General features: G+C 69.7%; 55 protein-coding genes and 3 pseudogenes (2 of these 58 running past the window's edge). 28 read left to right on the top strand and 30 right to left on the bottom strand.

Annotation, left to right across the window (positions count from 1 at the left end; translation table 11 throughout):
* From ACFUO4_RS00245 to ACFUO4_RS00255, 3 genes are all read left to right on the top strand, one after another.
* Positions 1 to 71, top strand: partial view of a response regulator transcription factor gene (locus ACFUO4_RS00245; RefSeq protein ID WP_383482175.1) — the final stretch only. The gene continues 658 nt to the left of window position 1, outside the view; 71 of the gene's 729 nt are visible here — the last part of the coding sequence; the start codon falls outside the window, past its left edge; the stop codon is at positions 69 to 71.
* Positions 68 to 1,585, top strand: coding sequence for a sensor histidine kinase (locus tag ACFUO4_RS00250; RefSeq protein ID WP_383478005.1), 1,518 nt, complete (start codon positions 68 to 70; stop codon positions 1,583 to 1,585). Before ACFUO4_RS00245 ends, ACFUO4_RS00250 begins: the two co-directional genes overlap by 4 nt.
* A 165-nt stretch (positions 1,586 to 1,750) precedes the next feature.
* Entirely contained in the window at positions 1,751 to 3,094 is a 1,344-nt protein-coding gene (locus ACFUO4_RS00255) for a DUF3500 domain-containing protein (protein WP_383478006.1), read from the top strand.
* A 219-nt stretch (positions 3,095 to 3,313) separates the two neighbouring features.
* Here the strand turns inward: ACFUO4_RS00255 and ACFUO4_RS00260 are convergent.
* The 7 genes and pseudogenes from ACFUO4_RS00260 to ACFUO4_RS00290 form a co-directional block, all read right to left on the bottom strand.
* A pseudogene (locus ACFUO4_RS00260) lies at positions 3,314 to 3,515 on the bottom strand (IS5/IS1182 family transposase); the annotation flags it as partial.
* A gap of 28 nt (positions 3,516 to 3,543) precedes the next feature.
* Complete coding sequence (locus ACFUO4_RS00265; RefSeq protein ID WP_383478009.1) at positions 3,544 to 4,215, bottom strand: response regulator; 672 nt, start codon at positions 4,213 to 4,215, stop codon at positions 3,544 to 3,546.
* Positions 4,212 to 5,636, bottom strand: coding sequence for a sensor histidine kinase (locus ACFUO4_RS00270; protein WP_383478012.1), 1,425 nt, complete (start codon positions 5,634 to 5,636; stop codon positions 4,212 to 4,214). The genes ACFUO4_RS00265 and ACFUO4_RS00270 overlap by 4 nt, the downstream gene beginning before the upstream one ends.
* Positions 5,637 to 5,652: 16 nt before the next feature.
* The gene (locus tag ACFUO4_RS00275) at positions 5,653 to 6,501 is read right to left on the bottom strand and encodes an ABC transporter permease (protein ID WP_383478015.1); all 849 of its coding nucleotides are present in this window, start codon (positions 6,499 to 6,501) and stop codon (positions 5,653 to 5,655) included.
* Positions 6,501 to 7,433, bottom strand: a complete 933-nt coding sequence (locus ACFUO4_RS00280; RefSeq protein WP_383478018.1) for an ABC transporter ATP-binding protein — start codon at positions 7,431 to 7,433, stop codon at positions 6,501 to 6,503. Before ACFUO4_RS00280 ends, ACFUO4_RS00275 begins: the two co-directional genes overlap by 1 nt.
* A gap of 208 nt (positions 7,434 to 7,641) precedes the next feature.
* Positions 7,642 to 8,013 carry a DoxX family protein gene (locus ACFUO4_RS00285; protein ID WP_383478021.1) on the bottom strand — a complete coding sequence of 124 codons (372 nt, stop codon included), beginning with the start codon at positions 8,011 to 8,013 and terminating at the stop codon, positions 7,642 to 7,644.
* Positions 8,014 to 8,088: 75 nt separating this feature from the next.
* Positions 8,089 to 8,997: a LysR family transcriptional regulator gene (locus ACFUO4_RS00290; protein WP_383478024.1), complete on the bottom strand. Its 909-nt coding sequence runs from the start codon at positions 8,995 to 8,997 to the stop codon at positions 8,089 to 8,091.
* A gap of 202 nt (positions 8,998 to 9,199) precedes the next feature.
* On the opposite strand from ACFUO4_RS00290, the gene ACFUO4_RS00295 reads away from it, so the two are divergent.
* From ACFUO4_RS00295 to ACFUO4_RS00305, 3 genes are all read left to right on the top strand, one after another.
* Positions 9,200 to 10,420, top strand: coding sequence for an FAD-dependent oxidoreductase (locus tag ACFUO4_RS00295; RefSeq protein WP_383478027.1), 1,221 nt, complete (start codon positions 9,200 to 9,202; stop codon positions 10,418 to 10,420).
* A 99-nt stretch (positions 10,421 to 10,519) separates the two neighbouring features.
* Positions 10,520 to 11,356 (top strand): alpha/beta hydrolase, encoded by an 837-nt coding sequence (locus ACFUO4_RS00300; RefSeq protein WP_383482178.1) that lies wholly within the window; start codon positions 10,520 to 10,522, stop codon positions 11,354 to 11,356.
* A 90-nt stretch (positions 11,357 to 11,446) separates the two neighbouring features.
* On the top strand, positions 11,447 to 12,385 hold the full coding sequence (locus ACFUO4_RS00305) for an NAD(P)H-dependent oxidoreductase (RefSeq protein WP_383478029.1): 939 nt from the start codon (positions 11,447 to 11,449) through the stop codon (positions 12,383 to 12,385).
* 498 nt (positions 12,386 to 12,883) lie between these two features.
* On the opposite strand, the gene ACFUO4_RS00310 is transcribed toward ACFUO4_RS00305, so the two are convergent.
* Positions 12,884 to 13,120, bottom strand: a complete 237-nt coding sequence (locus ACFUO4_RS00310; RefSeq protein WP_383478032.1) for a hypothetical protein — start codon at positions 13,118 to 13,120, stop codon at positions 12,884 to 12,886.
* A gap of 267 nt (positions 13,121 to 13,387) precedes the next feature.
* Between ACFUO4_RS00310 and ACFUO4_RS00315 the strand changes: the two genes are divergently transcribed.
* Positions 13,388 to 14,035: a hypothetical protein gene (locus ACFUO4_RS00315; RefSeq protein WP_383478035.1), complete on the top strand. Its 648-nt coding sequence runs from the start codon at positions 13,388 to 13,390 to the stop codon at positions 14,033 to 14,035.
* A 132-nt stretch (positions 14,036 to 14,167) separates the two neighbouring features.
* Here the strand turns inward: ACFUO4_RS00315 and ACFUO4_RS00320 are convergent, their stop codons facing one another.
* Positions 14,168 to 14,344, bottom strand: a complete 177-nt coding sequence (locus tag ACFUO4_RS00320) for a hypothetical protein (protein WP_128111923.1) — start codon at positions 14,342 to 14,344, stop codon at positions 14,168 to 14,170.
* Between the two features lie 386 nt (positions 14,345 to 14,730).
* Here ACFUO4_RS00320 and ACFUO4_RS00325 point away from each other — a divergent pair, with 386 nt between their 5' ends.
* Both ACFUO4_RS00325 and ACFUO4_RS00330 read left to right on the top strand, forming a co-directional pair.
* Positions 14,731 to 15,717 (top strand): L-threonylcarbamoyladenylate synthase, encoded by a 987-nt coding sequence (locus ACFUO4_RS00325; RefSeq protein WP_383478039.1) that lies wholly within the window; start codon positions 14,731 to 14,733, stop codon positions 15,715 to 15,717.
* A gap of 386 nt (positions 15,718 to 16,103) precedes the next feature.
* Positions 16,104 to 16,667: a cysteine hydrolase family protein gene (locus ACFUO4_RS00330; protein ID WP_383478042.1), complete on the top strand. Its 564-nt coding sequence runs from the start codon at positions 16,104 to 16,106 to the stop codon at positions 16,665 to 16,667.
* A 162-nt stretch (positions 16,668 to 16,829) separates the two neighbouring features.
* On the opposite strand, the gene ACFUO4_RS00335 is transcribed toward ACFUO4_RS00330, so the two are convergent.
* Together ACFUO4_RS00335 and ACFUO4_RS00340 are read right to left on the bottom strand one after the other, a co-directional pair.
* Positions 16,830 to 18,137, bottom strand: a complete 1,308-nt coding sequence (locus ACFUO4_RS00335; RefSeq protein ID WP_383478045.1) for a glucuronoxylanase — start codon at positions 18,135 to 18,137, stop codon at positions 16,830 to 16,832.
* Positions 18,138 to 18,462: 325 nt separating this feature from the next.
* Positions 18,463 to 18,720 carry a hypothetical protein gene (locus ACFUO4_RS00340; RefSeq protein WP_383478048.1) on the bottom strand — a complete coding sequence of 86 codons (258 nt, stop codon included), beginning with the start codon at positions 18,718 to 18,720 and terminating at the stop codon, positions 18,463 to 18,465.
* A gap of 301 nt (positions 18,721 to 19,021) precedes the next feature.
* Here ACFUO4_RS00340 and ACFUO4_RS00345 point away from each other — a divergent pair, with 301 nt between their 5' ends.
* From ACFUO4_RS00345 to ACFUO4_RS00370, 6 genes are all read left to right on the top strand, one after another.
* Entirely contained in the window at positions 19,022 to 19,888 is an 867-nt protein-coding gene (locus tag ACFUO4_RS00345; RefSeq protein ID WP_383478051.1) for a GyrI-like domain-containing protein, read from the top strand.
* A gap of 251 nt (positions 19,889 to 20,139) precedes the next feature.
* Positions 20,140 to 20,778: a hypothetical protein gene (locus ACFUO4_RS00350; protein WP_383478054.1), complete on the top strand. Its 639-nt coding sequence runs from the start codon at positions 20,140 to 20,142 to the stop codon at positions 20,776 to 20,778.
* A gap of 352 nt (positions 20,779 to 21,130) precedes the next feature.
* Positions 21,131 to 21,748: an SRPBCC family protein gene (locus ACFUO4_RS00355; protein ID WP_383478057.1), complete on the top strand. Its 618-nt coding sequence runs from the start codon at positions 21,131 to 21,133 to the stop codon at positions 21,746 to 21,748.
* Positions 21,749 to 21,786: 38 nt separating this feature from the next.
* Positions 21,787 to 24,099, top strand: a complete 2,313-nt coding sequence (locus ACFUO4_RS00360; RefSeq protein ID WP_383478060.1) for an FdhF/YdeP family oxidoreductase — start codon at positions 21,787 to 21,789, stop codon at positions 24,097 to 24,099.
* A 57-nt stretch (positions 24,100 to 24,156) separates the two neighbouring features.
* The gene (locus ACFUO4_RS00365) at positions 24,157 to 24,366 is read left to right on the top strand and encodes a hypothetical protein (RefSeq protein ID WP_383478063.1); all 210 of its coding nucleotides are present in this window, start codon (positions 24,157 to 24,159) and stop codon (positions 24,364 to 24,366) included.
* 116 nt (positions 24,367 to 24,482) lie between these two features.
* Positions 24,483 to 25,346, top strand: a complete 864-nt coding sequence (locus ACFUO4_RS00370; RefSeq protein ID WP_383478065.1) for a hypothetical protein — start codon at positions 24,483 to 24,485, stop codon at positions 25,344 to 25,346.
* A 98-nt stretch (positions 25,347 to 25,444) separates the two neighbouring features.
* On the opposite strand, the gene ACFUO4_RS00375 is transcribed toward ACFUO4_RS00370, so the two are convergent.
* From ACFUO4_RS00375 to ACFUO4_RS00390, 4 genes are all read right to left on the bottom strand, one after another.
* Positions 25,445 to 26,005, bottom strand: a complete 561-nt coding sequence (locus ACFUO4_RS00375) for a hypothetical protein (protein ID WP_179143234.1) — start codon at positions 26,003 to 26,005, stop codon at positions 25,445 to 25,447.
* Between the two features lie 244 nt (positions 26,006 to 26,249).
* Positions 26,250 to 26,498, bottom strand: coding sequence for a hypothetical protein (locus ACFUO4_RS00380; protein ID WP_383478068.1), 249 nt, complete (start codon positions 26,496 to 26,498; stop codon positions 26,250 to 26,252).
* A gap of 31 nt (positions 26,499 to 26,529) precedes the next feature.
* Positions 26,530 to 27,561, bottom strand: coding sequence for an NlpC/P60 family protein (locus ACFUO4_RS00385; RefSeq protein ID WP_383478071.1), 1,032 nt, complete (start codon positions 27,559 to 27,561; stop codon positions 26,530 to 26,532).
* Positions 27,562 to 27,839: 278 nt separating this feature from the next.
* The gene (locus ACFUO4_RS00390; protein ID WP_383478074.1) at positions 27,840 to 28,520 is read right to left on the bottom strand and encodes a DUF4232 domain-containing protein; all 681 of its coding nucleotides are present in this window, start codon (positions 28,518 to 28,520) and stop codon (positions 27,840 to 27,842) included.
* Between the two features lie 310 nt (positions 28,521 to 28,830).
* On the opposite strand from ACFUO4_RS00390, the gene ACFUO4_RS00395 reads away from it, so the two are divergent.
* On the top strand, positions 28,831 to 31,170 hold the full coding sequence (locus ACFUO4_RS00395; RefSeq protein WP_383478077.1) for an ATP-binding protein: 2,340 nt from the start codon (positions 28,831 to 28,833) through the stop codon (positions 31,168 to 31,170).
* Between the two features lie 16 nt (positions 31,171 to 31,186).
* Here ACFUO4_RS00395 and ACFUO4_RS00400 read toward each other — a convergent pair.
* From ACFUO4_RS00400 to ACFUO4_RS00410, 3 genes and pseudogenes are all read right to left on the bottom strand, one after another.
* Positions 31,187 to 31,493 (bottom strand): annotated as a pseudogene (locus ACFUO4_RS00400) (IS5/IS1182 family transposase); the annotation flags it as partial.
* 47 nt (positions 31,494 to 31,540) lie between these two features.
* The gene (locus ACFUO4_RS00405) at positions 31,541 to 32,158 is read right to left on the bottom strand and encodes a dihydrofolate reductase family protein (RefSeq protein WP_383478080.1); all 618 of its coding nucleotides are present in this window, start codon (positions 32,156 to 32,158) and stop codon (positions 31,541 to 31,543) included.
* A complete protein-coding gene (locus ACFUO4_RS00410) occupies positions 32,155 to 32,943 on the bottom strand; it encodes an alpha/beta fold hydrolase (RefSeq protein WP_079305781.1) in 789 nt (262 codons plus the stop codon). The genes ACFUO4_RS00405 and ACFUO4_RS00410 overlap by 4 nt, the downstream gene beginning before the upstream one ends.
* Positions 32,944 to 33,080: 137 nt before the next feature.
* Here ACFUO4_RS00410 and ACFUO4_RS00415 point away from each other — a divergent pair, with 137 nt between their 5' ends.
* Positions 33,081 to 33,731, top strand: coding sequence for a TetR/AcrR family transcriptional regulator (locus ACFUO4_RS00415; protein ID WP_383478083.1), 651 nt, complete (start codon positions 33,081 to 33,083; stop codon positions 33,729 to 33,731).
* A gap of 84 nt (positions 33,732 to 33,815) precedes the next feature.
* Positions 33,816 to 33,986 (top strand): DUF6207 family protein, encoded by a 171-nt coding sequence (locus ACFUO4_RS00420; protein ID WP_179143232.1) that lies wholly within the window; start codon positions 33,816 to 33,818, stop codon positions 33,984 to 33,986.
* 390 nt (positions 33,987 to 34,376) lie between these two features.
* On the opposite strand, the gene ACFUO4_RS00425 is transcribed toward ACFUO4_RS00420, so the two are convergent.
* Positions 34,377 to 35,228 (bottom strand): oxygenase MpaB family protein, encoded by an 852-nt coding sequence (locus ACFUO4_RS00425; protein ID WP_383482181.1) that lies wholly within the window; start codon positions 35,226 to 35,228, stop codon positions 34,377 to 34,379.
* Between the two features lie 243 nt (positions 35,229 to 35,471).
* On the opposite strand from ACFUO4_RS00425, the pseudogene ACFUO4_RS00430 reads away from it, so the two are divergent.
* Positions 35,472 to 35,687 (top strand): annotated as a pseudogene (locus tag ACFUO4_RS00430) (IS256 family transposase); the annotation flags it as partial.
* A 22-nt stretch (positions 35,688 to 35,709) separates the two neighbouring features.
* Here ACFUO4_RS00430 and ACFUO4_RS00435 read toward each other — a convergent pair.
* From ACFUO4_RS00435 to ACFUO4_RS00445, 3 genes are all read right to left on the bottom strand, one after another.
* Positions 35,710 to 36,687, bottom strand: coding sequence for a hypothetical protein (locus ACFUO4_RS00435; protein ID WP_383478086.1), 978 nt, complete (start codon positions 36,685 to 36,687; stop codon positions 35,710 to 35,712).
* A gap of 208 nt (positions 36,688 to 36,895) precedes the next feature.
* Positions 36,896 to 37,579 carry a DUF6766 family protein gene (locus tag ACFUO4_RS00440; protein ID WP_383478089.1) on the bottom strand — a complete coding sequence of 228 codons (684 nt, stop codon included), beginning with the start codon at positions 37,577 to 37,579 and terminating at the stop codon, positions 36,896 to 36,898.
* A gap of 87 nt (positions 37,580 to 37,666) precedes the next feature.
* Positions 37,667 to 37,840, bottom strand: a complete 174-nt coding sequence (locus tag ACFUO4_RS00445) for a hypothetical protein (protein WP_383478092.1) — start codon at positions 37,838 to 37,840, stop codon at positions 37,667 to 37,669.
* 1,036 nt (positions 37,841 to 38,876) lie between these two features.
* Here ACFUO4_RS00445 and ACFUO4_RS00450 point away from each other — a divergent pair.
* Positions 38,877 to 40,934: an alpha-L-fucosidase gene (locus ACFUO4_RS00450; RefSeq protein ID WP_383478095.1), complete on the top strand. Its 2,058-nt coding sequence runs from the start codon at positions 38,877 to 38,879 to the stop codon at positions 40,932 to 40,934.
* 196 nt (positions 40,935 to 41,130) lie between these two features.
* Here ACFUO4_RS00450 and ACFUO4_RS00455 read toward each other — a convergent pair whose 3' ends face one another.
* Positions 41,131 to 42,066, bottom strand: a complete 936-nt coding sequence (locus ACFUO4_RS00455; protein WP_383478098.1) for an NADP-dependent oxidoreductase — start codon at positions 42,064 to 42,066, stop codon at positions 41,131 to 41,133.
* A gap of 66 nt (positions 42,067 to 42,132) precedes the next feature.
* Here ACFUO4_RS00455 and ACFUO4_RS00460 point away from each other — a divergent pair, with 66 nt between their 5' ends.
* Complete coding sequence (locus ACFUO4_RS00460; protein ID WP_383478101.1) at positions 42,133 to 42,558, top strand: winged helix-turn-helix transcriptional regulator; 426 nt, start codon at positions 42,133 to 42,135, stop codon at positions 42,556 to 42,558.
* A gap of 13 nt (positions 42,559 to 42,571) precedes the next feature.
* On the opposite strand, the gene ACFUO4_RS00465 is transcribed toward ACFUO4_RS00460, so the two are convergent.
* Positions 42,572 to 43,222, bottom strand: a complete 651-nt coding sequence (locus ACFUO4_RS00465) for an LLM class flavin-dependent oxidoreductase (RefSeq protein ID WP_383478104.1) — start codon at positions 43,220 to 43,222, stop codon at positions 42,572 to 42,574.
* A 105-nt stretch (positions 43,223 to 43,327) separates the two neighbouring features.
* Between ACFUO4_RS00465 and ACFUO4_RS00470 the strand changes: the two genes are divergently transcribed.
* Together ACFUO4_RS00470 and ACFUO4_RS00475 are read left to right on the top strand one after the other, a co-directional pair.
* A complete protein-coding gene (locus tag ACFUO4_RS00470) occupies positions 43,328 to 43,837 on the top strand; it encodes a helix-turn-helix domain-containing protein (RefSeq protein ID WP_383478106.1) in 510 nt (169 codons plus the stop codon).
* Between the two features lie 141 nt (positions 43,838 to 43,978).
* Complete coding sequence (locus tag ACFUO4_RS00475) at positions 43,979 to 44,914, top strand: GNAT family N-acetyltransferase (RefSeq protein ID WP_383478109.1); 936 nt, start codon at positions 43,979 to 43,981, stop codon at positions 44,912 to 44,914.
* Between the two features lie 260 nt (positions 44,915 to 45,174).
* Here the strand turns inward: ACFUO4_RS00475 and ACFUO4_RS00480 are convergent, their stop codons facing one another.
* Positions 45,175 to 45,696 carry a hypothetical protein gene (locus tag ACFUO4_RS00480; protein ID WP_383478112.1) on the bottom strand — a complete coding sequence of 174 codons (522 nt, stop codon included), beginning with the start codon at positions 45,694 to 45,696 and terminating at the stop codon, positions 45,175 to 45,177.
* 736 nt (positions 45,697 to 46,432) lie between these two features.
* Here ACFUO4_RS00480 and ACFUO4_RS00485 point away from each other — a divergent pair.
* Positions 46,433 to 46,900 carry a hypothetical protein gene (locus ACFUO4_RS00485; protein WP_383478115.1) on the top strand — a complete coding sequence of 156 codons (468 nt, stop codon included), beginning with the start codon at positions 46,433 to 46,435 and terminating at the stop codon, positions 46,898 to 46,900.
* A gap of 337 nt (positions 46,901 to 47,237) precedes the next feature.
* On the opposite strand, the gene ACFUO4_RS00490 is transcribed toward ACFUO4_RS00485, so the two are convergent.
* Entirely contained in the window at positions 47,238 to 47,606 is a 369-nt protein-coding gene (locus ACFUO4_RS00490) for a hypothetical protein (protein WP_383478118.1), read from the bottom strand.
* Complete coding sequence (locus ACFUO4_RS00495; RefSeq protein ID WP_383478121.1) at positions 47,603 to 48,295, bottom strand: YqjF family protein; 693 nt, start codon at positions 48,293 to 48,295, stop codon at positions 47,603 to 47,605. The genes ACFUO4_RS00490 and ACFUO4_RS00495 overlap by 4 nt, the downstream gene beginning before the upstream one ends.
* A gap of 507 nt (positions 48,296 to 48,802) precedes the next feature.
* Here ACFUO4_RS00495 and ACFUO4_RS00500 point away from each other — a divergent pair.
* From ACFUO4_RS00500 to ACFUO4_RS00510, 3 genes are all read left to right on the top strand, one after another.
* Positions 48,803 to 49,348 (top strand): hypothetical protein, encoded by a 546-nt coding sequence (locus ACFUO4_RS00500; protein WP_383478124.1) that lies wholly within the window; start codon positions 48,803 to 48,805, stop codon positions 49,346 to 49,348.
* Between the two features lie 264 nt (positions 49,349 to 49,612).
* Entirely contained in the window at positions 49,613 to 50,563 is a 951-nt protein-coding gene (locus tag ACFUO4_RS00505; RefSeq protein WP_383478127.1) for a Rieske 2Fe-2S domain-containing protein, read from the top strand.
* A complete protein-coding gene (locus ACFUO4_RS00510; protein WP_383478130.1) occupies positions 50,560 to 51,102 on the top strand; it encodes a DUF1360 domain-containing protein in 543 nt (180 codons plus the stop codon). Before ACFUO4_RS00505 ends, ACFUO4_RS00510 begins: the two co-directional genes overlap by 4 nt.
* 369 nt (positions 51,103 to 51,471) lie before the next feature.
* Here ACFUO4_RS00510 and ACFUO4_RS00515 read toward each other — a convergent pair whose 3' ends face one another.
* The 3 genes from ACFUO4_RS00515 to ACFUO4_RS00525 all read right to left on the bottom strand — a co-directional run bounded on the left by ACFUO4_RS00515 (position 51,472) and on the right by ACFUO4_RS00525 (position 54,677).
* Positions 51,472 to 52,563, bottom strand: a complete 1,092-nt coding sequence (locus ACFUO4_RS00515; RefSeq protein ID WP_383478133.1) for a glutamate--cysteine ligase — start codon at positions 52,561 to 52,563, stop codon at positions 51,472 to 51,474.
* A gap of 312 nt (positions 52,564 to 52,875) precedes the next feature.
* Positions 52,876 to 53,466 (bottom strand): hemerythrin domain-containing protein, encoded by a 591-nt coding sequence (locus ACFUO4_RS00520; protein ID WP_383478136.1) that lies wholly within the window; start codon positions 53,464 to 53,466, stop codon positions 52,876 to 52,878.
* 11 nt (positions 53,467 to 53,477) lie between these two features.
* The gene (locus tag ACFUO4_RS00525) at positions 53,478 to 54,677 is read right to left on the bottom strand and encodes a hypothetical protein (RefSeq protein ID WP_383478139.1); all 1,200 of its coding nucleotides are present in this window, start codon (positions 54,675 to 54,677) and stop codon (positions 53,478 to 53,480) included.
* A 301-nt stretch (positions 54,678 to 54,978) separates the two neighbouring features.
* On the opposite strand from ACFUO4_RS00525, the gene ACFUO4_RS00530 reads away from it, so the two are divergent.
* Positions 54,979 to 55,074, top strand: the start of a protein-coding gene (locus tag ACFUO4_RS00530) for a HemK2/MTQ2 family protein methyltransferase (protein ID WP_383478142.1). The gene runs 588 nt beyond the window's last position; only the first 96 of its 684 coding nucleotides appear in the window; the start codon lies at positions 54,979 to 54,981; its stop codon lies beyond the right edge, outside the window.

Below are 55,074 nucleotides of genomic sequence, written 5' to 3' on the forward strand. Positions count from 1 at the left end.
GCCGGACGCCGATGCTCCGGACCGTGCGCGGTGTCGGCTATTCGATCAGAGCCGCGGACGACCCGGCATGAGGGGTCTCTCGCGCCGTACCGGCCGCCCGCCCCACACCGGTCTGGGAAGGCGTTCACTGCGGTTCCGCCTGGTGGTCTTCGTCGCCGTGACCATGGCGGTCGTCTGCGGTGCCATGGCTCTCACCACGGTGGTCGTCCAGCGGGTCTATCTGTACGAGGATCTGGACCAGCGCGTCACGGACGCCGCCGAGCGGAGCCAGGGCGGTTTGCAGCGTCGGCCGGGCAGCGCTACGGACCTGGGTTTCCTCAACGAGCGGGGACAGCCCACCGGCACTCTGGCGGCCCGGTTCGTCGACGGGCGGATCGTCGCCGCCGAGTCGGTGACCGAGGACGGGCACCAGCGCACGCTCACCGCGGCCCAGCGTGCGGCTCTGGACGGGATCGCGCCGGACGGAACACTCCACACACGCACCGTCCCCGGCCTGGGCACCTACCGGGTGACCGCCATCGGCGGGGACGGCGTACCCGTTCTGGCCGGGCTCCCGACAGCGGGAATACAGCGGGTGCTCGACCGTCTGGTCGTCGTCGAAACCGTCATCGCCTCCGCCGGCCTGGCGGCCGCGGCCGCCGCCACCACGACGGTCATTCGACGCCAGCTGCGGCCCCTGGGCCGGGTCGCCGCCACCGCCGCCGAGGTCTCACAAGTGCCGCTGGACCGCGGCGAGGTCGCCGGACTCACCCGCGTTCCGGAAGCGGACACCGATCCCGGTACAGAGGCCGGTCAGGTCGGCGTGGTGCTCAACCGTCTGATCGACCACGTCGAGTCCTCTCTTGCCGAGCGGCAGCGCACCGAGGAACGCATGCGGCGTCTCTTGGCCGACGCCAGCCACGAACTGCGCACGCCGCTCGCCTCGATCGCCGGGTACGCCGAGCTCATGAACCACGGCGACGAGCAGATCTCCGCCGAGCTCGCCTGGCAGCGTGTCACCGCCCAGTCGGCGCGCATGACGGGACTCGTTGAAGATCTTCTGCTGCTCGCCCGTCTCGACGAGGGGCGGCCGCTGCAGTCGGTCGAGGTGAATCTGGCGACTCTGGTCGCCGAGGCCGTGTGGGACGCGCGGGCGGCCGGCGCCGACCACGACTGGCGCCTCGCGCTGCGTGTCGCGGACGGCCACGCGACGGTCGTCGGCGATCAGTCCCGGCTCCACCAGGTGGTGGCCAACCTGCTCACCAACGCCCGCAGGCACACGCCCGCGGGCACACAGATCACCGTCGGCGTGGAGACGACCGGGGACGAGTGCGTCATCCGCGTCCGCGACAACGGTCCCGGCATCCCGCCGGACTTCCTCCCGATGGTTTTCGAACGCTTCTCGCGGGGCGACGCCTCCCGCTCCCGCGCCCCCGGCGCGGAGGGCGGTTCGGGGCTGGGTCTGGCCATCGCGGCAGCCGTGGCGGAGGCACACGGCGGCCGCATCCACGTCGAGAGCGAACCGGGACGCACGGAGTTCACCGTGGTACTCCCCCGGGCCGGCACCGCTCCCGAGCACGGTGCCCGTCCCGGTCAAGGAATCTAAGTTCTCCCATAGAAACCCAGCTCAGGGCCATTCTCCTCTCTCCCGCACAGGTGATCCGCCGGATATGTCGCCCGCCTCTTCAGGTCAGCCTCAGGTCGCTCCTCCACAGTTGCCGCCGACGGCCGTCCAGCGGGGACGCGCCCACGACGAAGGGAACGAGCGACGATGGCCGAGTTCGACACCGGGGAACAGACCACCGAGGAACCGCAGTCCAAGGCCGGCAGCGGTGCCCATGCGAGCCGCCGCAACTTCATGCGGAAGGTCTTCTTCGCCAGCGGTGCGACCGCCGTCGCGACCATGGGCGGGGCCGGAGCCTGGGCCGCGATGGCCGACGACACGGCCACCGCCGAAGCCGCCGCCGACGCCTCCGCGAGCCCGAGCGACGCCCCCAGCGGCGGACCGGGCGGCGGCGCCGGAGGCCCCGGCAACCAGACGATCACGGAGGACTTCTTCGGCCTGACGACCGACGGGAAGCGGATCGACGACCTGTTCACGATCCACTCCACCAAGGTCGCCACGGCTCCCGTCATCTCGGCGGCGAACGCCTTCCTGGCGGCTCTCACCGACGACCAGAAGACGTCCACGCAGTTCACGGTCCACTCCACCGAGTGGCGGCTGTGGAGCAACATCGACTCCTACGAGCGCCAGGGGGTCTCGCTCGCTGACCTGAGCGACGACCAGAAGGCCCTCGGCACCGCGCTGCTGAAGACGGCCCTCAGTGCCGACGGTCTGGAGACCACGGAGAAGATCCGTAAGATCAACCAGGCGGCGGGCGAAGCGATCGGCAACACGAACTCCTTCAACGAGGACGCCTATTACTGGACCGTGATGGGCACCCCGTCCGCGACCGAGCCCTGGGGCTTCCAGTTCGACGGCCACCACCTCGTCATCAACTACTTCGTCCTCGGCAGCCAGGTCGTCATGAGTCCCTGCTTCTGGGGCTCGGAGCCCACCTCGATGGAGATAGACGGCGAGACGGTCACCGTCTGCCACGAGGAGGTCGCCGCCTCGCTGGCCTTCATCAACTCCCTCACCGCCGCCCAGCAGGCGGTCGCGATCGAATCGACGACCAAGTCCAACGAGTCCATGAAGGCCGGCGCCTTCTCCGACAACACCGTCCAGGAGTACACGGGCCTCAAGGGCAGCAAGCTGACCGCTGCCCAGCGAAAGAAGCTCCTCGGCGTCGTCGAAGCGTTCGTGGGCCGCGCCAAGGCGGATGCCGCAAAGGTACGGATGGCCGAGGTCGCCCAGCATCTCTCGGACACCTACGTCACGTGGGCCGGCGGCACCGGCGACACCGACGCCTTCTACATCCGCGTCCACAGCCCCGTCGTCTGGGTCGAGGTCGACTGTCAGGCCCCCGGTCCGCTGGCGGGCGCGTACGGCGCCACCCAGGGCAGCGGCGCGACGCAGAAGCACGTCCACTCCATCATCCGCACACCCAACGGCAACGACTACGGCAAGGAACTCCTCCGACAGCACTATCTGACGTCACCTCACCACCAGTGACTCCTCTGACGTGACCGGAGCCGGCCGCCCGTCATTGAGCCCGCTTCCGGTCACAGCGCCGGGCCGCATCCACCCCGGAATGCGGCCCGGCGCGACCTTTGTGAACGAGAGACCTATCGAGGTACGTCGACGGCCGTACCGTCGAGCGCTACGAGCTCAGGCACCTGCGCAAAGAAGACCCGGAGTTGCACTGTCGGCAGTCGCGGGGGACCTTGTGGCCCGCACACGTGCCTTGCGGTGGGCGGCGTTGTCAGCCTCCTTGCCCGGACGCGGGGGTCGGGTAAGGGCGTTTGCGGTGCGGCCCAACCATTCCGCAGTTGAGGTAGGCGCCGTCGTCCAGCACAGTCACGTCCTGCCAGCGCCCGCTGAGCCCGGAAGCGCGCCAGGCGTGCGCGTCCGCGGTGGTGCCCCGCACTGGGCGGCGGCAGGGCCAGAGTGCCTGCGGCGGCTCAGGAACGGGGCCTGACCAGCCCGGCGTCGTAGGCCGTGATCACGGCCTGGATGCGGTCGCGTGCACCGATCTTCGCGAGGACCCGGCCGACGTGCTTCTTGACGGTGGATTCCGTGAGGACCAGCCGCTCGGCGATCTCCGCGTTGGTCCAGCCCTTGCCGATCGCCACCAGGACCTCGTGCTCGCGCTCGCTCAGCGTCCGCAGCCTGGGGTCGGTGTGCGGCTGTGCGGGGGCGGCGGGCGAGAGGACGCGATGGGCGTGGGCGTCCAGCAGGCGTCTGGTCAGTCTCGGGGCGACGACCGCATCGCCTGTCGCCACCGCGTGGATCCCGGCGACGACTTCCTCGGGGCGGGCGTCCTTGAGCAGGAAGCCGCTGGCTCCGGCGCGCAGCCCCTCGTACGCGTACTCGTCCAGGTCGAAGGTGGTGAGGATCAGCACGCGGGTACGGTCGCCGGCGGCGACGATCCGCCGGGTGGCCTCGATGCCGTCCATGCCGGGCATGCGGACGTCCATGAGGACGACGTCCGGGCGCAGGTCGGCGGCGATGCGGACGGCTTCGGCGCCGTGTCCGGCCTCGCCCACGCACTCCATGCCCGGAGTTCCCTGGAGCAGCATGCGGAAGCCGAGGCGTTGCAGAGGCTGGTCGTCGGCTATCAGCACGGTGGTCATCGGGTCTGCTCTCCCTGGGGCTGCGGTTCTCGTGGGGCGGGGGCTTGTGCGGGGGACGGGATGGGCGCCGGCGGATCGGTGAGTGTCACGTCCACGGTCCAGCCCGGCCGGTCGTCACGTGGTCCTGCGGTGACGGTGCCGCCGTACATGGCGGCCCGCTGCCGGATACCGACCAGTCCGTGTCCTGGACCGTCCGACTCTGCCAGGGGGTGCACAGGCGTTCGGGCGCCGGGGGGCGGCCCGGTGTCGGAGACGTTGATGCGGATATCTCCGTTTCCGGCGGTGACGGTGACATGTGCGGCCGAGCCGGTGCCCGCGTGCTTGAGGGTGTTGGTCAGGGCTTCCTGGACGACGCGGTAGACGGTCAGTTGCACGCCGCTGCCGAGGGCGTCGATGTCTCCGGACGTCCGGCAGGTGACCTGCATACCGGCCGCACGGACCCGGGCCAGCAGCGGGTCGAGGTCGCGGACGCCGGGCTGCGGGCTGAGCCGCTCGGCCTGGTCGTCGGACTCGTCACCCAGGACACCCAGGACGCGCCGCAGTTCACTCATCGCCTGCCGTCCGGTGTCCCCGATGATGCGCAGGGCCTCTTCGGACCGCTCGCCCGTGCTGGAAGCGAGGACGGCGGCTCCGTCCGCGAGTCCCACCATGACGGACAGGTTGTGCCCGACGATGTCGTGCATCTCGCGGGCCACGCGGGAGCGTTCGGCGGCGGCGGTCAGCCTCTCGCGCTGTTCACGCTCGATCTCCAGTCGGGCCGCCCGGTCCTCCAGCGCCGCGAGGTACACCCGCCGGGTGCGCAGGGCCAGGCCCACGGCGATCGCGGCGCTCTCTTGACTCGCCACCGTCAGCAGGCCCTGCCACAGGCGGTCGGCGGGGGCGAGGAACCACACCACCGCGCTCAACTCGAGGGCCGTCGCGGCAGCCGCCCAACCCAGCCTGTGCAGAGGGCCGTTCAGCGCCAGGTTGAACAGGGCTAGGAGCACGCACCCACCCGTCGGCAACAGCAGGCCGAGCGCCATGGGGGCCGGCGCGCACGCCGCGATCACCATGAAGACGGCGGTCGGCGCCCTGCGCCGCCACCACAAGGGCACGACGAGCACGGCGGACATGGCCAGTTCGACGCCCAGCGGCAGGTCGGCGAGCGTCCGGACCTCGCCGAACGGGCCGTGCTCGCCCGGGGAGTAAGTCTGGAACACCGTCACCGCGGCGACGAGCAGCACGATCGCCGAGTCGAACAGCCGTGGATGCCGACGGCCGCTCCAAGTCAGGTGCCGCTGCGCGCGCAGCAGCCGCCCCATGAGCGGATGCGACCAGGCCGCCTCCAGTCCGGGGGGCGGCGCGAGGGCCGGTCCGCCGGAGCAGGGGCGGCGGCCCGCGCCGGCGGCCTCCGCCCCTCCTGTCGTATCCGTTGCAGGCATGCCCTCACCCGGCCGGTCAGACGTCCGTACGGACAAGCCGGTACGCCGCCCCGGCCAGTGTGAGTGCCACCCATCCGGCGAACACCGCCAGGCCCGCCCAGGGGCCGAGCGAGTCGCCGGCCTGGTGCAGGTGCGTCACCGCCTGGCCGGCGTTGCTGGGCAGATACGGGGTGATGTCGTCCTTCCAGGACGCGGGCAGCAGCGAGGTCAGGCCCGGCAGGATCAGCAGGCTGCTCACCAGGACGGTGATGCCGCTGGCGGTGGAGCGCAGCAGCGAGCCCAGGGCCACACCCCACACGCCGACCAGTCCCAGGTAGAGGCCCGCTCCGATCAGGGAGCGCAGCACCCCGTCGTCCCCGAGGGACAGGGAGATGCTCCGGCCGTCCAGGGACGGAACACCCAGCCCGAACGCGGCCAGCGCCCCGATGACGGCCACGGGCACCACGAGTACGCCGGTGACCACGCTCTTCGACCACAGAACGGGCAGTCGCCTGGGCACCGCGGCCAGCGTGGAGCGAATCATGCCCGTACTGTATTCACCGGCTGACATCAGGACCCCCAGTACGCCGACGGCGAGTGAGGCGAACGTCAGGCCCGTCAGGGCCACGCTGACGGCGTCCTCGGCGCCGGAGGACGGTCCGGGCGGACCGCCGCCGTTGCTGCCCGGGCTGTACGTGGCGGCGGCGATCGCACCGATGGCGGTCAGCAGGAACACAGAGACGCCCAGGGTGATCCAACTGGAACGCAGCGACCAGAACTTGCCCCACTCCGAGCGGAACACCCCGAGCGCGGTGACGCGGTAGGCAGGCCGGTCGCGGCGGGCATGTGCGGCGCCCGTGGTGTCCGGCGCGACGGTGATGGTCATCAGGCGGCCCTCCGGGCGGCAGTCTCGGCGGGGACACTGTGGTACTCCACCGCGTCGCTGGTGATGTCCATGAACGCCTCCTCCAGGGAGATGGTCTGCGGGGTGAGCTCGTACAGCGGAATCCCGTGCCGCGCGGCGACCGCGCCGATGCCGCGCGCGTCCACGCCCACCACGACCAGTTCCTCCGCGGTCGAGGACGTGATGGTGACGCCCGGCCCCGACAGCAGCGAGCGCAGGCGTTCCGGCTCCGTGGTGGCGACCTTCACGCCCCTGCCACCGACCTCCTGGATCAGTCCCTCGACCGTGGTGTCCGCCAGGAGCCGGCCCCGGCCGACGACGACCAGGTGATCGGCGATCAGCGCCGTCTCACTCATCAGATGCGAGGACAGCATCACCGTCCGTCCCTCGGCGGCCAGCCCCGACAGCAACTCACGCACCCACAGCACTCCCTCCGGGTCCAGGCCGTTGACCGGCTCGTCGAGCATGATGATCTCCGGGTCGCCGAGCAGGGCCGCCGCGATGCCGAGCCGCTGGCCCATGCCCAGGGAGAAGGCCCCGGCCCGCTTGTGAGCCACACTGGGCAGCCCGGCCAGTTCGATGACCTCGTCGACGCGGCGGCGGGGAATCCCGTGGGTACGGGCCAGAGCCGTCAGGTGGGCGAAGGCGGTGCGGCCCGGGTGGACCGACCGTGCCTCCAGCAGCGAACCGATCTCCTGCAACGGCGCGGCGTGTCGGCCGTAGCGGCGGCCGTTCACCGTCGCGGAGCCGCTGGTGGGCGCGTCCAGGCCGATGATCACGCGCATCGTGGTGGACTTGCCGGCTCCGTTGGGGCCGAGAAAACCGGTGACCTGACCTGGCTTCACGCTGAAGCTCAATCGGTCCACCGCGGTCTTGTCCCCATACCGTTTGGTCAACTCCCGTACTTCGATCATGGGTTGCTCCCGATCCACTCCCCCGCTCCGGCCGGTCCGGAGCGCATGCCTCAAAGCTAGGAACGGAACCGGCCGCATCCCTGGGACCAGGGGGGACACTTCGGCATCCCAGTGGTACCTCGGTACCACTGGGGCGAGCCGCCGCGGCGATGGCGAACCGGAGAATGAGGTCGGTCCGTGGAACGGTGGCCAGCCCGGTCCCGGGTCGTCAGAAGGCGTACGGGCCGAAGCGGCCCCAGGCGACCAGGGCCAGCAGGGCTAGGTAGACGACGTTCACGGCGGCGAGCTGGGTCTCGGACCGGCGCAGGTGGACTACCGAACCGCCGCCCGCGAGCGCTATCCCGCCGAGCGCCGCCCAGGGGACCAGCGTCGGGGCGATGTCCGTGGCGCCTGGGAGGACCAGGCCGAAGCCCACCAGGGCGTCCAGGGCGCCGATCGCCTTGACGCTCGGGTCGGAGAACTGCTCGACCCAGCCGAAGGTGGCCGCGAGTTCAGTCCTGTTCCGGAAGATCTTCATGGCGCCCACAGCGAGGAAGGCGGCGGCGAGGAGGGACTGGACAACCCACAACAGGATGTTCACTGGGCACTCCGGATGGCATGCGAGAGAAAAGAAATCCAAATTTGGACATCCGGAGGCTAGCATGGTGTTACAGATTTAAACCACAGGGCCGCTTTCGACGGTCTGGCCGGCCTGAGCGGCGATACGACGCAGCCACATATGGGCCGGCTCCCGCTCATGGAGCGGATGCCACCACAGAGACTCCACCAAGTGGCCGATCTCGAAAGCGGGTTGGACGACCGCGATCGGCTGTCCGGAGACACTGGGGATCGCGGCCCGTTCGGGCATCAGCCCGATCCGGTCGGTCCCCGCGACCAGGTGGGGAATGGCCAGGAAATTCTCCGTGACGATCTCCGCGCGCGGTTCGATGCCCTCGGCGTGCAGGCGGTTCAGCGGCGAGAAGACCGGCGACGGGTGACGGTAGGGCAACACCCAAGGGCGTTGGGCCAGTTCGTCCCGCCCGAGGACGGCCGGCGCCCGGTCGGCGGACACCACACACACCCAACGGTCCTTGTACAGGTCGAAGGTGGGGATGTTCGACAGGATCCCCTGCGGCAGGACGAGCGCGTCCACCGTGCGCAGGTTGTCCAGCGCCTGCTGCACGACCCGCTCGGTGCTGTGCTGGAACCGCAACCGCACGTTCGGCGCGGCGGCGCGCACCAGATCGGCCAAGGCCCGCCCGAACGTGGGCAGTTGGCAGTCGGCCATGATCACGGTGAACTCGTGCCGGGCCTGCGTGGGATCGAAGTCGGGGCGCGTCTGGAGAACCCGGTCCGCCCAGCTCAGGGCCTGCTCGGTGTGTTCCACCAGCCGTTCCGCCAAGGGGGTCAGCTCGTAGCTGTTTCCCACCCTGACGAGGAGTTCGTCGCCGTAGTGCCGGCGCAGCCGGGCCAGGGCCGCGCTCAACGACGGCTGGCTCAGGCCCAGCCGTTGTGCGGCCCGCGTCACACTGCGCTCCTGGAGGAGCGCCTCCAGCGGCGGCAGCAGGTTGAGGTCCAGCGTCACGGCACCCACCTCGAATGATCATCAGCCTTGTCTATGTCGAGCATAGGTGATTTCGGCTTCCCTGATCCCTGGGCGGACGCGAGAGTGGTGACACGGCTCGGCGGGACCTCGTGTCAGACCAACCGCCGCCACCCCAGACGTTCGCATTCTCGGGCCTGCACCGATCGATGCAGGTGTTCCCGAGCCCATCAAGGAGGCGACAATGCCGTCGTTCCATGTCCTGATCGCCGGCGGAGGCATCGGAGGGCTCTGTCTGGCGCAGGGACTTCGCCGCGCGGGCATCAGCTGCACCGTCCACGAGAGCGCGCCGGGCATCGGACGGGCGGGCTACCGCCTGCACATGAACGGCGCGGGCGGCCGCGCTCTCCAGCAGTGCCTGCCGGACAACCTCTTCGAGCTGTACATGCAGACCTCGCGTGAGACGCCGCGCCGTGAGGTGATGGTCCTGCTCGACCACCAGGCCCGCGAACTCGGCGCCCGCCCCCACATCGGCCCGCCCAACGACACGCGGCGACCCCACACAGCCGTCAACAGGCGCACGCTGCGCCAGATCATGGGCCTCGGTCTGGAGGACATCGTCCGCTACGACAGCACCGTCACCGGCTTCGAGACGGACGGCGACAAGGTGCGCGTGCTGCTCGACGACGGCACGAGCGAGACCGGGGACGTACTGGTGGCCGCCGACGGCATCAACTCCGCCGTGCGCAGGCAGTTGTTGCCCGACGTCTCGGTCGTGGACACCGGAATGCGCGGCCTGTACTCCGTCGCACCGCTGACCGACGATCTGGCGGCGAGTCTGCCCGAGGCGCTGTTCGACGGCTTCGCCGTCGCCGCGGGGCCGAACGGCGTGATGTTCGCGTACGGCGTGTACCGGCCTCGCCGACCGGTCGCCGAGGCGGTGGCCGAACTGGCGCCCGGCGCTCCCATCGATCCCGTCGATCCCTACATCATGGTCAACCTCGCCCTTCCGCCCGGCAGCCCGGTCGCCGCCGGGGCTCCCGACCTGTGGAACAGCTCCGCCGAATCCCTGCACGCGCTGATGCGCACCGCGGTACAGGGCTGGGACCCTGCCCTGGCCGAACTCGTCGAGCACGTCGACGCGTCGACGATCTTCCCGGTGGCCACGCGTCACCTACAGCCGGCAGAGCCCTGGCAGGCCGGCCGTGTCACCCTGCTCGGCGACGCCATCCACGCCATGCCTCCCTCGTTCGGCTCCGGCGCCAACACCGCACTGCGCGACGCCGCGGCTCTCACCCGGGCCCTGGAGCGCGCCGCCCGCGGCGACACACCCGTGGTGGAGGCCGTGGCCGAGTACGAGACCGAAATGCGGGCCGAGGTCTTCCCCATTTTGCGCGCCTCGGCCGACCCGCGGGCCGCCGACGTCGACTTCCTGCCCGACGACCTCCCCGTCAGCCACACCTGACCCCCTTCCCCCACACGAGCCGCACCGGCGAGGAGAGACCATGCCCCTGTCACCGAGGACATCGAGTTCCGCGTCTCCGAACTGACCCTGCGGGGCAAACTGTTCCGCCCGACCGACGGCCCCGAACGCCCGCCCGTCGCCATCCTCCAGGGCGGCCTCGGCGGCCCCGCCGAATCCATGTTCGCCATGGCCCAGGGCTTCACCGACGCCGGTCTGGCCTGTCTGATCTACGACCACCGCAACACCGGCTACAGCGACGGCGAACCCCGTCAGCAGTTCGACCCCTGGCAGCAGTGCCGGGACCTGCGCGACGTCATCACCCAACTGACCCTGCGCGAGGACGTCGACCCCGACCGCATCGCCCTGTGGGGCATCAGCATCGGTGGCGCCAACTCCCTCTTCACGGCCGCCACCGACCGCCGGGTCAAGGCCGTCGTCAGCATCATCCCCCCGGTCAGCGGCTGGAGCGCGCGCACCCTCCAACCGGCCGACACGCTCGCGGAGTTGGAAGCGCTCATCCCCACCGACCGTCAGGCACAGCTGCGCGGCGAGCCGGCCGCCAGCATCCGCCTGCACGGCGTCCCGGAACCCGGGGACCCGGTCATGTTCAGCGACCAGGAGGGCCTGGAGTTCGTCGAGAACATGATCCATGACCTGCCCAGTTTCCGGAACGAGATCACCATCTCGACCCTCGACCGCATCTTCGAGATGGAGGTGCGCGCCTACGCCGAACGCATCACCGCCCCGGTCCTGATGATCCTCGCTTCCAAGGACACCGTCGCCCCGGTCGAGGAGGCCCGGGAGATGTACGAGCGGATCCCCGACCCGAAGCAGCTCATCGAGTACCCGGGCCAGCACTACGAGATCCTCTCGCACCACTTCCCCGAGATCATCAGCCGCAGCGCCGACTGGCTGGCCGCCACCCTGCGCGGCTGACCGCCCCGCCATCCGCTCCCACACCGGTCCGCCGGAGCCCACGAGGCCCGGCGGACCGGCCCCACCGCCGAACACAGAGAGGTGTCGTCGATGCGTCTGCTCGGACTTGCCTGCGGACAGAAGGACGGCAGTGCCGAGGTGCTGCTGAAGGCCGCGCTCACCGCGGCCGCGCGCGAGGGAACAGCCGTCGAGATGGTACGGCTGACCGACCTGTCCCTGGTGTCCGCCGCCACCGCGGACGCCGGGGACGACGCGGCCTGGTTCTGCGACCGGCTGCTCGACGCGGACGGCGTGATCGTCAGCTCCCCCACCTACACCCGCAGCGCGCCGGGAGCGTTGAAGCTCCTCATCGACCGGGCCTTCGGCCCGCGCACGGACGTGGTCTTCGTCCGTGAGGCCCTCGCCCGCCGCGAACACGGCCGGACCGAGCAGGAGCAGCCTCTCGACCTCCTGGGCCTCGACACAGCCCCTGACCCGCGAGTCCTCAAGCCGCGCGTGGCCGGCTTCATCGCCGTGGGCGGCTGTCCCTCACCCCACTGGCGCACGCTGACGCTGCCCACGATGCACGCCCTGGCCTTCCCCCTGCACATGGCCGTCGCCGACCAGATGGAAGTCCCCACCCCCGGCGGCCTCGGCGGCATAGCCACCGACCCGGCGACTGTGCTGCGCGCCGAGCGGCTGGGCGGCGCGGTTGCCCGGCAGCTCGGGCTGCCCCACGACGAGGTCCGGTTCCTGGGGGAGCCCGGCACCTGTCCGATGTGCCACCTCGACCTGATCGTGCTGCGCGGCGGGCGCGCCGAATGCGGCACCTGCGGGGCCGCGGGCCGTTTCGTCGTCGAGGACGGTGAGGTCCGCGTCGACTTCTCCCCCGCCGGCACCGCTTCCTCCGTCCACACCCTCACGGAACTGCAGGAGCACTACCGGGAACTGCTGGGCGTCGCCGCACGGGAGCCGGACCCCCAAGAAATCGCCAAGCACGCCACCGCGTTCCGCGACAGCATCCCCGTCCTGCGCCCACCGCGGCCGTAGACCCTGCAAGATCCCTTCTGGTGGAAGCGCCGCCTCGCTGAGTGACCCTTCCGACTGAGATCGTTCCCGCAGTATTGCGCCGCATTCGTCCCCGGCGTGAACGCCGGGGCACGCCAGTTCACATGCCCCAGCGGAGGGCAGCCGAGGGAGCGTAGGGGAGCCCTCTACGCAACGCCCCGTCGTCGATCAGGCCGAGGCTTCCGGCATGGCCCGCCTCATCGCCGATCCGGCCTCGGCAGCCACCGAGAACGTGACCGCAACTCCTCCAGGAGCAGTGGACAGCAACGTCGGCCGCTGGCGGCCGGCCAGTGCGGCGCTGATCCGGACCGTGAGGGCAGCGAGCTGGTCGGGGGGGCAGCGTCACACCTCTGCGGCAATCCACCATGCCGGCGCGTACCGGCCGGCGTACCGGTAACGCGTACTTGATCGCCACCTGCGTTGGCCTGCACGACGCCGGTGTCGTTCGACTTCGCGCTTCCGGCCGACCGGGGGGACCGGTCACGCGACCCGGACGGCTGCGTGTGCGCGGGCGAGGTCGCGTAGCTCGGACCGTGCCGCCGGTACCGAGGGGACGGTCTCCCAGTACGGGTGCCACCACAGCCGTACGGACAGGAGGAGCAGGCGGCGGCGCAGGGTGGTGCTGTTGCGGGGGCTGGGCGCGGCGAGTGCTTGGTAAGTGGCGTTCCAGGCGGCTTGCGTCTGCACCAGGTCGTCGGGGAAGTCGATCAGGTCCATACTGGAATTAGATCATGCGTTCGAATTTCATGTCGCTTCGGACACCGGGATCTGCCGCGGCTGGTGTGACTGTGCGCGATAGTTGGCCTTTGATCACGCTAGTTGACCCCCTGTGCGCAGAGGTGGCCCGCAGGCCCGACAAAGGAGCCCGACTACCCTGATCGAATGATCCATGAGGGGGACTTCCGAGTCGGTGACGTGCTGTCGGTTGCTTGCCCGTTCACGGTGACCAGGGTCGTGCAGGGGGTCACGTGGGATCACGTGTCGGTGCTATGGCCATGGTGGGAAATCGACACCGAGAACGAGTTCGCACGCTGGAACGGGGTCGTCGCCCTCGGCGTGAACAGCGTCGGGAGCTTCTCACCTGAGGTGGAGGCCGAGCTCTTTCGAACGGACCCCCCGCCCGAACAGCTGAAGGCGGGAGACGTCTGCCAGGTCGGCGTGCCGCCCACCGTCGTGCACGTGACGGACGTCGAACACCACGACCCCCCGCTGGAGACGGCCTGGCTGCCACATCCCACCCAGACCGTGACGGTGCTCCCTCGAGGTCTGTCCTATCGCGAGTTCCCGGACGAGAGCCATCTCGATGGCTCGGGGTACACCATCCACCCGGGTGATGGGATTCCCTTCACCTTCGAACTGCTGATGCGCCCATACGCATCCCTCCAGGCGGGCGACGAGGTCGCCGATGCCGTCGGCCGGGCATGGAGGTTCGGCGGGCCCTGGGACTGGACCGCCTTCGACGGGGAGCCGGCGGGCGCCGGCCCTGCATGGCCACTCGTCCTGCTCACCCGAGCAGGAACACCGTGTTCCGTCGAGGACGCCGAGGCGGTGGCTGCGAGTACGGCGAGAGGTTCACACCAGGAGACGATCCGAGACTGGATGGCACTCACCGAGGCCTCGCCCACACCCTGACCCGGCCGGAAGCCTGCGGCACCTCTGCCATGGCTGAGCAAGGACCCACCGACACCGCGCCAGGAAGGCGCACGGGGGCTGTGGCTTGGCCGGGGCAAGGGCGGCCCACGCCGATGGCCTGACCGCTGCGCGTCAGCGTCTGCGGCCGCCACGCGACCAGCCGCTGCCGATGCCCGCGAGGTGCAGAGCGAGCACGGCCAGCCCGAGGAGCATCACATTGGTCGAGCTGAAGGTGTCGTTGGTCGAGATGTCAGCCGCGTTGATCAAGAACGCGATGAAGAACAGGACGGCGGAAACGATGGCCAACATGGTGATGTCTCCTTCGGGTTGGGGTGCGTCACTCGTGTGCCGTGCGAATGCCCCTCAGTAGCCGAAACACTCAGCGGGGGACCCATCAGCTTTCGTCGCCCATGCGCGGCCAATGCCTCTGCCGCTGGACTGCGCGGCTTCGTCCGTCAATCGGAAGGGCGGAATGCTCTGCAGAGGGTGAGCAGCCAACCCGCGACGACGTTGCCCCTGCGGGCCCTGGCGGTCCAGGTGGGGCCGCCGGTTCACTTCGGCCGCCTCGTATCGCATACGACGACTTCGTGGATGGTGCGCGGGAGGTGAGGCCCGAGCCGGCTCGATGTCATGCGCCGATGGGGCTCGGACCACGGAAAACGGCGAGCGGGATCAGTGAGAGGATTGCGCGGGTGATGGCAAGAACCAATGACATCGAAACGGCGGCCGGCGTGCTGCGCGACGGGGGCCTTGTGGCCATCCCGACCGAGACCGTCTACGGCTTGGGCGCCAACGCCGAGGATCCCGCCGCCGTCGCGCGTATCTTCCACGTCAAGGGGCGGCCGCCGTCCCACCCGCTCATCGTCCACATCGGTGGTGCGGAGCAGCTGGCCGAATGGGTCGAGGAGGTACCGGCGACCGCACGCCTGCTGGCCGAGCACTTCTGGCCCGGGCCCCTGACGCTGGTCCTGCGGCGCGGCCGCCGGGTACCCCTCGAAGCCACCGGTGGCCTGGAGACGGTGGCCGTGCGCGTGCCCGACCACCCCGTCACACTCGCGCTGCTGTCGGCCTTCGGCGGCGGTGTGACAGCCCCGTCCGCCAACCGCTTCGGATCCGTCAGCCCGACCACGTCGGACCATGTCCGTGCCGAGCTCGGGGATGCCGTCGACTTCGTGCTGGACGGCGGCCCCTGTGAGGTCGGTGTCGAATCGACCATCGTCGACGTCACGGGCGAGACCCCGAGCATCCTTCGGCCCGGCGGGGTGTCACGCGAGGACCTCGAAGCGGTGCTGGGCCACCCGCTGGCGGTCCCCGCGACGAGCAGCGTCCGGGTGCCGGGCCAGCATCCGTCGCACTACGCCCCACGGGCGCGGGTCATCCTCGTCGAGCCCGAGAAGGTCATCGCCGACGCGCAGAGCGCGCAGGAGCACGGACACCAGGTCGGCGTCCTGCTCCCTGCCCCCTTCGCCGACGCTCCGGTGAAGGCGCACTCCGTTGTGGCCCTCCCTGAATCGATGGCCGCCTACGCGCGCGGGCTGTACGGGTTCCTGCGCGACCTCGATCAGCAAGGGTGCGATCTGATCATCGCGTCCTTGCCGCCGGAGGACGGCCTGGGGCTGGCGATCGCCAACCGGCTCCGCCGCGCCGCCGGCCCAAGGCCCTCCCCCGATGCCAGGCAGTGACGGGCAGATCTGCAGTGGCGACGGGGCATCGGCGGTGACGTCCGCGACGCGGGCTGTGGCCCGGGCTGCACGGTCATCCCGTTGCCCCCTTGCCCCGTTGTTCCGTAGTCCCGGGGATCCGGCTGCTGACGCCGCCCCGCCTCGGCAGAACGAGCAACGGGCGGCGCGCCTCACAGCCGAGCCTTACATCCACCTCGTGACTGACGTGCGACACCGTCTGTCACCGAGTCCGGGCAGCACGTGGTGATCGCCGGGCACGAAAATGTCGATGAGAACTGGCACCGGTCGTGCGGGCACTGACGCCTGGCGCTGCGAAGATCTCTGAAACGTCCACCCCAGTTCGGTTGATCCACCAGACTCGTCCCAACGGAGAAGGGACGGCAAGCGTGGCAAACAGCGCACTTCTGGTGATGGACGTCCAACGGGACGTCGTGGCCATCGCCGATGACGGTTCCGGATATCTGCCGCGCTTGCGAAGGGCGATCGACGGGGCCCGGGCCGCAGGTATCACCGTGATCTACGTGATGCTCGAGTTACGTCCGGGCGATCCAGAAGTCAGCCCCCGCAACAAGGTGATGACGAACGCCGTGCGGGCCGGCCTGTTCACCGAGGGGGCCCCTGGCACGGAGATCCATGACGACGTCGCGCCCCAGCAGGGCGACGTCGTGATCACCAAGCGGCGAGGCAGCGCGTTCTCGGGCAGCGACCTCGACTTGGTGCTCAGGGCTCGCGGTATCGACAGCCTTGTCCTCACCGGCATCGCCACCAGCGCTGTGGTGCTGTCCACCCTGTGGCACGCCATTGACCTGGACTTCGGCCTCACCGTCCTGGCGGATGCCTGCCTGGACACCGACCCCGAGGTGCACCGGATGCTCACCGAAAGACTGTTCCCGCAGTGGGCAGATGTCCTTACGGTCGAACACTGGGTCAAAGCCATCGCGCAGCAATAGCGAAGGCCGCCCGGGCGTCGAGGCGTATCGCCCCGCAAGGGCCCTACAGGCACCCGCGACGGGGCCGCGGACGTGGTTCTACGAGGGCAGGCTGCTCGACCGGACGCACATGCCCGGCGTCCGGTCAGCATCGGATTTCGGGGATCCACCGGAGTGCCAGGTTCAACGGATCACAAACGTCACCATGCTCTGAGCGGGCAGCGCGCCGGTGAAGGAGCCGTTCGACACGCCGGCCGTGCCCTGGGACGCCACATTCCTGCTCGCGTCGGTCAGCCAGGAAGCGACACTGGAACCGGCGCCGTTCACGATGGTGAACTGCTGGCTGACCGCGGCCGTCCCCTTGTTCACCGCCACGACGACCGTGGAGCCACCACCCCGATACGCCGAGACGTAGACGTTCGCCGCGGGGTTCGCCGTCGCGCTGATCCGCACATACCCCGGCCGCACGAACCGGGCGAAGTGCGCCATGGCGGCGCCGCGCTTGCTCATCCTGCCGTCCTCGCGCATAGGGCCGTAGCTGCGCCGGATGTACCACCAGATGTAGGCCTGGAACTCGGCGTCCACCATGGCCCGGTGGATGTGCTCCCCCACATCGAGAGCCTGCGGCCAAAGATCCGCCGAATCCGAGCTGTTGGGGTAGTACACCTCCGTCATCCAGAGCTCTTTGCCCGCGCCCTTCTGCTTGAAGAGGGGGTAGGGGAAGTTGCCGAACGACGTGCCGTACAGGTGGGCTCCGATCACGTCCACGTTGGCGAGCGCCACGGGATCGTTGAGGATCGGGTCCGACATGTTCTTCAGGTACTGGAAGGACTCCGGCGCGATGACCCTGGTACCGATCGTGCCGGCGTTCTCCCTGAGGAACCGGACCATCTCGGCCGGGGTCCACCACGTCCAGTCATGGGCGTAATCGGGCTCGTTCTGCACCGAAATGCCGTACAGATTCACTCCGTTGTTGCGGAGGTAGGTGTTGAAGTCGTTCAGGTGCTGGGCGTATGCGCCGTACATGCTGTACCTGAGACGACGTGCGTCGGTCTGCGTGCCGCGGACGAAGGTCTCCACCATGGAGGCGGGCGGGTTCCAAGGTGACGCGATGACGGCGGCCCCGAGTTGCACCGCGCGCTTCGCCGTCGCCAGGTCGGGGCTCCAGGCCGCCCGGTCCTCGGGCACCGGGATCCGTAACAGGGTGAATCCCAACTGCCCGTCACCAGTCCCGAATGCCATGTCCCGCTGAGCCGCGGTGAGGTCGCCGATCCACGCGGCGTGAGCCATACCGCCGAAGCCCCGGATCGTCTGCCGCGTCGCCGACGGGTCGATGACCGCTGCGGCGGCGGCCGTCGCGGACCCGGCGTCGGAGGCCCTCGCGAACGGCGCCGTGGCGGCGAGGAGGGGCAGGGCACCCATCGACGCCACGACGGCCCTCCGGCTCGCTGACCTTCGCCCTTCGACGGGCTCCTTCCGACTCTGCGCCATGTCTCCTCCTCGTGACTGCAGCGCGCACTCCGGCACCTTCTCGGCTGCGCCCCCCCAACAGGCCGCACCGCATGGGAGCGCTCCCACTCCTATGAATGAGCACACTCGGGTTGTTTCAGCGGTACATGGTGTCGATCATCACGCAGGACCGTGCAGCGACCGACCGGGCGCCAACGCCGTTCGATATCATGAACGTTGTCCAAGTGGCAGACTCCACGAAGTTAGCGACGCCGGTCACCACGGTCAACCCACGCGGCGCAGCCGCCTCACTGAGGCCGTGCCCTGCGGGTGCGGCCAGTGCATGACCGCTCGACGGCCCTGCCGCTCAGTCCTCTTCGTCGTCCTCGAAAACGAAGTACACGCTCAGCACACAGGAGAACTCCTCGTCGGCGGGGGCGTTCTCCCAAGCCGTGTCGAGGACGCGGACGTCGTGCGCCGTGATCCATTCGGCGGCTTCGGCGAAGGGGTCGGCCATCCGCGAGCCGAAGAACATCTTCCGTGCCACGGGGTGTACTTGGGAATCGGCGTCGGAATCGTCGAAGTGGTCGGGAACCATCAGATGGAGATCGGGTTCACTTCTCACACGGGCACCTTCCGGCAGTCAGCCGCCTGTTCGCGGCGCTCACGGAGGGAGACCTCATGGTGGTCCGTCAGGTTGCTCCTCGCGCCCCGGACTTCCGTGCGCGCATCGGTGCACGAAAGTCCCGGGCAGTGAGGGGATGGTGTGCTGTCCGCTGCCGACGGATGCGTCCCAGCGGCCGCGGGCGCGCCCGCCCCGCCGTCCTGGCGTTCCTGCGCACCCGACTTGATCGGGCACAGGATGTCGGGTCGGGCATGGTGAGCCCTGCCTAGCGTGGTGGTCGTCAAGAGGAAGGGAGACGGGCGTGCTGGAGCGGCTCAACCAGGCGATGGAGCACATCGAGTGCCGTCTCGACCAGGACATCGAGGTGGCCGCACTCGCCCGCGTCGCGGCGACCTCGGAGTACCACCTGCGTCGGATGTTCTCGGCGCTCGCGGGCATGCCGCTGTCGGAATACATCCGGCGCCGTCGGCTGACCCTCGCGGGAGCCGATGTGCTCGCGAGTCGGGCAACGCTGCTGGAGATCGCGGTGCGCTACGGCTACGGCTCCGGCGAAGCGTTCGCTCGGGCGTTCCGGGCCATGCACGGCGTCGGCCCGAGCGAGGCCCGACGTACGGGCGCGGCGCTCAGCTCTCAGCCCCGGATGGCCTTCCGTCTCATCGTCGAAGGGAGCAGCAGCATGCGATATCGCGTTGTGGACAAGGCGGACTTCAGTGTCGTGGGCCTCAAGAAGCGTGTACCGCTGGTGCATGCGGGGCCGAACCAGGCGATCATCGACTTCGTGCGCGGCATCGACCCGCAGCGGGTGGAGCGTCTGAAGCAGTTGTCGGACCAGGAGCCGGAAGGGATCGTCGCCGTCTGCGACAATCTTGACCCCAGCCGTGCCGAGGGCACCGAGCTCGACTACTACCACGCGGTGATCACGTCCGCGGCTGCCCCGGAGGGCGCCACCGCCTTGGCCGTGCCGGCCGGCACCTGGGCGGTCTTCACCGCCTCTGGGCCGGCGCCGCAGGCGATTCAGGAGCTGTGGCGGGACGTCTTCACCGAGTGGTTCCCGTCGAACCCGTACCGCAGTCGCACCGGACCCGAGATCCTGCGCACCCGCCTGTCGCCCGGGACAAACGAGGCCGACGCCGAACTATGGCTGCCGGTGGAACCGGAATTCGGCTGACAAGAGGGCCAGGCCGGGGGCGGGCGAGAGCCGGCCTTCCGGCCGGCCGTGCGGTCACTTCACCGGGAACGACCCCACGACGCGTTCCGCATGGCCGTCTCCCGGCGGCCTCCGCTACCGCGACCGACTTGGCGGCAGCCATCCACGCGATCGTTCCCGCCGCCCAGTGAAGTGCGGGTACGTGCCCCAGCCGCGCCGGCCTGTCCGTGCCGCACGGTACGGTCCCTCATGATCGACGAAGGGAAGAGCGGATGACGATCCAGAGGCCGGGACTGCCGGAGAACCTTCCGGACCCCGAAGTGCTGTGGGCGCGATGGGCGCTCGTGGCCGTCGTGGCGGCCACCACCGAGGACGAGCGTGCGCGCCACCGTACCGGTACCTGGATCGACGACGAGGGACTGCACCTCGACGACAGTGGCTGCACCTGGTGGACGTTCTCCCGCTGGGGCGGTGGGCGGTACGTACTGTACGGCGAGGACGAATCCAGCGAATGCAAGTGGCACGAGCCGCCGGTCGACATGCTGGCGGGCGGCCCTGACTGGCTTCCCCACGAAGAACTGCGCGACCGTCTCGCGGGCAACGAGCTGGGCTGCGTGTACTGGTACGACAACGGCGCCTGGGCCCGCGCCCCCTACCCCGAGGGCCTCGAGGACGACGGTCTGGACTGCGGGATGAGCCGGTTCGTGGAGCGCGACGAGGCTCACAGGCTGCTGGACGAGTACGTCGGCTACGGCAGGCCCGCACGCGCACTCCTCATGGAGCACGCCGAGGCCCGCCGCCTGACCCCGGAACTGCTCGGACAACACGTCTCCTCGCTGGAGGGAGGCGCCCCGGACCTACCGGCGATGACCAGGGCACTGCGACGTGCGGGGTTGGACGCCTCGCTGTAGCGACGTAGCGGGAACTCGTTCGTGGAGTCGCCGGAGAAGAGTGCCCTCAGTCCTCGGCCTTGAGTCCGCTCCCCCGTGATGCTCGCGGCCCGTGCCCAGGTCGTCGCATGACTGCCGCTACAAGCCATGGGCCGAACTTGCCGCTGCCCTCACGTGGACGTGACGGCTGGAAGTCGACTGCTGATCTTCGAAGGGCCCTGCTGCTGTCAGCGGGCCTGTGCGCCATCGGCCTGAACCATTCCGCGTCAGGGCGACTCGGACACCGCAATCGGGGAACCGGGAGAACAGCCCGTGACACACGAGAGGCGCCGGAGGTGAGCGGCCCGGCCCTCGCAGCGCAGGAGAGGCGACGATGGCGCGCGAACACGACCTGCAACCGGCTGATCCGGATCCTGCACGACCCACTCCAGGCGACGGCGACTCCCGGCGTCGGCCGCTGCGAGAGCGGCACGTCGAGGAAACGGTCGAGGTCGGCGTGCCAGTGCGGACGGCGTACGACCAGTGGACGCAGTTCAAGACGTTCCCCCGGTTCACGACCGTGGTGCGCGGGGTCGAACAGGTCAGGCCGACCGTGACCGTGTGGACGCTCGGTTACGGCCCGCTGCGCCACCGCTTCGCCGTGGAGATCGTCGAGCAGGATCCCGATGCCTATCTGGCCTGGCGCGGCCTGGAGCAGCACCCCTCGCACCAGGGCGAAGTGGAGTTCCGGCCGACGCAAGGGGGCGGTACGGCCGTCACCGTCCGGATACTGCTGCGGCCACGGGGAGCCGCGAAGGCGCTCTCCGGCTCACCGCGCGCCACGCGGCTGATCGCCCGGCTCCTGCACCGCGAACTGCGGAACTTCAAGGGGTTCATCGAAGGCCTGGGACAGGCCGGCGGAGGCTGGCGGAGCACCATCCGCAACGGCCGGGTGCAGCACGACCACCCGGAACCGCCCCGCAGCCGCGTGGCTCACTGGCCCGTCGGCTGACCCGCGTACCAGAACCCGGCAAGAGAAAGGCGAACCCCATGCAGAACCCGCCCGCTGAGGAGACGGAAACCCCCCTTTCCGTGTCGCCACCGAAGAAGTGGGCGGCCGGAGTCCCGGCGGTCGTGCACGCGCTGGAGTACTCCCTGGAACAGACCTCCCCGCGCAAGACGGGCGTGGACCTGCTGGCCATGAACCAGGTCGGCGGCATCGACTGTCCCGGTTGTGCCTGGGCGGATCCGGCCCCCGGCCGGCGCCATCGCAACGAGTACTGCGAGAACGGTGCCAAACACATCAACGACGAGGCGACCAGGCGCCGTATCACCGCCGACTTCTTCCGGCAGCACAGCGTCTCCGATCTCGCCGGCCGCTCCGACATGTGGCTCAACCAGCAAGGGCGGCTCACCGAGCCGATGATCAAGCGCCCTGACTCCGACCACTACGAGCCGATCAGCTGGGACGACGCCCTGGGCGTGCTCGCCAAGGAACTCACCACGCTCGACTCCCCCGACGAGGCCGTCTTCTACACCTCGGGGCGCGCCAGCAACGAGGCCGCCTTCGTCCTGCAGCTCTTCGCCCGCGCATTCGGCACCAACAACCTACCCGACTGCAGCAACATGTGTCACGAGTCCAGCGGATTCGCCCTCAACGAGACACTGGGCACCGGCAAGGGCACGGTCGGTCTGGACGACCTCCACCACGCCGACCTGATCTTCCTGGTCGGGCAGAACCCGGGAAGCAACCATCCCCGCCAGCTCACCGCACTGGAGGCGGCCAAGCGCAACGGGGGCCGGATCGTCGCGGTCAATCCGCTGCCGGAGGCGGGGCTGCGGCGCTTCAAGAACCCGCAGAAGCCCCGGGGAGTCGTCGGCCGCGGCACCCAGATCGCCGACCGCTTCCTCCACATCAAGCCCGGCGGCGACCTCGCCCTGTTCCAGGCCCTCAACGGCCTGCTGCTGGAGGCCGAGGCCGCCCGCCCGGGAACCGTCCTGGACCACGACTTCATCGACGCCCACACCTCCGGCTTCGAAGAGTTCGCCCGGCACGCCCGCACCGTCGACTGGGACGACGTACGCGCAGCGACCGGACTGACCCGGCAGGAGATCGAGCAGGTCCGCGACGAGGTTCTGCGCAGCGAACGCGTCATCGTCTGCTGGGCGATGGGCATCACACAGCACAAGCACGGGGTGCCCACCATCCGGGAGATCGTCAACTTCCTGATGCTGCGCGGCAACCTCGGGCGGGCCGGCACCGGCGCCTGCCCGGTGCGCGGACACAGCAACGTCCAGGGCGACCGCACCATGGGCATCTGGGAGCAGATGCCCGACGCCTTCCTCGACGCGCTCCAGAAGGAGTTCGGCTTCGACCCTCCGCGTCCCCACGGGCTGGACTCGGTGAACTCGATCAAAGCGATGCGCGAGGGCCGGGTGAAGGTGTTCCTCGCACTGGCCGGGAACTTCGTACGGGCCGCCCCCGACAGCGCGGTCACCGAGGAGGCCATGCGTACATGCCGGCTGACCGCTCACATCTCCACCAAGCTGAACCGGTCGCACACCGTCTGCGGTGCCACGGCACTGATCCTGCCGACTCTCGGCCGTACCGAACGTGACCTGCAGGCCTCGGGTGAACAGTTCGTCACGGTGGAGAACTCCATGAGCCAGGTGCACACCTCCCAAGGGCGCCTGGAACCGGCCTCCCCTGTCCTGCTCAGCGAGGTCGCGATCCTGTGCCGACTGGCCAGGCGCACACTCGACGGCCGGGCGGACATCCCCTGGGACGAGTTCGAAGCGGACTACGGCACGATCCGCGAGCGCATCTCCCGCATCGTCCCGGGGTTCCACGACTTCAACGCGCGCGTCACGCGCCCGGGCGGCTTCCAGCTGCCCAACCCCGTGAACGAAGGCGTGTTCCGCACCGCGGTCGGCAAAGCCCTGTTCACCTGCAACGAACCGGTGGTGCCGCGCGCGCCCGCGGGCCATCTGCTGCTGCAGACCCTTCGCTCGCACGATCAGTGGAACACCGTCCCGTACACGCAGAACGACCGCTACCGCGGCATCCACGGCAGCCGCCACGTCGTACTCGTCAACCCCGACGACGTCCGCGGACTCGGTCTCACCGAAGGTGAGCAGGTCGACCTGGTCAGTGTCTGGGGGGACGGCACCGAGCGGCGCGCCGAGGGGTTCGCAGTGGTCCCCTATCCGACGGCCCGGGGCTCGGCCGCCGCCTACTACCCGGAGACGAACGTCCTGGTGCCGCTGGACAGCGTCGCCGACATCAGCAACCAGCCCACTTCCAAGGGCATCGTCGTGCGCCTCGAAACCCGCTCTCCCCGCACGACGCCCACATCCAGCTGAACCCGGAACGGTCATCACAGGGGCCGCCCCGTTCGGGCGCTGCGCGCACGGGGCGGCATGACCGCGATCCACCAGCAGCAGGCGCAGGAAGGAAAGCCGCTCGTCATCGTGGCCGACACGTCACCCAGCGCGCGGCGCGTCGCCTCCGGTCTCCACATGGTCGTCAGCGCGTTGGCCCTCGCCGTGACCACGGAGCCCGTGCCCCCGGCCTTCTCCTCCGGTACCTCCTTGTGCCGGTTCCTGTGTCGACTGACGCTTTGGAAGTGAATCTCCTTTAGGCTCGCTTCGCCATATATGACCTTGGATCAGCGGAGGGCAGGACGGCGGGAATCAACCGTGAGCGGCTCATCAGAACGCTGACGTTCTGGCTGCGTCCTTCGTTTGTGCTGCGTGTCATCGGCCGGTTCCAGAAGATCGCGGGTTTCGACCGCTCGATGGCTCTGGCCTCCGGTGCGCTCACTGCGCTCATCCCGCTGGCGGTGCTGAGCGGTACCGTCTTCGGCGGTGAGGCCGCGGACCGGATCATCAACCGCTACGGGCTCACCGGCGAAGGCGCTGAGGCCGTACGGGCGGTGTTCTCTGCCGAAGCAGCAAGTGCCGGCGTCGGTGTCTTCGGGACGGTGTTTCTGGCGATCTCGGTGCTGAGCTTTTCCCGGACCATGCAGCGGTTGATCGAGCAGACCTGGGAACTGAAACCTCTCGGCGTGCGCAACACGCGCAACGGCCTGTGGTGGATCTGCGCGCTCAGCTTCTACACCGCGGTGATCGGGTGGCTCTACGTGGTCTTGGACGGAGGGCGCCTGGGACTGGCTGCCGCACTGTGCGAAGTCCCGGTCACCACCGTCTTCTTCACCTACAGCGGCCGGATCCTCTCCGCGAAGCGGCTCGCCGCTGCGACCCTGCTCCCGTTCGCCATCTGCGCGGCTGCCTTGACCTCGGCCTATTCGGTGCTCGCGACCGTCTACCTGCCGCGCCTGTTCAACTCCTACGCCTCGCGCTACGGCGCGGCCGGTTCGGTCTTCGGGATGGCGTCGGTCCTCTTCGGCGCCATGCTCGCCCTCGTCCTGTCAGCGGCGCTGGGGCGGGAGGTACGAGATGAACTCGTCCGGATCCGGCAGGGAAGGCGTCCCTCCCAGGACGAGGTCCGCCGCCAGTGGGACAGCATCGTCGAGCAGACCCGGTCACGCTGGCACTCCGTGCGCGGACAATCCCCGCCACATCAGTCCGAGGACTCCCACCGGAGCTGAGGCCGCTCGCCGGAGGTGACCCATCCAACGACACGTATCTGAAGCGGTGTCACATCGCTTCCGGACATCCGAGCGCCGTGGACCACTGGCCGACACCGTCACGCGTCCGATGCGTTGGGGGCCGCCTGGGTTGGGGCAGTGCCCTGAGCACGGTAGTGCCGCAGAAGGCGCCGAAAGCGCCGATAATCGGCGACTCCGCCCAGCACGTACACGAGGTTGCGCAATATCGGGAGAAGGAGCGCGAGCATAGGAGCGTACGCGACCCACGCGAACCCGGCCCCCAATGCCACGGCGCAGAACAGGGCTACGCCCGAGGCAGTCTCCGTCGGGGCTCCGGTCAGCCACAGCAGGGACGCGAGCTCGGCGAGGAACAACAGCGTGATGATCGCCACGGCGGACAGGACGTACAACACCATGCTCAGACCTGTCCGTGCGCCCATATTCGTCGCCCGCATCTGCTCTGCAATGTCTTCCACCTGCTGTGCAGAGGGATCACCGCCGTCGCGGAACATCGCACGGATCAGGGTGATGGGGCCCGTGAGGGTTTCGTACAGCTCACGCACCCGTTGCCGACGGTTGTTGATCTCGACCACTGCCACCAGCAGGATCACCGGTGCCACTGCGGCGACGGTGGCGGCGTAGGTTTCTGTCATCTTCACCGCGACAGTCTGCCCTCACCTCACCCCTTCGTGTCACAGGACCACCGCCGTGCCTCCCGGCCGGCTCCAGCTCGTCGCACAGCAGCGGCCAGCGCACCGGCGGCTCGGCGGAGGAGCACGTCACCCAGGACTCAGCCCCACAGGACTCAGCCCCGTCCGCGCCCGTCATCGAGGACGATGCCGACGCCGAGACCGCGACGCTGCAGAGCTATGACCGCAACTGGACGGTGTGCAGCCAGGAGCCTCAGGCCGGCACGTACGCCACGGACACACCGGTGACCTTGTACGCGGTCAAGGACGACGAGAGCTGCAGATTGTCCCCCACCGACTGGCGCGGCCCCCGTAACACGATCGCGATCTGCGAAAACACGCGCATGCCGCACACGGCGCGGTGACCAAACGCACCGCCAAAGCGTGTCGCTTCGTCCGACCGTCCGACCACCTGGCGCGCGATCACCTTCGTCAGCCGCCCGGCCGGCTCGGTCGCGAGCACGTCCGGGCACCGACCGCAGCAGGGGCCGACGTCAGCCCGTCACACGTACCCCGAACTGGAACGATCCGATCGTGCTCATCGACTCGTAGCGCACGTAGGCACCCGGGTAGGGGGCGTGCAGCACCTGGTTGTTGCCCGCGTAGAGGCCGACGTGCTCGGTGTTGTTGAAGAAGACCAGGTCACCGGGCTTGAGCGCACTCATCCCGATCCGGGCTCCGTCGTTGACCTGCGTGTAGGTGACGCGGGATATGTGCACGCCGGCCTGCGCGTACGCCCACTGCGTCAGACCGGAGCAGTCGTAAGAGTTGGGGCCGGTGCCGCCGCGCGCGTACGGCTTGCCGATCTGGGAAGCGGCGGCGTTCAGGGCTGCCGCGCCGAAGGGAGAGGCGGCGGCCTCGTTGCCGAGGTCGACGCGCTGGGCCGCCGTGCGGCTGGCACGCGCCTCGGTGTCGGCGATCTCCTGACGCTCGGCGGCGGTCAGGGAGTTGAGCAGCTTCTGCGCCTTGCTGAGCTTGCCCTGGATCTCCTTCTTCTTCTCGCCCAGCTCGGTGCGGGTGGCGGCGAGATCCTTGAGCTTCTCCGTCGCCTCGGCACGCTGCTGGGCCAGTTCACGCTGTTTCGTCTGCACCTTCTTCAGCGACTCCAGTTGCTGCGCGGACAGCGACTCGAGCGTGGAGGCCTTGTCGAGGTAGTCGTCCGGGTCGGCGGAGAGCAGCAGTTGGACCGAGGGGTCGATGCCGCCGGAGCGGTACTGGGCGCTCGCCATCGTTCCCAGCCCCGTGCGCAGTTCGTTGAGCTCGTCCTGCTCGCGGGCGACCTTGTCCTGGATGAGGCCGATCTCCTTCTGCAGTTTCTCCTGCTTCTCCTTGGCCCCGTCGTACTGGTTGGTGGCTCGCTCCGCCTCCTCGTAGAGCTTGTCGACCTGAGACTTCACCTCGCTCTTGGTCGGCTTGGGGGCCGCGTTGGCGGCCTGCGAGGTGAGAGCCACGGCAGCGGCCGCAGTGGCGGTGAGCACACTCACGCGGGTGCGGCTCTGCGGCTTGGGTCGGCGGTGAAGCGCCACGAAGACGAACTCCTTCTTCCTTCACCGCCCACAGGACAGCCGCGTGGACGGCGCCCTCCACGGCCGCCCACGTCGTGCGAGCGATCATCCGTGCGAGGGTTTCGAGATCTCACTGTAGTGATCTTCTTGTAATCATTTCAAAGTTTGAATCGAACAACTTCGGCCAAGTTCTTCACTCTTGGCGTACGCATCGTTCACACCGGCGCGGCGTGGCAGCAGAGGGCTGTGGCGTCGGCACGCCGTTCCCGACGGGCAGCCGCCGGGAACGGGCGTGACGGTCAGAAGTCGTCGGCGCCGTTGCGGAGTTCGGGGGTCCAGTAACCGACCAGGGCCTTTGCCGGATCGGCCGCGATGCCGCCCGGTCCGGGCGCGGTGACGGCGATGACCGTCGAGTCCCCCTCCAGCATCACCGAGAACGCCGACACGGGTTCGTTGTCCTCGTCGGTTCCGCCGTCCGAGACCTTGAGCAGGGCGTAGGCCGGGGCTCCCGCGGACAGCACGACCGGGGCAGCGGGCTTGCTCTTGGCCACGGCCTGGACGTCCTGCTTGTGGCTCTCCAGGAGCTGGACGTGCGGGAAGCCGGCCAGGCGGCAGGAGTGCCCCGAGGTGTTCTTCGCGGTGAGGACGAGGTGCGTGTACGGCGGGCCGTCCTGCCTGGCCGCGGTGACGGTGACGTCGGCGGCGGCGCACGTCGGCGTGGAGGTGCTCGCCTGCCGGCCGGTCGAACCGTCGGAGGTGCCGGAGTCGGCCGGTCCCGAGGTCTTGCCCGACCCGGTCGCCCCGGCCGGGTCCGCGGTCGCGGACGGTGCGGACGCGCCTGCCGTTACCGTCGCGGTGGCCGAAGTGGGCGGCGTGGCCGCCGCGTTGTCGTCCTCACCGCCCTGGCAGGCGGTGAGCGAAAGGGCCAGTGCCGTGCCGGCGACGGCCAACATCGTGGAGCGGGCGAAGACAGCGGTCATGATGGGGTTCCCCCGGTGCAGTGGTACAGAGCCACCGGCCTGTTGCCGGTGGCCGGAACGATCGGTCGGTTACGACGCGTGCGGCAGTCCGCCCGCGCCCTGACACGGGCCCGAGCGGACTTGCCACTCCGACCGCCCTGACACCAGCCCGGGCGGACTTGCGACGCCGCTCGCGTCGGGCCTCAGTCGATCACCGCGAAACCGTCGCCACCAGGCGGTTCTCCCGGCAGAAGTACCGTCCGTCATACTTCTGCCGGGGGCTCGCACAGGCAGAGCCGGACGATCGGGGATCTCAACGGTGCGCGGTGCCATGCCGGCCGGCGACGAATTCAGGCAGCGACTGCGACACTTGCGGACCCGTGCCGGACTCAGCCAGGAGGCGCTCTCCGAGGCGGCCGGGGTCAGCGTCAGGGCCCTGGCCGACATGGAACGCGGGCGCACGCTCGGCCCGCAGCGCCGCACGGTCCAGGCACTCGCCCAGGCACTGGAACTGGACGACGACGAGGCGGCGGATCTGGAGAAGTCCGCCGCACTGGGGCGACCACGTCCTCGCGCCGCCGCCGCTCCCGCCGGGCCGAACACGCTGGCCCTGCCGCGCGACATCCGGGACTTCACCGCACGGGGCCCGGCCCTCGCGCGGCTGCTGGAGCTGGCAGCAACCCTCGACGAAGGAGAAGAGGGCGGCGACGAGCCCGCACAACCGACGGCCGTCTCCCCGGTTTCCGTGATCACCGGTCAACCCGGGCTGGGCAAAACGGCCTTCGCCGTCCACGCCGCGCATCGCCTCGCCCCGCGTTTCCCCGACGGGCAGTTCGCCCTGGACCTGCGCGGCATGGACGCAGAGCCGACACCGCCCAGGGACGCGCTGGCCCGCCTCCTCACCGCGTCGGGCATCACCGACGCCGCGATACCCAACGGCCTCGACGAGCGCGCCGCCCTGTGGCGGTCACTGCTGGGTGAGCGCCGGGTGCTCCTGCTGCTCGACAACGCCGTCGACGAGGACCAGGTCCTCCCCCTGCTGCCCGGTTCCGGGCCGTCACTGACCCTGGTCACCAGCCGCAACTCCCTGGCGGGCCTGGACTCCGTCCACCGCACCGATCTGGCACTGCTGCGTCGCGAGGAGGCCGTGGAACTCCTGACCCGTATCCTCGGCCCGGAACGCGTCCTGGCCGAGGCCCAGGCGGCCCGTGACCTGGCGGACCTGTGCGGGCACCTGCCGCTGGCGGTCCGCATCGCCGGGCAGCGCCTCCTGAGCCGGCCGCACGAACGCCTCACCAAACTCGTCACCCGCCTGGCCGCCGAAGGACGCCGCCTCGACGGGCTCCAGGCCGGCAGCCTGCAGGTGCGTGCCGCGTTCGCCCTCTCCTACCGTCAACTCCCGCCCGTGACACAGACCTTCCTGCGGCGCGCCGCACTGGCCGCAGGCCCTGACTTCAGCCCTGAAACCGGTGCCCTGCTGGCCGGCCTCTCCTTCGACACGGCAGTCGACTGCGCCGAGGAGCTCACCGACGCCGGATTGCTCCAGAGCGACGCCGTCGCCGAGCGGTACCGCTTCCACGATCTTCTCAGGCTCTACGCCCTCGAACAGGCCGAGTCGGAGGACGGCCCCGACATCCGCGACGCCGCCCTGGACCGTACGGCGCGCTGGATGCTCCAGCGGGCCACCGCCGCCGCGCTCCACTACGAGGTCCACCAGGAGCGGACCCCGCCCACCCAGGACCCCGATCCCGACACGGCACCGGTCGGCAAGAGCGAGGCACGGGCGTGGCTGGAGGCCGAGCGGGCGCAGTGGCTGGCCGCGCTGCACCGGACACACCGGTCCGGCCGGCACCAGGAGGTCCTCGATGCCGCGCAGGCCATGCACTGGTTCTCCGACACGACTCAGCACTGGGAGCGGTGGGTGGAGGTGTTCACCTGCGCCACCGACTCAGCACGCGCCCTGGGCGACCGCCGGCAAGAAGCGGTCCACCTCAACTATCTCGCCTGGGCCCACAACCTCTGCGCGCACAACCCGCAGGCCGCCCTGACCGCGGCCGACGCCGCTCTGGAGGCCGCCCGTGAGTGCGGGGACGCGCTTCAGGAGGGCTGGGCGCTCGGCTACAGCGCAGGTGCCCTGCACCGGCAGGGCAGGGCCGAGGACGCGCACGACCGGCTGCGGGAGTCGGCCCGCTGCCTCGCGGCGCTGGACGCCCCCGAGGCCCGGCCGGCCGAGCTGACCATCCTCAACACCCTGGGCAACCTGCTGCGGCACACCGGCCGGGCGGCCGAGGCGCTGGAGATCCACCGCCGCAGCGAGCGGATCTGCCGGACGGGGTTTCCCGGCCGCACGGACGAATTGGTGAGCCTGTATCACGCGGTCGCCCGGCAGCAGATCGGCAACGATCTGGTGGCCCTGGAGCGCTGGCACCAGGCCGAAGCGCCACTGCGCCGCGCACTGGCCGACTTCGAGGCGGCACACATGCCCATCTGGGCCGAGCAGGCCCGCCTGGACCTGGGGCGTGCGCTCAGTGGCCTCAGGCACCCCGAGGCCCGCCAGACGCTGCTCACCGCCCGGGACGCTCTCGCGGCGCTGAACAGTCCGCTCCACGTCGAGGCCACGGCGGCACTTGCTGCCCTCGACACCCCCGACGGCGCCTCCACCGCGGGCTGAGCCCGAAAGGCCACGAGGCGGCCTTGGCGCCTGGCACCTGCCATGCCGTGCCGTCGTTGCGGTTCCCGGCGAGTGGCCGACGGCCCACGACCACCCAGGGGGGTGTCGGCGTTGATGACGACCTGGTGGTTGGTGGAATACGGGTAGTTCTTCGACTGCTCGGCGAAGGCGCGGTCCGTGTCGGGACCAGGGTGCCGTCCACGATGAGCACAGTGTCCCCGGCGCACTGCTTGCGCACGTGGAGAGCGAGCACGGCCCGAGGTGGTCGATGATCCGGTCCGCCGTCGACTTCGACAGCCGAACAGCTCGGCAAGCTGCCGTCTGCTCGCGCTTGCTTGCAGCATCGTTTGTTTCAGGTGCCTCCGCGCGGTCAGGACCGCACAACCTGGTATGTCAGGTGAGTGACGCCGGGCGAATGGATCACGCGGGTGGGTTCGAGAGCAAGGTCGGGTGAGACATCGTCGAAGAGCCGGACTCCCTTGCCCAGCACGATGGGCGCCAGGTGGAGCTGGAGTTCGTCGAGCAGGCCGGCGGCGAGGTACTGGCGCACGGTGTGGGCGCCGCCCGAGATCTGCACGTCCTTGCCGGCTGCGGCCTCGTGGGCCTGAGCCAGGGCGGATTCGACGCCTTCGGTGACGAAGGTGAAGGTGGTGCCGCCCTGCCGGACCCAGGGTTCCCGGGGCGTGCTGGTCAGGACGAAGACCGGGGCACGGAACGGCGGCGGGTCGGGCCATCCCCGCTCGCCCTCGTCGAACATGCGGCGCCCCATGACGTACGCCCCGGCTCGGTCGAAGTTCTCGCGCACGATCTCGTCGTCCGCGTTGCTCTGGCCGCCCGCCATGCTCTGGCGTTCCCGCCAGGACTCGACGTCCTCCACCCATGCGTGGATGCGGAGCCCGCCGTTCCCGAGCGGGTTGTCGGGGCCTGCTTCCGGGCCCGCGATGAAGCCGTCCAGGGACATGCCCAGGCTGGCGAAGACCTTGCTCACGCCGTCTCCCCGGTGGTGAAGAAGTCGATCAGGGCCGGGGCGAGGACGTGCGGGTCGACGCTGTGGTCCTGGCCGTCGAGCGTGCGGTGCAGACCTGGCAGGGCACGGGCGCCGTTGCGGATCCAGCTGTCGCTCGCGCCGCCGTCCAGCACGAGGAGCCGGTCAGCCAGGGAGGTCCATCGCCCGATCGGCAGCGGGCGCCCGGACATGGTGTCACCCATGATCGCGCCGTCGTACGGAAGAGTGTGGGCGACGGCCTCCATGTCCGCCCAGAACGGCGCGTGACGCATCCCGGCCACCACGTCCGCCGGGACGCCGACAGCCCGGGTCAGGAAGTAGGACACCGCGTCGCCGCGCGAGCCGTCCTTCACGAGCGTGCTCAGGTGGGCAAGGTAGTCCGCGGGGAGGGGCGGGCGGCTGTCGTCGACGACGAAGGGCGGCTCGTACACCGACAGCCGGGAGATCGCGCTGCCCCGCGCCGCCGCCTCCAGCGCCAGGACGGCTCCCGAGGACATGCCGTGGACGAAAGCGGTTCCGCCGGCACGCCTGATCAGCGCGTCGAGGTCCTCGACCTCGCGCTGGACGTCGTAGGGGGCGGTGTCGCCGCTGTCGCCCCGGCCGCGGCGGTCGAAGGTGATGACGCTGAAGTGCCCGGCGAGCAGCTCGGGGAGTTCCCCGAAGTCTCCCCGCCGCTGAAAGGCACCGCCGACGAGCACCAGGGCCGGTCCCTGCCCGGTCAGTTCGTAGGCGATGGCAGTGCCGTCGTGCGAGAACACCTTGTCCATGGGTCTTCCTCCGCTCATATGCGCAGGTGAGGTCACCTGCCCCTTCGGAACTAGACGGTACAGTACCCATTCGGGTACTGGTCGGTCTAGTACTGTTCTCCTGGGGAGCGCCATGAAAGCTATGCAGGCGTGAAGCTGTGAGGGCCACGGAGGCGATGGAGACGATGGAGACGAACACGGCAGGGCGCTCGGCCCTCAAGCGGCAGGCGATCTTGGAAGCGGCCACCACGGTGTTTCTGAGCAAGGGGTACCCGGGCACGAGCATGGACGAGGTCGCCGCCCTGGCCTCGGTGTCCAAGCAGACCGTTTACAAGAACTTCACCGACAAGCAGCGGCTGTTCACCGAGATCATCCATGGCGGCCTCGACCGCATCGACGAACTCTTCAGCAACGTCACCGGTTCACTGGCCGACACGCAGGACCTGGAGAAGGACCTCACGGCACTCGCCCGGCAGTTCGTCACCATCCTCACTCAACCCCGCCTGCTCCAACTGCGAAGGCTGGTCATCGCCGAGGCCGACCGGTTCCCCGAACTCGGGCGCACGTACTACGAACGCGGCCCTGAGCGCGTCCACGCCCTGCTCGCCGAGAGCTTCGCACGGCTCGCCGACCGCAAGCTGCTGACTCTGCACGACCCGGTGCTCGCAGCCAACCACCTCACGTGGCTCATCACCTCGATCCCGGTCAACAAGGTCATGTTCTGCGGCTCTGGCGAACACTTCACCCGCGCCGAACTGGACCACTACGCCGACGAAGCCGTGCGAGTGTTCCTCGCCGCCTACCGCTGAGACGTTGAATCCGCCTGACACTCGGCAGGGTGAACGGCGTCGCCGAACGCCAACGCCTGCACGCGCCAGCACGTCATGCGGTGCATGAGGGAGATCAACCAGGTACACAGGGGCCTGCCGGGCCTGGCCGTGGTGGAGATCGCGGTCGCCGATGACACGACCGCCTTCGCCGTCCAGCAGCTGCTCGCCGCACCGTGCGCCATCGTGCCGGCGAACCGAACGACCCGCGAGCCCGGCCAGCCGGGTGAATCGTGAGTCGAGCTGCGCTGCTTCCTGGAAGGGTGCCCATCACGGCGGTCACGGTCCGGGGACTGGCGACTTCACCGACGACGTCCGCTACGTCGCGCACCACCTGCCGCTCACCGACGTCCACTCCCGTACCCAGCTCGCCGCCGAGGCCGCCGAGGCGGCAGCCCTCCAGGGCCGCTGCCAGGAACTGCACGACCTGCTGATCAGCCACCAGGGCGCCCCGCGCCCGACCGGCTACGCGGCCGAGGCGGGACTCGACACGTCCGCTTCGAACGGGACCTGCGTGCCCGCGCCGAAGCCCCGCAGCGACTGCGCCGACCTCGACTCGGGTGCCAGCACCCCCTCTTACAACGGCCGCCGTGGCCGCCGACCGCTGAACGCCGACCGCCCCGTCCGTCAGGCCGCGTCCGACGGAGCGGTCACGGCCGAGCGGGCCGGGGCCATCGCCCAGCGGATCGCCGCGGTCATAGCCGAGCCGAGCGGCCGCACGCACAGCCCGTCCACCACGGGCAGCCGGGGCAGCCGCAACTCGTCCGCGGCCCAGCCGGGCAGCGCCGACACCGCGTTCGCGGCCAGCACCCCGTACGGCAGCCGGGCGGCCAGCGGCACCGGCGGATTGAGCAGCAGGAAGCGGGCCGCGTCCCGAGCCGGCGCGGTGGAGCGCAGTTCCGGACGGTAGGCGTCGAGGCGACGCGCGAGTTGCTCCCGGGTGCGCGGCGGGTCGGGGACGCCGAGCGCCTCCGCGATGCGGGCCATGTCCTCGACGTAGCCGTCGCACTCCGCGGCCGTCAGCGCGTGCGCGCCGTAGCGCTGGTGGGCGCGCAGGAAGCTGTCGACCTCGGCGACGTGCACCCAGCACAGCAGGTGCGGGTCGGAGGCCCGGTAGGGCTCGCCTTCGGGGGTGACGCCCACGATCCGCTCGTGCACCGCCCGGACCTGCGCGCACGCGGTCTCCGCGTGCGCGGCCGTGCCGTAGGTCGTGGTCGCCAGGAAGGTGCTGGTGCGCTGGAGACGGCCCCAGGGGTCCCCCCGGAAGCCGGAGTGGGCGGCCACCGCCGCCATCGCCCGCGGGTGGAGGGACTGCAGGAGCAGGGCGGAGAGCCCGCCGATGAACATCGATGCGTCGCCGTGCACCCGCCGGACCGGCCGGTCCGGCGCGAACCAGCGAGGGCCGGGGGTCTGGTGGATCAGGGCCCGGTTGCGCGGGCCGTCGGGGCCGGCGACCCGGGCGAAGAGCCCGCCGCCCAGCCGTGCGCGGGCGCCCGCCCCGAGCGCCCTGAGCGGGTCGAGTGCCCTCAGCGGGCCGGACGGCCCGGACGTGCCGTCGCGTTTCGTGGTCGCCGTGGCTCCTCCTGGTGCCGGGGCGCACCGGGGTGCGCCGGACGAGACCGTACATCTCCAGCTTCCCTCGTCGTCCGCCTCGCGGATGCAAGAACCGCGACCTGGGATCCGCTCACGGGCAGGCGCAGCCGAAGCGGGCCTTCGCCCGCGAACCCGATCGAGTCCGCCTTCGCCACGGTCCGGCTGCAAACCAAGGTCACCTGCGGCGCCGGTTCCCGCACCGCCGCCTTGGCCATGGTCATCAAACTCCTCGAATCCGCCCAGCAGCGGTCGCCGGCGGTGAACGCGCCCCACCACATCGCCCTCGTCCGGGCCGGAGCCCGCTTCGAACCCGGTCGGCTCGTCGAACGCCCGTCGGCAGTCGCGGCAGCGTGCGCACACCAGGTGGTCAGTCGGCCTCCGCTTCTGCGATCAGCGCATCGAGCGCCGCGCGAAGCTCGGCCAGTTCGGCCCTCGTGGGATCAGCTGGTTCGTGCGGCACCAGCGCTGCGGGGTTGACCACGGGGACGGTGCCTTGCGGACCAGGTGCGGCCGCCGCGCGGGCAAGGAGTGCGCCGTTGTCGGGCGGCGGGGCGCCAAGGCCGTCGACGAGCCTTCGCAGTGCGGGCGCCAGTGAGGGGCGCGGAAAGGGGAAGCCTGCGGGAAGCAGCCGCGCCTGCTGGGTGTGGTCGTCGCCGCGAAAGTCCAGGGCCCAGTTCTCCCAGCCCGGCAGCGGCCAGTCGTGGATGCCGAGCACATCCTGCACCGCCCAGAGCGAGACGGTGCGGGCCTCCGGGTCGAAATGGACGCCGCCGTACGGCATCTCGGTGAGCGCAGGGCCGTTCGGCGACGCGACGATCAGGTCGATCAGGCCCGGCCCGCCGGCGAGATGCCCGATGGGCTCCCAGTCGCTGCCCCACGCGCGAACGCTGCCGTCGGGCAGGCGCACGGAGACGACGGAGCAGGGCTCGGTGTACTCGGTCGCCGCGAACCCGGCGGGCTCGAAGGTCTCGAACCAGCCCGGCGAACGGGTCAGGTCCCTGCCGAGGCCCAGGTGGTCGGTCAGATCACCCATGCCGTCGTGCGCGAAGCGCACGTCCCAGCCGGGCCATGTCCGGGCCAGTACGGCACGGGCGGCCAGGTGGTCGGACCAGCTGTCCGCGAAGGCGAACCACAGCAGGATTCGGCGGTCGTGGTCGACGAGTGCGGCGCCCTCGCACCACACGTCGTCGAGCCATTCGTCGATTTCCTGGTTGGCACGGAAGCAGCGTGTCGCCGCGACGGGTCCGGGCAGCAGATCATCGACCACCCGGTTGGCGGCCCAATGCGAGTAATACCGCTGCCAGGTGCGGTTCTCGACCACCACGTACTGCGCTCGTGCTCCCATGATCAGCGAGGCTAACGCCGCTCGACGACGGGCGCCGAACGCTTTTCGGGCGGCCGGCTCGAGCCGGCCGCCTGCACCTCGGTGAATGCCTTTAACCGGCTCGGACGTTCGCTCTGCTGCGGCTCGTAGAACTCGACCCACCTCGACGGACATGCTGCGCTCGCACAGTAGGGCCAGGCCGGCCAGGGTTCAGGTCCGTGCGGGCGACTCAGCCCTCGACGCCTGTGGAGGTGTGAGCGGCACCGGCGGGCTTGGATTCCGGGGACCCGCGTTGGCGCAGGTAGACCGAGAGGATGGCCATCGAGGCGACGGCCAGGAGCTCGGACTGCCAGTTCTGCAGGGTGCGGCTCCAGAAGTCGGCGGAGCCCAGGTACTGGAGCCAGGAGATGGGTGACTGGAGTTGGCGTAGGTGTTCCTCGTTGTAGGCGGCGACGCCTGCGATCGACTGGGCCAGCCATGACCAGGCGAAGATGACGGCCATGACAAGGCCGAGGGACCGTGAGTACAGGGTCTGCCGCCATCCCCTGTCGGCCGCCCAGCGGGGTGAGGTCGGGTCGGCGTGGTCGCCGACCTTCTGCTCACGGTCGCTTTCCACGCCGGCCTTGCCGAGTTCCTTGGATTCCGGTGATCCGCGCTGGAGCAACCACACGGTGCCGAAGACGTAGAGGAAGAACTGCAGGTATTCCGACTGCCAGTTCTCGGTGACGTCCACGGCGAAGTCGGAGGTCGCGAGATACGGCAGGAAGCCGATCGGATGCAACCCGTCGGTGATGAGCTGGTTGTTGAAATCTGCGTGGCCCGCTACCGCCTGGCCGGCGAGCGTGAGCAGGAAGCCGGTGCCGAAGGTGAGGGTCAGGCTGTTGTGCTTGGCGAATCGGGTGAACCGGCTCATCGGTGCATCAGCCCCACGGCGGTGAAGTAGCTCAGGCCGACGCCGACCGTCAGCAGGACTAGTGTGAACAGGGTGCGCATGCTCCGCTCAGCCTCCCTTGACCTTGCACTGATAGGGCAGTTGAGGACGCGGTTCGCAGCCTGCTGCCGTGATCAGCCAGCCGGTGGGGAAGGCCGACAGGAACAGGGTGTCGGTGTTGAGCACCACCTGTGCCTGCTGTCCGTAGACCTCGCTCCCGCGCAGGGCTCCCGTGTACGGCAACTGCTCGTCGGGAAGGGCCTTGACGCAGGAGGTTTTCGCGGACTCCGTGAGTTCCTGCCGGGTCTGGGAGCAAGTGCCGCGCAGGCGCGTGACCAGTCGGCGTGTCGGACACTCTGCTCGAAGCGCAGGGCTGCCCGGGACGCCGCGCTCTCCCGCTCGCCGAGCGTGGCGCATCCGGTCAGGCTCAGGGCGCAGGCGAGCACCATCGGGACCGTACGTCTCCAGCGCGGCACGAAGACCTCCCACTCACATGCCGGAACTGCTCCGGCCATGCTCATGGAGCGGCAACAGCGGGGACGGCAGCCGCGCCGTGCCCCAGGGCAAGCGCAGATCGTTCGGACCACGCGATCAGGTTCAGCGCGGCCGTGGTTCCCACGGCCCCCGATACGGTTCGCGCGCGGTGAGAGGAGGTCCGGGCGACAGGAGGGTGCACCCGTTTCCACACCCGCTCGACGGCGATCGCGGTGGCGGTCGACGGAGGGCCAGCAACACACGCCGCCCCGCGACGGCACGTACCGTCCGAACACCTCGGCCGAACTGGCCCTGGCCCGAGGCGTGCTGCTCCGCGCCACCGACGTCACGCGGCTGCGGGACAACGATCGGAAAGACGGCCCTTGGAAGGGCCACCTACCTGCGCGGCGGACGCCAGACGGCACAGGCATGCGCACCCGGTCGCCCTGCGGTTCGACGCCATCGACGGCCCGGCTGCTGCCCCGTCAAGTGGCGGGCACTGCCCGTCGGCGAGCAGAGGCCACCACCAAAGATCAATAGGTAGGGCCAGCAGTAGCGCCATAGATCCGATGTATAGCGTTCCACTCACCGAAAGGGAGGACCTTCAGGTCTGGCACATAGCCCGGAAAGTACGTTCCCTCTAGCTCGGATGCGACTGATACCGCCTCAACTGTAGACGCAGCCCTGACAGTTCCCCTATAAATCCATCCGATGTCTTCTGCACAGTGAAGCGGAACACGGCCGCCGTGCCGGTGCTCCGCTCCCAGCGCCCTGCCCTCCGCCCCCCAACACATGGAGCCGCACCATGTCCTCTGCCTCCCTCAGCAGACGCTCACTGATGAAGGCTGCCGCCCTTGCCGGCGGAGTGGCGGCCTTCGGGCTGCCGCAGGCCCTGTGGCCTTCCACCGCCGAGGCGTACACCGTCCCCTCGAAGATGGACTGGTGGTACCAGGCCCGGTTCGGCATGTTCATCCACTTCGGTTCCTACTCGTACCTCGGCAAGGGTGAGTGGGTGTTCGCCCAGGAGCGGTGGAGCAAGGCGAACTACCAGACCCAGGTCAGCCAGAAGTTCAACCCGACCCGGTTCAACGCCGCCGCCATCGCCGAACTGGCCAAGAACGCCGGCATGAAGTACCTCGTGATCACCGCCAAGCACCACGAGGGCTACGCCATGTGGAACTCCGACGTGGCGAGCTTCACCGACACCACCGGCACCAAGCTGTACAACCTGCACGACTACAGCGGCTTCCAGACCGACCTGCTCGGGGACCTCAAGAGGGAGTGCGAGAGCCGCGGGATCAAGTTCTGCCTGTACTACTCGATCCTCGACTGGAACCACCCCTCGCAGACCGAGCGTCACGACGGTGGTCTCACCACGATGTCCTCGCAGGCCGCCCGCACCGCCTACATCGCCGACATGAAGGCGCAGCTCCAAGAGCTGCTGGACCGCTACGACCCGGCGCTGCTGTGGTTCGACGGCGACTGGTCCGGCGAGCCGTCCAGCCCCACCCTGGAGGACTGGTGGCTGAAGTCGGACGGCGTCGACCTCTACAACTGGCTGATCGCCCGAAAGCCCGGCCTCATCGTCAACGAACGGGTCAAGCGGGACCTCGGTCTCGGCGACTACGCGGTCGCGGAGTTCGGGATACCCGCCGAGCCGATGGCCCGGCAGTGGGAGAAGTGCGCCACCATGAACGGCTCCTGGGGTTACAACGCCGGGTTGGAGAACCGCTACAGGTCCTTGCCCGACATCGTCCGAGAACTCGTCACGGTGGTCTCCCGGGACGGCAACTACCTGCTGAACATCGGCCCCACGGGTGAGGGCCTGGTCACCGCCGGAACGGAGACCGTCCTCAACGGCCTGGCGTCATGGATGTCGACGTACAGCGACAGCATTCACGGGACCAGCGGCAGTCCGTTCGCCACCGAACCGGCGTGGGGGAAGGTCACCAAGAAGAACGGCAGACTCTTCGCCCACGTCTTCTCCTGGCCCACGAACGGTCAGTTGCGGATCCCGGCGCTCGACAACCCGATCCGCCGCGTCTATCTGCTGAACAACCCCTCGGCCTCGCTCTCGTACACCGTCAGCGGCGGCACGATCGACGTCACCGTGCCGACCACCGCGCCGGACACCAACGTCTCCGTGGTGTGCGTCGAGGTCCAGGGCATGCCCGTCAGGGTCTCACCGTCGGTGTTCCAGAACGTCAACTACCAAGGCACCAGCGCCGTTCTGCCGCTGGGCAGCTACACCTCCTCCCAGCTGTCCGCCGCCGGCCTGGGACCCGCCATGGCCTCCTCCCTCCTGGTACCCGACGGCTACCAGGTGACGGGCTACTCCGGCGACAACTTCACCGGCACCGCCTGGACGTTCACCGCCAACACCCCCGACCTTGTGGCGACCGGCAACAATGACATGATCAGATCACTCAGGGTGACGTTCAGGCCCGACAAGTACTTCCGCCTGACCAATGTCACCAGCGGCTTGGCGCTGGACAGCGGCGGCGATGTCGCCAGCGGCTCGAACCTGAAGCAGTGGCAGCCGATAAACAACCCCAATCTCCAGTGGCAGGCCATCGAACTCGGCAACGGCTACTACAGGCTCGTCAACCGCACCAACGGCATGGTCGCCGACGGCTGGGGCTCCACCACCAACGGCGACCCAGCCCGGCAGAAGGCCTGGGACGGCAGCGACACGCAGCAGTGGCGGATCACCCACCGCGGCCAGGGCCAGTACTCGATCGCCAACCGCAGCACGGGACTCGTGCTCGACAGCGGCGGAAGGGTCGCCTCAGGGTCCGTGACCAAGCAGTGGACGTGGCAGCAGAGCACCAACCTGCTGTGGACGTTCAGCCCGGTCGCCTGACCGGCACCACCCGGTGATCCACCTTTCCGCCCGGTCGGGGCACGCGGCACACGACCGGGCGGGAAGCGTCGCAGCACGGCAAGCCGTTCCTTGCCGAAGAACAGCCGGAGGGGCACCGGCTCGTGCGGCCGCATCTGGATTCCCCCACGATCGAAGCCTCCTGTCCTCCCCGGCGAGGCTGCGACCGATCCCATGCTCACGGCACCAGCACGAGCTTCCCGGTCGTCCGCTTCTCCTCGATCGCCCGGTGCGCCGCCGCGGCCTGCGCCAGCGGATAGGTCCGCTCGACCGTCACCCGCAGCCGCCCCGCCTCGATCCGCTCGGTGATCTCCGACAGCAGCTCCCCCGAGGGCTCGGCCGTCACCCACACATAACGCAATCCGCGCTCGGCCGCCTGCTGTTCATCGACTCCCGGGTCGATCGCCGCCCCCACGAGCAGCCCGCCGGGCCGCAGCACCTCCAGCGAACGCGCCCCGTACGCACCCCCGACCAGGTCCAGCACCACATCCACCGGCGCCACCGCCTCCTGGAAGTCCACGGCCGTGTAGTCGATCACCTCATCTGCGCCCAGCTCCCGCAGCCACGCGTGCTTGGCCTCCCGCGCCGTGCCGATGACATGCGCGCCCAGTTCCTTGGCCAGCTGCACCGCGACATGCCCGACTCCGCCCGCCGCCGCGTGGACCAGCACCCGGTCACCGGGCCGCACGCCGGCCAGCACGGACAAGGCCGTCCAGGCGGTCACCGAGACCAGCGGCACGGCGGCCGCCCGCGCCAGGTCCAGGTTCTTCGGCTTCGGCGCCAGCACGGCGGCCGGTACGGCGGTGTACTCGGCGTACGCCCCGCGCGGCGAGAGCGGCAGCAGCCCGTACACCTCATCCCCCACCGCGAACCGGCTCACCCCGGAGCCGACGCCCGCCACGGTCCCGGCGACGTCGTTCCCCGGTGTCCACGGCAGCGTCACCAGCTCCGGCACCCGCCCGGACCGCAACACCGTGTCCCCGGGATTCACCCCGGCACCCCCGACCCGCACCAGCACCTCCCCGGGCCCGGGCTCGGGCACGTCGGTCTCGGTGTACGTCAGGACCTCGGGGCCGCCGAAGACGGACTGGACGATGGCACGCATACGGTTCATGCACTCATCCTCGGCCGCCGCAATCCCCGCGCGGAAGAAGGCACTTGTCTGATATCGAGGTTCCTCATGGATACCGGCTTCGACCTCAGAGAACACGGCGGCGTGGACGTCTTCCTGCGCGACTGCCCGACCCGGGCCGTGCTGGAGGTGATCGCGAGCAAGTGGACCATGCTGGTGCTGGTGGCCCTGGAGGACGGCCGGCCCATGCGTTTCACCGAACTGCGCCGCCGCCTCGACGGCGTGACCCAGAAGGTGCTGACCGCGACCCTGCGCTCCCTGGAACGCGAGGGCCTGCTGCACCGCGAGGTGTACCCGACGGTGCCGCCCCGCGTGGAGTACCAACTCACCTCTCTGGGCCGGGAGGTGGGCGCCCTGATCCAGCACATCACCGACTGGTCGCAGGCCAACATCGACACCATCCGGGCCGCCCGCGAGACGTTCGACGCCCGGACCGCGCAGCAGGAGCGGGACCCCGATCCCGTACGACGGTGAGGGCGCCCGGCGATCACACCACCACCGGGGAGCGCAGCAAGGGCAGCAACTGGTCTCCGACACGGCTGACCTCCTGCTTGTAGGGGGTGTCGGAGAGGACGAAGTGGGTGATGCCGAGCTTGCGGTAGTTCTCCAGTGCGGTGGCGACATCGGCGGCGGAGCCGACCAGCCAGGTGGTTCCCGCTCCCCCGCCGCCGAACTTTCCGGGCGTGGTGTACAGGCAGGTGTCGAGCACCTCGCCCCGAGCGGTGAGGTCGAAGAGCCGCCGCTGTCCGACGGCGGTCCTGCGGTCCCCCGCCCAGGTCAGTTCCTTCCCGCCCTCCGCCGCCATCCTGGCGACCCGCTCCTCGGCCGCACGCCACGCCTCCTCCGTGGTGTCGCGCACCACCGTGGTGATGCGCAGCCCGAACTCCAGCGGCCGGTGCCTGCGCCCCACCTGCTCGCTCAACGCCTTGAGCCGGTCGATCCGTTCGGCGAGTCTGTCGAGCGGTTCGCCCCAGAAGAGCTGGGCGTCCGCCTCCGCCGCCGACACCCGCTCGGCGGCCTCGGAGGCACCGCCGAAGTAGAGCGTGGGATGCGCTCGGGCACCGGTCGCGTACGGGCGTGGGGCGACCGTGGACCGGCGGACCTGGAAGTGCTGCCGTCCGAACCCCGCCCGAGCCACGGTACCTGCGCATCGCCACGACCGTTCCGTTTACAGAACGTTCTGTTTGTGGAACGCTAGTCGCGTCACGACAATCCATCACCGGCGCGGCAGGGGCGGAGAGTTATGGACCTGGCCCAGTCGGTGGGCGAGCGGCTGCGCCGTCTGCGTCAGGACGGCGGCCTGTCGCTGTCGGAACTGGCCCGCCGCTCCGGCGTCGGCAAGGGCACGCTCTCGGAACTGGAGACCGGCCGGCGCAATCCCACCCTGGAGACGCTGTACGCGCTGACCACGGCCCTCGGGGCGCCGCTGAGCACGGTCGTTGGCCCCGCACCGGTGCAGGGCGCGGCTGTGCACGCGGTGCTGACGGACCGCGTGAAGGACACGGCTGCGGTGTCGGAGGTGTATCGCATCCGCATTCAGAGCGGCGCGGTGCAGCGCTCAGCCGCTCATGTGCCGGGCACAGAGGAGCACTTGCTGGTCTTCAGCGGCACGGCCCGGGTCGGTCCCGCCTCCACCCCGTCCGAGGTGGGTCCGGGCGGACACGCCCGGTGGGCGGCGGATGTACCGCATCTGTACGAGGCGGTGGGAGGGGATGTGGAGGGGGTGTTGGTGGTGCGCTACCCGGTGGAATGAGAGGCCTACAGCGCACCGCCCTGTGCCAGGCCAGGACCACCGCCGATCGGCCATGGGACCACCGCCAGGCCTGCCGGTGCCGCTGGGCGGCGATTCATGCAAAGCCAGCTACGTCATCGAGAGACGGGATGATCCCAGTACATGCCTGTACGAATAGCGCGCCCGGACGAACTGCCTGCCCTCGTCCAGCACCCCGACCAGCCCGAGCGCAATGCCGGGACGGCCGCCTACCTCACCGACATGCTTGCCAAGAAGTGCACCCGGCCGGAGTGGTGCCTGGTCGCGGAGGACGAGGCCGGTCGGCTCACCGCAGCCACCGCACTATGGACCCTCCCCGGGAACGACGTCCCGATGGCCCTGGTGCTCCTTGAGACACCGTGGGACGAACCCGGCCTGGCCACCGGCCGGGCGCTGTTGTCCGAGGCCGTCGCCCTGGCCGGTTCGCTCGGCGCCACGGAACTGGAGCACGTCATCGACTCGCCGGCGCAGCCGCCTCAGTACCAGGCGGAGCCGGAACGGCGCGCCGAGCTTCTCCGTCTGGCAGGCTTCGAGCGGGCCCGCGACGGTCGCCGCTTCCGCCGCCTCTCAGGGGGAGAACTCACGTCGCATGATGACCGATTGACCTGGCGTTCCCTGCCCAGTCTCGGCCGTGAACCGTTCATCGCTCTCCTCGCCGACACGCTGCCGACCAGCGCCGACGCCCAACTTGCTGCCAGGGTCGCCCGGCATGGCGCCCGGCGTGCGGCGGAGAGCGTCTTCGAGGACATGGAGGAGTTCTCGTACGAGCCCTCGTGGTGGGAACTCGGCTACGCTCCGGACGGCACGCCTGCCGCCCTCAGCCTCCCCGCCCGAAACGCCTCAACCGCGGTGATCGGCCTGGTGGCTGTGTCTCCGGCCTACCGCGGCAACGGCTACGCGACGGCGGTGGTGGCCCGCGGCACGCGGCTGCTGGTCGAAGCAGGCGCCGAGGAGATCCGCGGCGACTGCGACGCGGCAAACACCGCCATGATCATGGCTTTCGAACGGGCAGGCTACGAGAACTTCGCCGACCGCCAGGAGTTCACCCGCCGGTTGTGAGCGGGGGCCGCTCCCGCGCCGCTACGAATGCTGAGCGGCCCCTCCCCGTCTCAATTGGTCGGGTTAGACGAGTAGGTCTGAAGTCCTACTGGCGCGAAAGGGAACGGACGGGCTGGCGGGACCATGATGGCTGGGCATGCTCCCGGTGTTGCCTGACTCCGGGCTCGTGTGTCCCGCCCTCGCCCAGTCGCTGCTCGGCTTCACGTCCGAGACGCACTGGCCGCGCTACGCCGGCAAGCACCTCACCGGGATTGTCACGATCACTGCGCGGCGGGGTTGCTGTAGTCGTCGACAAGGGGGCTGTGGCGTTCGGTGAGTGGACCGACGCCGAGGTCTTCACGCATCAACTTGCGCATCTTGGCCGCTGCTTTGCCGCGCGCCTCCCAGTGGGCGCGATCCTCCGGACTGCCGACGGCCGTGCCGTCCATGTAAGCGTCGCAGATGCGTCGCAGGCAGTGGAACACACTGTTGGAGGCCTTGACGACGGGTTCGGGCGCGACGAGCCACATCCGCTCTGATGCGACACCTATGCCCGAATCCCGAAATGCCTCGCGCAGCGCAAGCGCCCGCTCGTCGTCGGAGGGGTACTCTCGCTTGGCCAGGGCTCGCAGGGTTTCGCCGAGGACCTTCACGGTGGCGGTGTACTGCGTGTAGATGTCGAGCCGCAGCCGAAGGGCTTCTTTGGCATCCTCGCGCTTCCACCGGTTCCGATCGGCGATGAGAGTGGCGACGATCCCGATCGCGGCCCCGGCCAGGGTGGAGAGCAGTGGCAACCAATCCATGCGTGCCAGATTGGATCATCCCGTGACGGTGGCGCCAGGTGGCTGACCCCGCAATCAGGGAGCGTGCACGTCGGAGGTGACAGCACCCTGCTTCCCACGCTGCCAGCACCAAGTAGGGCGTCCTTGCCGCCTGATGGAGCTTGAGTGCTCTTGAGTACTGCTTGGTCGGGCTTCCCCTTGGGCGTGATCGACACCTCGGTCACCGATGCATCCGCGAACCGTTCGCAGCTCGCGGTTCCCGCGACGATGACCTTGTTCTTCGCTGGATCGGCTTGCGTGCTTTGCTCCAGGCCGCGTTGACGAGGATGTCGACATCGAGATGCCTGCTTGCTCTCTTGTCGGGTGCGGTGTGCCCGTCGCGTGGGTTGATGCGCCTGTGCGTTCCGTGCGGCCGGTCGGCTGCGCGCGGGGGGCGCAGAGTGCCAATCGGGCCGGCGCGATCCGGTCTCCGGCACCTGCGGGTCCGCTTGCCGACTGCAGCCTGTGCGGCGGTGGCGCCAGTTGTTCGGCCGTAGCGAGAGCCCGGTGCCGTGTGCGCTTATGGGCTAATTGATGCGATTGACTCTTCAACTGGGCGGATGGTTACGGGCGTAGCGGTTGGTGACGGGCGTAGGTGTGCGGCGAGAGCAGGCCGTCGCCCACATCCACCACTTGCCCCAGCCGGGTGATCACACCTGCCCGGCCTGCAGCCACGGTCCTCTGCAACACGCTTTAGATTGAAGGAGTGTTCGAACGAGTGAGTGCTGAAGAGTCCGCGGCCCTTGAGGCGCTGTCCTGGAAGGTCCGCAACGAGCTGGCGGCCGCTGGACTGCCCGTCCTTGCACCAGGTCTGAACACGATCCTGGCCGGTGGCGCCGATGTAGAGGTAGATGACGGTGCCGACGCGGCAGGCGGCGTGTTCGTGGGCTGGACGACAAGCCCTCGCCTGCAGGCCTGCGCAAGCCGCGCGTTCAGGCTGAAGCAACTGGACGATGCGGTCTTGCGGCACTCCAACGCGGTGGGCGCCGCGATGATGCAGGCGATCGCCGCAGTATTGTCCTCGGCCGGCTTCAGCGTCGAGGACGCACGCGACGAATACCGGCCCCAGCAGCTGCGAGTCCTGGCCGCACCGCCGTCCACACAGCCGCCGACCTGGTCGCTTCGCGACGACGAACTGGCCTTGCCCGGATGGCAGGACGCTCCTGTCGACGGCGCCGACCGATGAGGCCACCGCAAGCCACGGACGGAAGTACCCGACCTGGCCGTGGGCCTCTCCCGGCGGCAGCATCATCCTCGGCCTGCTGCTGCCCCTGCTTCTCACGCCGCCAACGCCCTACCCTGCTCCGGCGCCTTGGCCGAGCGCGACCGGCTCCCGCTCAAGGCCCAGTTGACCGGCCAGCCGGGTCGGTGCACTGGCTCACGTACACCGGTACAAGAGCATGGCCAAAGCTCCGAACGCCGGCACCTCAGCCACAGCAGATCGGCAGGTCAGGGGCCGGCAGCGACGGCACGTCTGGCCGCTCTGCCCGTCGCTGGTACGTCGACGCCGCGCAGGGGGACACTCATGGGCCTGTGGGCCCCGCCAGTCGGCCGCAGCGCAGCCATGCCGTCAGCCATCCGGCCTGCATGGCCGCGTCCAGGAGGTAGGTCAGGCGGATGCGGCGTCGCGGCACATACACAAGGTCGATCGTCAGCAGGGTCAGCGCAGTCCCCACACCGGTGCGGCGAGCCTGCCTGAGCCCGGCAGCCGTGGGCGGGCCGAGCAGCATGCCGGAGCCTGCCGTGGCGAGCAGTCCGGCGGTCGTCTGCTGCAGCCACTTCTCAGACTTGGGGCCGAAGACCCACTCGAAGCTGCGCAGGTGCAGCAATGGCCAGCCACCGCCGACCAGGTTGAACAGCCCTTGGGATCGGGCCACCCAGATGGGGTTCATCGCTGCCTCCTCAATTGCGGCCGCACCGGCCGTGACAGACCCAGGCGGATCTTGTGCACCCCGTCGGAGAAGTGCACCAGCGGCTCTTCGGCGGGCGGGGGCAGCCCTGCCGCACGGGTCACGGTCTCGGCAAGGTCGTCCAGATGGGCCGTGCGCAGCGGCCAGGGCTCGTGCTCGACCGGTGTCTCCCACAACGCGCCCGCGCTCTGCGTGAACGCCCGCCATCGTGATGCCAACCACACGTCCCGAGGCGTAGGGCGGATCGGCGGGCCCGGTCGCACGGTCATGCGGTAAGCCGACTCGCCGCCCCACCTCGACCCGCTGTACGTCACGCTTTCACCGCTGCGTGCCAGCCGCAGTCGCCCCAGGTGGTACGGCGCCCCGATGGCGCGGGCCGCCAGCATCACCGGGCTGGACACGTCGATCGACAGGAACCACAGCCCTTCCCGGTCCCCCGGTCCACGCACGTAGGTGCGCAGATTGGTCTCCGGAAAGGCGGCCAGCGCCACAGGGGAGCCGGGAGGACGCACGTCGGCCATGACGAACGGGGTGAGCCCCACCCAGGCGTGCCCGTCATAGGTGTCGACCGTGAGCCCATCGGGCAGCAGCCGCTGGATGAGTTCTGGAGCGTACGCCCAGTGCAGGAAGGTCTGTGTCAGCCAGCCGGCCCGCAGTGCCGGCAGGCGCACACGATGTTCCGGCCCATACGTCACCACGCGCATCGACCCTGCATGCCCATGCCCTCGGCGTGATCCGCTCGCCGGCCCCTCTCCTGGTGCTCACGGCGTTGCCGCACCAGGACTTGGCTCCCTCCACGGGGGTCCCTGACGGTCTGGTCCTTGATGGCCTTCGACATGGCAGCTCCCCTGTGCGTTCCGAAAGGGTCAAGCCGCCAGCCGGGCCCCGGATCTCCACGTTGGCCCGGGTACCCGGGCGAGGCCAGGACCACGCGGAACGACGCCCGTGCCCGGTCAGCCGCGCACCAGCGTGCAGGAGTGGCCGATGCGAACATTCCGCGGGATTACCGGGTACCCGTGACGGCGGAGACGGACCGAGGAGGGAAACGGTGCCGGTTCGGCGCCTCGGCGCCTGGGCGGAAGCCGACGGCAGCCGCACAGATGTCGGCGGTGACATCGGCTCCGCACTGATCCACCGCTCCCATACCGGCAGACCCCGGCAACCCCAGGAGGCTGCAGATGAACACCCTTTCGCATTCCGGCGTCGCCCAGCGCCGCTCCACGGGACGCAGCGACGACACGAAACTGCTCGGCATCTATCTCAACGACCACCTCGCCGGCGCCACCGCCGGCACCGAGCGCGCCACCCGCCTGACGCGCACCGCCCGCGGTTCCGCGCTCGGCCGCGCGATCGAGCCCGTAGCGGCCGAGATCGCCCAGGACCGGAAAGCGCTGCTGGACATCATGCGAGACCTTGGCGTCCCCGCGCGCCGCTACAAGGTGTGCGCGGGCTGGGCCGGCGAGAAGCTGGGACGGCTGAAGCCCAACGGCCACCTGGTACGCCCTTCGCCGCTCGGCACCGTACTGGACCTCGAAGCCCTGCGGCTGGGGATCGAGGGCAAGGCGGCCGCCTGGCAGGCCCTGCGCCGGCTCAGCGCAACCGACGACCGCCTGGACGCTGCCCAGCTCGACACGCTGCTCCAACGAGCCCAGCAACAACAGGAGCGGGTCGAGGAGTGGCGCATCCGCCAGGCCGAGGAGGCTCTGGCCACCCCAGCCGACTGAGCTTCTGCGTCAGGGATGCCGGTCAGGCCCCCTTCGGTGCCGATCCCGGCGGTCTCTTCGGCTGCTCCCACGCCGTGGGCGGGCGGCGGGGCTGGTGGCCGGAGGGCTGAGCCCCGCCCGGCGCCCCACACCGTGTCCCACAGCGAGACGCCGCAGGCCGACGCGGCACCCAAGGAGAAGGAGGGTGGCTGCGTGCGCGCGGTGATCCGGCTGGGCCACTGGCCGCTCTGTTTGCCGTCCGCGCCGACGGGGACCCGGCCGACCATGAGCGCTACGCCACTTCGCCGCCCCCGGATGCGGCAGAGCCGCCTCCTGTGGCTGCTGGACCGATTGGAGCGGGAGCCCAAGGCCGACGCGGTGATCGACCGGACCCGCAAGCGGGTTCAAGCCCTGCCCCTCGGCGGCGGGCGGGACCTCCTGCACGGCAGGTGGCTGGGGCACCCGGTGCATCCGTTGATGGTGCAGGTGCCGATCGGCAGCTGGCTGTCGGCGGCGGTACTGGACCTGTATCCCGGCCGTTCCCGCGAGGCGGGCCTGCTGGTCGGCGTCGGCCTGGCCTCCGCCGCACCCGCGGCCCTGGCGGGCTGGGTGGACTGGGCCGAGCTGCACCGCCAGCAGCAGCGCGTCGGACTGGTCCACGCCCTGGCCAACTCCGCATCTGTCGGTCTGTACGCCGCCTCGCTCGCCTGTCGCGTCAAGGGGCGGCACACCACGGCCAAGACATGTGGCTTTCTCGGCCTGACGGCGGTCGCGCTCGGGGGCATGCTGGGCGGTCACCTGGCCTACCGTCAGGCATCCGGCGCCAACCACGCCGAAGAGGTCCCGCACGTCGTCACAAAGGGCTGGCACCGGATCGGAGCCGTGGCCGAGTTCCCGGTCGACCGGCCGGTGCGGCGCAGCGTGGACGACGTGCCGATCCTGGTCGTCCGGGAGACCGGAGGGGCGATCCACGCCCTGGCAGAGCGGTGCAGCCACCTCGCCGGCCCTCTCTCCGAAGGCGAGGTCAGCGACGGATGCGTCCAATGCCCTTGGCATGGCAGCGTCTTCCGGCTCTCGGACGGCTGGAACGTCCGCGGCCCGGCCACCGCGCCCCAGCCGGCTTTCGACACCCGGATCAGCGACGGCCACGTCGAGATACGCCTGCGCCGACAGGGGCGGGACGAGCAGGCGCCGGACGAGGCCGGCGAAACGGCGTACGCAGACGGTCACGCATGAACTCCGCAGCTGACCGCCACCTCGCAGCACGTCTGCACGGCCTGTTGCACCGGGCCGGAACGCGGTACGGAGCAGGGCACGACCGACCGCTGGGCGGCTACCTCGCAGCCATGACAGGCTTCGCCGCTTATACGACGGCCTGGGCCACCGCCGTACGGCTGCGCGGCCGACCGCTGCCCGACCGGCCCGAGCCGTGGGACGTGGTGCTGACCTCGGTCGCGACCTTCCGGCTCAGCCGGCTGCTGACCAAGGCATCGGTCACCAGCCCGCTTCGCGCCCCGTTCACCCGGTACGTCGCCCCGCAGGGCCCGGCCGAGCTGCACGAGGAAGCACACTCCGAGGGCGCCAGGCACACCGTCGGAGAACTGGCCACCTGCCCCTTCTGCATGAGCGTCTGGGTGGCCTCCACCCTCACCGCAGGCCAGCTGCTCTGGCCGCGCGCGACTCGCACCGCCATGGGCGCGCTCGCCGCTCTGGCCGGCGCGGACGGGCTGCAACTGGCATACAGTGCGCTGGTCGAGAAGACGACGGGCGAGTGACCTGGCAGCGGACCGCTGTAGGTGTGTACTCCTCGGCCCGCCCGGAGCTGGGCCGGAACTGACGTGTGTGAGCGGCAACGACATCGGATTAGCGTGGGCGCACCCCCTGCCCTGGGCCGAGGCTGTCGTCGTCCGGGGCCGATGTCCTTCAGGGCGTTCGCTGGGGGAAGGCGGTCGTAGCCGTACCCGCCGGGGGCTCTCAAGCACGCCCTGTGGCAGGGACTGCTCGTCGGCACCGCCCAGGGCGCGATGGCCTGCGGTGAGAAGCTCGAGCAGCGTCAGCGGCCAGCCCGACTCCCCTGTGCCCGCAGCGGCGCAGCCGCCGACCGCGGGGGCGCTGCCAGTCAGAAAGGCTGCCCACAGGCCACCTCAAGTCATGCTCCTGGCGGTGATGAGATCGGTGACGGCCGGAAGGCCGCCCTGGACCAGGGCGGCGCGCTGCCGATCGGCGCCGGTGCCGTCCTGCAGAAGCCGGTGCACCAGGGCCGTCACCTGCCTGCTGTCGCCGGACGCCTCGAGCGCGGGCGCGACGTGGCGCAGCAGCTCGTACAGCATCTCGCCGGCCCGGCGTTGCCGGCCGCCCGGATCGACCAGGGTGCTGCTCAGCCCGTGGCGGGCCGCGTGCCACATGCTCGCCTGCAACAGCTCCTGATCGCAGTCGAGCTCGGGGACACCGGCGGCGGCCTCCGCACGCGCGGTCTCCACGAGGGCTCGGACAAGGCCCGTGAGCATCACCGCGTCGTCCGGGCGCAGCTGCACGTCCAGGCACCGCACCTCGATGGTGGGGTACCGGGTCGAGAGCCGGGCCTGCCAATACAGCTGACCGGCGTCCGAGATCAGACCGCTGTCCAGCAGTTGCCGCACCCGCCGGTCGTGGTCGGTGATGTCGGCGAAGTGCGGGGGCATACCGCTGACCGGCCACCGGCTGAAGATCACGGTGCGCCAGCTGGCGAAGCCGGTGTCGTGACCGTCCCACAGCGGGGAGTTCGCGGACAGGGCGGTGAGGGTCGGCAGCCACACCCGGATCCTGTTCAGAATCTGCACGCCGGTCTCCCGGCTGGGGACGCCGACGTGCACATGCATGCCGTTGACCAGCTGTTCCGCCACCAGCTGGGGCGCCTGGGTGAGCATGGCCCGGTACCGGGCCTGGTCGGTGACGGCCACAGGGTGGCCGTGGCGCACCGGGGGCGTGGCACAGGCCGCGATCCGGCAGCCGTGCTCCTCGGCGGCCGCGCCGAGGGCGTGCCGCAGCCGCAGCAGGTGTCCACCGGCCTCCTCGAGTGTGCTGCACACCGGGGTGGCCACCTCTACCTGCGCCTGCAGCAACTCGCACTGCACCTCCTGGTCGGCCACGAGGTGCCCCAGGCCGGCCGCGGCGCGCACCTTGTCCGCCATGGGTACCGGCAGACCCGTGACCGGGTCGAGCAGCAGGTACTCCTCTTCGACACCGATCGTCGTCATCGACGGCCTTCTGTTCCGCCCGGCTGTGCCACCGGACTGGCTCCCGATGCGCCTGTCCGGTGCATCGCATGACGAGGACTCGTCGGAGGGGTCACTCGTGGTGCCCGAGTGCCGCGCTCCCTTCGCAGTAAACCATCACCCGCTGCCGCCGACAGCCGAGGACGAGTTCGCCAGGGATCTGCCGGGACGGTGCCGTCCCGGCAGATCCCTGGCGAGCAAGATTTCACCGGACGCCCATGCGGCGATCGCCCGGCCGGCAGTTCTCGCGCCACCCGGGCCCTCTCGAGGAGGCCCGGTTTCGGCTCCGGTACCTCAGCTCTGCCCCATGGCCTTGCGGACGGTGTCCTTGGTGCGGTCCATCAGGGCGGCCACGGGGCCGAGGACTACGTTGGCCGCGGCGGACTCGACGCCGGGGTGCGGCCGGGTGGGGGCGATGGCCTCGGCGGCCTTGACGGCCTTGGCCATGGCGGCGAGGTTGGTGACGTCGGTGCTGCGCCGGATGTGCGTGAACTCGTAGCGTTCCTCGGCCCGGGCATGCTCCTGCACCTCGGTGCGCAGTTGCCTGAGCCTGAGCGTGAACTTGGGGTCGTCGGTGTCCATGTCGTCCAGGGCTGCGAGGGTCTCCTTCGCCGACTTCTCCTCCGCCAGGCGGTCCTGGACGACCTGCCCGCCGCCCTCCACCGCCCTGCGGACGAAGGGGTGGACGACCTCTTCCTCGGCGGTCTCGTGCACGGCCAGGAGCCGTACGAGGCGCCGGAACGCGTCCCGGCGTTCGTCACCCTGGCTCTGCTCGACTTCGTCGAAGAGGTTGCGGATGTCGCCGTGCTGGCGCATCAGCAGAGCCACTACATCGATGTCGGGAGCCTGGTCGTCACCGGCCTGGGGGGTCTGCAGTTCGGACATCTGCGGCGACCTCACTTCTCGCGCTGGGCGGGGTCGGGGTGCTCGCCCTCGGTCTGAACGCGGTACTCGCGGCCGAACATGGCGTCGTGCTCAGCCATGACCCTGTCGCTGGGCGGGGCTTCGCCGCCGTGGATCTGCTCCTGCATCTCCTCGAACCGCTCATGGGCCTCACGCACATAGCCCGCACCGAGGGTCGTCAGGTCCATCTGGGTGTCCAGCAGCTCCCGCAGGTACTGCTTGTTCGGCTCGAAGGTCAGCACATTGGGCAGCTCCGGGGCCAGGATCTCCTGCGGCTCCCGGCCGTCGAAGCGACGCATCAGGTCACAGGCCGTGTGCAGGTGCTCCAGTTCCATGTTCAGGTGCAGCTCCCAGATCGCCTTGACCTTGGGGTCGCTCTCCTGCTCCATGAAGGAGTAGTACAGGTAGCACTCGTTGTACTCGTGGTTGACCAGCTGCTCCCACCACGTCTCGCCCGGGTCGACCAGGGACTCGTAGTGCGTGACGTGCTCTTCCTCGATCAGCCCGATCTCCTGGTAGAGCTGACGGGCGATCGGCTCCATGTAGGTCGGGCCGGTGTTCATGTAGAAGTTCATCGTCTGCTGCTCCGCCGACATGATCGTCAGCGCGTGCAGCTTCGACAGCGGATCGGTCGCGTCCTTGTCGTAGGGGTCGCGGACGTTGTCGACCGGATTGCGGTGGTGGAAGCGCGTGGGCCTCCCCGGCATCACCTCGGTGAGGTTGTCCACGATCGACTCCGCCTTGCGGTGCTCGATCATCTCGTAGAGGTTGGCGTACCGGTACAGGTGGTCGAAGTCCTCCAGGACGCCGAACTGGTACGCCTGCCTCAGATACGGATCAGGCTCCATACGCGCCACCCACGCCGTCAGGTCCACCGCGACCTGCTCGTAGGCGATCGTCGTCTCCAGCACCGAGGAGACGCCCGGCAGCAGCCAGTTCACGACCTTCTGCTGCTGGGCCTCGATGTACCGGGTCCGCGCCAGCTGCCGTTTGACGTCCGGATCTGCCGTGTTGCGGGCGAGCTGGTGGCTGAAGAGGATCGCCTCCACCTCGATCCCGTTCATGGTGATGATCCGGCACCGGGTGTACGGGTCGCAGCGGTCCGGGTCGACGGGCTGAACGTTCAGCTCACGCCAACTGCGCAGCTGTCGGTCCAGCGGGATGCCCCGCTGCTCGAGAGGATTGAAGGTCATGGGGGGTGCCTCCTGAGGCAGGGGACTCGTGCGACGGCGGGTGCCCCGCCTTGGAGAACCCGCACAGATCCAACCCCCGAACCTGCACGCCGTCGCCGACTTTCAGCCACCGCTCGCGCCCGGAGTCGTGCGATACCCCCTACGGGTTCAGCCAGGGGTGGCAGTGCCGAAGCGCTGGGGCACGACTGGCTCGGTGCGCACCGGCCTCCGCAGGCAGGCCCGTCATCACCATGATTGGCCGCCTGTCTGATGGGCACCCAGAGTGACGCAAGAGGCGGGGATTGACGAACGGAGATGCCCGATGGTGGCGCAGACCCTGATGCCGGCCGGGCCGGCGTTGTTGCTCAGGCCGCCGGGTGTGTATGCGCCGCAGTGGGACACGGGATTGCTGACGCGT

Source organism: Streptomyces sp. NPDC057280 (genome assembly GCF_042668605.1).
In the GTDB taxonomy this organism is placed as follows: Bacteria; Actinomycetota; Actinomycetes; order Streptomycetales; family Streptomycetaceae; genus Streptomyces.

Excerpts from the sequence above, each read along its gene's own strand:
- ACFUO4_RS00250 (WP_383478005.1), top strand. The coding sequence starts at position 68 with ATGAGGGGTCTCTCGCGCCGTACCGGCCGCCCGCCCCACACCGGTCTG.
- ACFUO4_RS00255 (WP_383478006.1), top strand. The coding sequence starts at position 1,751 with ATGGCCGAGTTCGACACCGGGGAACAGACCACCGAGGAACCGCAGTCC.
- ACFUO4_RS00265 (WP_383478009.1), bottom strand. The coding sequence starts at position 4,215 with ATGACCACCGTGCTGATAGCCGACGACCAGCCTCTGCAACGCCTCGGC.
- ACFUO4_RS00270 (WP_383478012.1), bottom strand. The coding sequence starts at position 5,636 with ATGCCTGCAACGGATACGACAGGAGGGGCGGAGGCCGCCGGCGCGGGC.
- ACFUO4_RS00275 (WP_383478015.1), bottom strand. The coding sequence starts at position 6,501 with ATGACCATCACCGTCGCGCCGGACACCACGGGCGCCGCACATGCCCGC.
- ACFUO4_RS00280 (WP_383478018.1), bottom strand. The coding sequence starts at position 7,433 with ATGATCGAAGTACGGGAGTTGACCAAACGGTATGGGGACAAGACCGCG.
- ACFUO4_RS00295 (WP_383478027.1), top strand. The coding sequence starts at position 9,200 with ATGCCGTCGTTCCATGTCCTGATCGCCGGCGGAGGCATCGGAGGGCTC.
- ACFUO4_RS00305 (WP_383478029.1), top strand. The coding sequence starts at position 11,447 with ATGCGTCTGCTCGGACTTGCCTGCGGACAGAAGGACGGCAGTGCCGAG.
- ACFUO4_RS00310 (WP_383478032.1), bottom strand. The coding sequence starts at position 13,120 with ATGGACCTGATCGACTTCCCCGACGACCTGGTGCAGACGCAAGCCGCC.
- ACFUO4_RS00320 (WP_128111923.1), bottom strand. The coding sequence starts at position 14,344 with ATGTTGGCCATCGTTTCCGCCGTCCTGTTCTTCATCGCGTTCTTGATC.
- ACFUO4_RS00325 (WP_383478039.1), top strand. The coding sequence starts at position 14,731 with ATGGCAAGAACCAATGACATCGAAACGGCGGCCGGCGTGCTGCGCGAC.
- ACFUO4_RS00335 (WP_383478045.1), bottom strand. The coding sequence starts at position 18,137 with ATGGCGCAGAGTCGGAAGGAGCCCGTCGAAGGGCGAAGGTCAGCGAGC.
- ACFUO4_RS00350 (WP_383478054.1), top strand. The coding sequence starts at position 20,140 with ATGACGATCCAGAGGCCGGGACTGCCGGAGAACCTTCCGGACCCCGAA.
- ACFUO4_RS00355 (WP_383478057.1), top strand. The coding sequence starts at position 21,131 with ATGGCGCGCGAACACGACCTGCAACCGGCTGATCCGGATCCTGCACGA.
- ACFUO4_RS00360 (WP_383478060.1), top strand. The coding sequence starts at position 21,787 with ATGCAGAACCCGCCCGCTGAGGAGACGGAAACCCCCCTTTCCGTGTCG.
- ACFUO4_RS00365 (WP_383478063.1), top strand. The coding sequence starts at position 24,157 with ATGACCGCGATCCACCAGCAGCAGGCGCAGGAAGGAAAGCCGCTCGTC.
- ACFUO4_RS00390 (WP_383478074.1), bottom strand. The coding sequence starts at position 28,520 with ATGACCGCTGTCTTCGCCCGCTCCACGATGTTGGCCGTCGCCGGCACG.
- ACFUO4_RS00395 (WP_383478077.1), top strand. The coding sequence starts at position 28,831 with ATGCCGGCCGGCGACGAATTCAGGCAGCGACTGCGACACTTGCGGACC.
- ACFUO4_RS00410 (WP_079305781.1), bottom strand. The coding sequence starts at position 32,943 with ATGGACAAGGTGTTCTCGCACGACGGCACTGCCATCGCCTACGAACTG.
- ACFUO4_RS00420 (WP_179143232.1), top strand. The coding sequence starts at position 33,816 with ATGAGGGAGATCAACCAGGTACACAGGGGCCTGCCGGGCCTGGCCGTG.
- ACFUO4_RS00435 (WP_383478086.1), bottom strand. The coding sequence starts at position 36,687 with ATGGGAGCACGAGCGCAGTACGTGGTGGTCGAGAACCGCACCTGGCAG.
- ACFUO4_RS00440 (WP_383478089.1), bottom strand. The coding sequence starts at position 37,579 with ATGAGCCGGTTCACCCGATTCGCCAAGCACAACAGCCTGACCCTCACC.
- ACFUO4_RS00450 (WP_383478095.1), top strand. The coding sequence starts at position 38,877 with ATGTCCTCTGCCTCCCTCAGCAGACGCTCACTGATGAAGGCTGCCGCC.
- ACFUO4_RS00455 (WP_383478098.1), bottom strand. The coding sequence starts at position 42,066 with ATGAACCGTATGCGTGCCATCGTCCAGTCCGTCTTCGGCGGCCCCGAG.
- ACFUO4_RS00460 (WP_383478101.1), top strand. The coding sequence starts at position 42,133 with ATGGATACCGGCTTCGACCTCAGAGAACACGGCGGCGTGGACGTCTTC.
- ACFUO4_RS00470 (WP_383478106.1), top strand. The coding sequence starts at position 43,328 with ATGGACCTGGCCCAGTCGGTGGGCGAGCGGCTGCGCCGTCTGCGTCAG.
- ACFUO4_RS00475 (WP_383478109.1), top strand. The coding sequence starts at position 43,979 with ATGCCTGTACGAATAGCGCGCCCGGACGAACTGCCTGCCCTCGTCCAG.
- ACFUO4_RS00480 (WP_383478112.1), bottom strand. The coding sequence starts at position 45,696 with ATGGATTGGTTGCCACTGCTCTCCACCCTGGCCGGGGCCGCGATCGGG.
- ACFUO4_RS00490 (WP_383478118.1), bottom strand. The coding sequence starts at position 47,606 with ATGAACCCCATCTGGGTGGCCCGATCCCAAGGGCTGTTCAACCTGGTC.
- ACFUO4_RS00500 (WP_383478124.1), top strand. The coding sequence starts at position 48,803 with ATGAACACCCTTTCGCATTCCGGCGTCGCCCAGCGCCGCTCCACGGGA.
- ACFUO4_RS00505 (WP_383478127.1), top strand. The coding sequence starts at position 49,613 with ATGAGCGCTACGCCACTTCGCCGCCCCCGGATGCGGCAGAGCCGCCTC.
- ACFUO4_RS00510 (WP_383478130.1), top strand. The coding sequence starts at position 50,560 with ATGAACTCCGCAGCTGACCGCCACCTCGCAGCACGTCTGCACGGCCTG.
- ACFUO4_RS00515 (WP_383478133.1), bottom strand. The coding sequence starts at position 52,563 with ATGACGACGATCGGTGTCGAAGAGGAGTACCTGCTGCTCGACCCGGTC.
- ACFUO4_RS00520 (WP_383478136.1), bottom strand. The coding sequence starts at position 53,466 with ATGTCCGAACTGCAGACCCCCCAGGCCGGTGACGACCAGGCTCCCGAC.
- ACFUO4_RS00525 (WP_383478139.1), bottom strand. The coding sequence starts at position 54,677 with ATGACCTTCAATCCTCTCGAGCAGCGGGGCATCCCGCTGGACCGACAG.